Annotated in this window: 58 protein-coding genes and 1 pseudogene (2 of these 59 running past the window's edge); 38 read left to right on the top strand and 21 right to left on the bottom strand. The window is 68.8% G+C overall.

The genetic code is table 11. The features are described from left to right. Positions 1–674, bottom strand: partial view of an MFS transporter gene (locus tag N2M23_RS20355; protein ID WP_265448128.1) — the 5' portion only. Its footprint begins 541 nt before the window's first position; only the first 674 of its 1,215 coding nucleotides appear in the window; its start codon is at positions 672–674; its stop codon lies beyond the left edge, outside the window. A 165-nt stretch (positions 675–839) separates the two neighbouring features. Here N2M23_RS20355 and N2M23_RS20350 point away from each other — a divergent pair, with 165 nt between their 5' ends. From N2M23_RS20350 to N2M23_RS20340, 3 genes are all read left to right on the top strand, one after another. Further along, complete coding sequence (locus tag N2M23_RS20350; protein ID WP_265448114.1) at positions 840–1,292, top strand: MarR family winged helix-turn-helix transcriptional regulator; 453 nt, start codon at positions 840–842, stop codon at positions 1,290–1,292. 74 nt (positions 1,293–1,366) lie between these two features. Then, on the top strand, positions 1,367–1,978 hold the full coding sequence (locus N2M23_RS20345) for a ClpP family protease (protein WP_265448113.1): 612 nt from the start codon (positions 1,367–1,369) through the stop codon (positions 1,976–1,978). 1 nt (position 1,979) lies between these two features. Next, a complete protein-coding gene (locus N2M23_RS20340) occupies positions 1,980–2,576 on the top strand; it encodes a ClpP family protease (RefSeq protein ID WP_265448112.1) in 597 nt (198 codons plus the stop codon). Here the strand turns inward: N2M23_RS20340 and N2M23_RS20335 are convergent. Continuing rightward, entirely contained in the window at positions 2,573–2,887 is a 315-nt protein-coding gene (locus N2M23_RS20335) for a helix-turn-helix domain-containing protein (protein WP_265448111.1), read from the bottom strand. The two genes, N2M23_RS20340 and N2M23_RS20335, sit on opposite strands and share 4 nt — an antisense overlap. 79 nt (positions 2,888–2,966) lie before the next feature. Beyond that, a complete protein-coding gene (locus N2M23_RS20330; RefSeq protein WP_265448110.1) occupies positions 2,967–4,247 on the bottom strand; it encodes an MFS transporter in 1,281 nt (426 codons plus the stop codon). Positions 4,248–4,339: 92 nt separating this feature from the next. On the opposite strand from N2M23_RS20330, the gene N2M23_RS20325 reads away from it, so the two are divergent. Beyond that, entirely contained in the window at positions 4,340–5,422 is a 1,083-nt protein-coding gene (locus N2M23_RS20325) for a LacI family DNA-binding transcriptional regulator (RefSeq protein WP_265448109.1), read from the top strand. Positions 5,423–5,430: 8 nt separating this feature from the next. Continuing rightward, positions 5,431–5,907 (top strand): HIT family protein, encoded by a 477-nt coding sequence (locus tag N2M23_RS20320; RefSeq protein WP_265448108.1) that lies wholly within the window; start codon positions 5,431–5,433, stop codon positions 5,905–5,907. A gap of 15 nt (positions 5,908–5,922) precedes the next feature. Here the strand turns inward: N2M23_RS20320 and N2M23_RS20315 are convergent, their stop codons facing one another. The 4 genes from N2M23_RS20315 to N2M23_RS20300 all read right to left on the bottom strand — a co-directional run bounded on the left by N2M23_RS20315 (position 5,923) and on the right by N2M23_RS20300 (position 12,615). Continuing rightward, positions 5,923–6,897 carry an alpha/beta hydrolase gene (locus tag N2M23_RS20315; RefSeq protein WP_265448106.1) on the bottom strand — a complete coding sequence of 325 codons (975 nt, stop codon included), beginning with the start codon at positions 6,895–6,897 and terminating at the stop codon, positions 5,923–5,925. Between the two features lie 100 nt (positions 6,898–6,997). Further along, positions 6,998–10,408: an error-prone DNA polymerase gene (locus N2M23_RS20310; protein WP_265448105.1), complete on the bottom strand. Its 3,411-nt coding sequence runs from the start codon at positions 10,406–10,408 to the stop codon at positions 6,998–7,000. Positions 10,409–10,423: 15 nt separating this feature from the next. Beyond that, on the bottom strand, positions 10,424–12,010 hold the full coding sequence (locus N2M23_RS20305; RefSeq protein WP_265448104.1) for a DNA polymerase Y family protein: 1,587 nt from the start codon (positions 12,008–12,010) through the stop codon (positions 10,424–10,426). Then, on the bottom strand, positions 12,007–12,615 hold the full coding sequence (locus N2M23_RS20300) for a hypothetical protein (RefSeq protein ID WP_265448103.1): 609 nt from the start codon (positions 12,613–12,615) through the stop codon (positions 12,007–12,009). The genes N2M23_RS20305 and N2M23_RS20300 overlap by 4 nt, the downstream gene beginning before the upstream one ends. A gap of 44 nt (positions 12,616–12,659) precedes the next feature. On the opposite strand from N2M23_RS20300, the gene N2M23_RS20295 reads away from it, so the two are divergent. Further along, positions 12,660–13,469, top strand: a complete 810-nt coding sequence (locus N2M23_RS20295) for an alpha/beta fold hydrolase (protein ID WP_265448102.1) — start codon at positions 12,660–12,662, stop codon at positions 13,467–13,469. A 54-nt stretch (positions 13,470–13,523) separates the two neighbouring features. Here the strand turns inward: N2M23_RS20295 and N2M23_RS20290 are convergent, their stop codons facing one another. Continuing rightward, entirely contained in the window at positions 13,524–14,042 is a 519-nt protein-coding gene (locus N2M23_RS20290) for a ferritin (RefSeq protein WP_265448100.1), read from the bottom strand. Between the two features lie 237 nt (positions 14,043–14,279). Between N2M23_RS20290 and N2M23_RS20285 the strand changes: the two genes are divergently transcribed. Continuing rightward, complete coding sequence (locus tag N2M23_RS20285; RefSeq protein ID WP_265448099.1) at positions 14,280–15,638, top strand: HNH endonuclease signature motif containing protein; 1,359 nt, start codon at positions 14,280–14,282, stop codon at positions 15,636–15,638. 38 nt (positions 15,639–15,676) lie between these two features. Here the strand turns inward: N2M23_RS20285 and N2M23_RS20280 are convergent, their stop codons facing one another. From N2M23_RS20280 to msrA, 5 genes are all read right to left on the bottom strand, one after another. Next, on the bottom strand, positions 15,677–15,967 hold the full coding sequence (locus tag N2M23_RS20280) for a GNAT family N-acetyltransferase (protein ID WP_265448098.1): 291 nt from the start codon (positions 15,965–15,967) through the stop codon (positions 15,677–15,679). A 46-nt stretch (positions 15,968–16,013) separates the two neighbouring features. After that, entirely contained in the window at positions 16,014–16,979 is a 966-nt protein-coding gene (locus tag N2M23_RS20275; protein WP_265448096.1) for a zinc-binding dehydrogenase, read from the bottom strand. A gap of 80 nt (positions 16,980–17,059) precedes the next feature. Further along, entirely contained in the window at positions 17,060–17,452 is a 393-nt protein-coding gene (locus N2M23_RS20270; RefSeq protein ID WP_265448095.1) for a type II toxin-antitoxin system VapC family toxin, read from the bottom strand. 20 nt (positions 17,453–17,472) lie between these two features. After that, positions 17,473–17,709: a type II toxin-antitoxin system Phd/YefM family antitoxin gene (locus tag N2M23_RS20265; protein ID WP_265448094.1), complete on the bottom strand. Its 237-nt coding sequence runs from the start codon at positions 17,707–17,709 to the stop codon at positions 17,473–17,475. A 26-nt stretch (positions 17,710–17,735) separates the two neighbouring features. Beyond that, entirely contained in the window at positions 17,736–18,440 is a 705-nt protein-coding gene (gene msrA / locus N2M23_RS20260; RefSeq protein ID WP_265448093.1) for a peptide-methionine (S)-S-oxide reductase MsrA, read from the bottom strand. A gap of 91 nt (positions 18,441–18,531) precedes the next feature. Here msrA and N2M23_RS20255 point away from each other — a divergent pair, with 91 nt between their 5' ends. Then, positions 18,532–19,587 carry a GNAT family N-acetyltransferase gene (locus N2M23_RS20255; RefSeq protein ID WP_265448092.1) on the top strand — a complete coding sequence of 352 codons (1,056 nt, stop codon included), beginning with the start codon at positions 18,532–18,534 and terminating at the stop codon, positions 19,585–19,587. 4 nt (positions 19,588–19,591) lie between these two features. On the opposite strand, the gene N2M23_RS20250 is transcribed toward N2M23_RS20255, so the two are convergent. After that, entirely contained in the window at positions 19,592–20,836 is a 1,245-nt protein-coding gene (locus tag N2M23_RS20250; RefSeq protein ID WP_265448090.1) for a hypothetical protein, read from the bottom strand. Positions 20,837–20,958: 122 nt separating this feature from the next. Here N2M23_RS20250 and N2M23_RS20245 point away from each other — a divergent pair, with 122 nt between their 5' ends. From N2M23_RS20245 to N2M23_RS20180, 14 genes and pseudogenes are all read left to right on the top strand, one after another. Then, positions 20,959–21,750 carry a hypothetical protein gene (locus N2M23_RS20245; RefSeq protein ID WP_265448088.1) on the top strand — a complete coding sequence of 264 codons (792 nt, stop codon included), beginning with the start codon at positions 20,959–20,961 and terminating at the stop codon, positions 21,748–21,750. Between the two features lie 89 nt (positions 21,751–21,839). Beyond that, positions 21,840–24,866, top strand: coding sequence for a glycine--tRNA ligase (locus N2M23_RS20240; RefSeq protein WP_265448087.1), 3,027 nt, complete (start codon positions 21,840–21,842; stop codon positions 24,864–24,866). Between the two features lie 78 nt (positions 24,867–24,944). Then, a pseudogene (locus tag N2M23_RS20235) lies at positions 24,945–25,526 on the top strand (NADPH-dependent FMN reductase). After that, on the top strand, positions 25,523–26,239 hold the full coding sequence (locus N2M23_RS20230; RefSeq protein WP_265448085.1) for an MFS transporter: 717 nt from the start codon (positions 25,523–25,525) through the stop codon (positions 26,237–26,239). Before N2M23_RS20235 ends, N2M23_RS20230 begins: the two are co-directional and overlap by 4 nt. A 37-nt stretch (positions 26,240–26,276) precedes the next feature. Further along, entirely contained in the window at positions 26,277–27,074 is a 798-nt protein-coding gene (locus N2M23_RS20225; protein WP_265448084.1) for an ArsR/SmtB family transcription factor, read from the top strand. Between the two features lie 35 nt (positions 27,075–27,109). Then, positions 27,110–27,595: an SRPBCC family protein gene (locus N2M23_RS20220; RefSeq protein WP_265448083.1), complete on the top strand. Its 486-nt coding sequence runs from the start codon at positions 27,110–27,112 to the stop codon at positions 27,593–27,595. A 344-nt stretch (positions 27,596–27,939) separates the two neighbouring features. Beyond that, entirely contained in the window at positions 27,940–28,467 is a 528-nt protein-coding gene (locus tag N2M23_RS20215; RefSeq protein WP_265448082.1) for a dihydrofolate reductase family protein, read from the top strand. Between the two features lie 260 nt (positions 28,468–28,727). Continuing rightward, positions 28,728–29,636, top strand: coding sequence for an MFS transporter (locus N2M23_RS20210; RefSeq protein ID WP_265448081.1), 909 nt, complete (start codon positions 28,728–28,730; stop codon positions 29,634–29,636). A gap of 199 nt (positions 29,637–29,835) precedes the next feature. Next, the gene (locus tag N2M23_RS20205; RefSeq protein WP_265448080.1) at positions 29,836–30,000 is read left to right on the top strand and encodes a hypothetical protein; all 165 of its coding nucleotides are present in this window, start codon (positions 29,836–29,838) and stop codon (positions 29,998–30,000) included. A 162-nt stretch (positions 30,001–30,162) separates the two neighbouring features. Next, positions 30,163–31,122: a prenyltransferase/squalene oxidase repeat-containing protein gene (locus tag N2M23_RS20200; protein WP_265448079.1), complete on the top strand. Its 960-nt coding sequence runs from the start codon at positions 30,163–30,165 to the stop codon at positions 31,120–31,122. Between the two features lie 10 nt (positions 31,123–31,132). Further along, complete coding sequence (locus tag N2M23_RS20195) at positions 31,133–32,296, top strand: cystathionine gamma-synthase (protein ID WP_265448078.1); 1,164 nt, start codon at positions 31,133–31,135, stop codon at positions 32,294–32,296. A 4-nt stretch (positions 32,297–32,300) separates the two neighbouring features. Continuing rightward, entirely contained in the window at positions 32,301–32,603 is a 303-nt protein-coding gene (locus tag N2M23_RS20190; RefSeq protein WP_265448076.1) for a hypothetical protein, read from the top strand. 154 nt (positions 32,604–32,757) lie between these two features. Next, on the top strand, positions 32,758–33,771 hold the full coding sequence (locus N2M23_RS20185; protein ID WP_265448074.1) for an ATP-binding cassette domain-containing protein: 1,014 nt from the start codon (positions 32,758–32,760) through the stop codon (positions 33,769–33,771). Further along, positions 33,768–34,655: an ABC transporter permease gene (locus N2M23_RS20180; protein WP_265448072.1), complete on the top strand. Its 888-nt coding sequence runs from the start codon at positions 33,768–33,770 to the stop codon at positions 34,653–34,655. Before N2M23_RS20185 ends, N2M23_RS20180 begins: the two co-directional genes overlap by 4 nt. Before the next feature lie 76 nt (positions 34,656–34,731). On the opposite strand, the gene greA is transcribed toward N2M23_RS20180, so the two are convergent. After that, on the bottom strand, positions 34,732–35,226 hold the full coding sequence (greA, locus tag N2M23_RS20175) for a transcription elongation factor GreA (protein ID WP_265448071.1): 495 nt from the start codon (positions 35,224–35,226) through the stop codon (positions 34,732–34,734). A gap of 141 nt (positions 35,227–35,367) precedes the next feature. Beyond that, positions 35,368–35,730: a DUF4307 domain-containing protein gene (locus N2M23_RS20170; RefSeq protein WP_265448070.1), complete on the bottom strand. Its 363-nt coding sequence runs from the start codon at positions 35,728–35,730 to the stop codon at positions 35,368–35,370. A 92-nt stretch (positions 35,731–35,822) separates the two neighbouring features. Here N2M23_RS20170 and mca point away from each other — a divergent pair, with 92 nt between their 5' ends. Together mca and N2M23_RS20160 are read left to right on the top strand one after the other, a co-directional pair. After that, complete coding sequence (gene mca / locus N2M23_RS20165; protein ID WP_265448068.1) at positions 35,823–36,779, top strand: mycothiol conjugate amidase Mca; 957 nt, start codon at positions 35,823–35,825, stop codon at positions 36,777–36,779. Beyond that, positions 36,772–37,098 (top strand): hypothetical protein, encoded by a 327-nt coding sequence (locus N2M23_RS20160; protein WP_265448066.1) that lies wholly within the window; start codon positions 36,772–36,774, stop codon positions 37,096–37,098. The genes mca and N2M23_RS20160 overlap by 8 nt, the downstream gene beginning before the upstream one ends. A 179-nt stretch (positions 37,099–37,277) precedes the next feature. Here the strand turns inward: N2M23_RS20160 and trhA are convergent, their stop codons facing one another. Continuing rightward, positions 37,278–37,985 (bottom strand): PAQR family membrane homeostasis protein TrhA, encoded by a 708-nt coding sequence (gene trhA, locus N2M23_RS20155; RefSeq protein WP_265448064.1) that lies wholly within the window; start codon positions 37,983–37,985, stop codon positions 37,278–37,280. 114 nt (positions 37,986–38,099) lie between these two features. Here trhA and N2M23_RS20150 point away from each other — a divergent pair, with 114 nt between their 5' ends. After that, a complete protein-coding gene (locus N2M23_RS20150) occupies positions 38,100–38,861 on the top strand; it encodes an isoprenyl transferase (RefSeq protein ID WP_265448062.1) in 762 nt (253 codons plus the stop codon). Between the two features lie 7 nt (positions 38,862–38,868). Here the strand turns inward: N2M23_RS20150 and N2M23_RS20145 are convergent, their stop codons facing one another. Beyond that, positions 38,869–39,732 carry a formate/nitrite transporter family protein gene (locus N2M23_RS20145; protein ID WP_265448061.1) on the bottom strand — a complete coding sequence of 288 codons (864 nt, stop codon included), beginning with the start codon at positions 39,730–39,732 and terminating at the stop codon, positions 38,869–38,871. A gap of 39 nt (positions 39,733–39,771) precedes the next feature. Further along, a complete protein-coding gene (locus tag N2M23_RS20140) occupies positions 39,772–40,812 on the bottom strand; it encodes a S66 peptidase family protein (protein WP_341870616.1) in 1,041 nt (346 codons plus the stop codon). A 464-nt stretch (positions 40,813–41,276) separates the two neighbouring features. Between N2M23_RS20140 and phoH2 the strand changes: the two genes are divergently transcribed. From phoH2 to N2M23_RS20125, 3 genes are all read left to right on the top strand, one after another. Beyond that, the gene (gene phoH2, locus N2M23_RS20135) at positions 41,277–42,509 is read left to right on the top strand and encodes an RNA 5'-3' helicase PhoH2 (RefSeq protein ID WP_425270268.1); all 1,233 of its coding nucleotides are present in this window, start codon (positions 41,277–41,279) and stop codon (positions 42,507–42,509) included. A gap of 307 nt (positions 42,510–42,816) precedes the next feature. Beyond that, entirely contained in the window at positions 42,817–43,689 is an 873-nt protein-coding gene (locus N2M23_RS20130; protein ID WP_265448059.1) for an aggregation-promoting factor C-terminal-like domain-containing protein, read from the top strand. Between the two features lie 79 nt (positions 43,690–43,768). Next, positions 43,769–45,166 (top strand): GntT/GntP/DsdX family permease, encoded by a 1,398-nt coding sequence (locus tag N2M23_RS20125; RefSeq protein WP_265448057.1) that lies wholly within the window; start codon positions 43,769–43,771, stop codon positions 45,164–45,166. Between the two features lie 25 nt (positions 45,167–45,191). Here N2M23_RS20125 and N2M23_RS20120 read toward each other — a convergent pair whose 3' ends face one another. Further along, positions 45,192–45,512, bottom strand: coding sequence for a putative quinol monooxygenase (locus tag N2M23_RS20120; RefSeq protein ID WP_265448056.1), 321 nt, complete (start codon positions 45,510–45,512; stop codon positions 45,192–45,194). 135 nt (positions 45,513–45,647) lie between these two features. Between N2M23_RS20120 and N2M23_RS20115 the strand changes: the two genes are divergently transcribed. Beyond that, positions 45,648–46,058 carry a hypothetical protein gene (locus N2M23_RS20115; RefSeq protein ID WP_265448054.1) on the top strand — a complete coding sequence of 137 codons (411 nt, stop codon included), beginning with the start codon at positions 45,648–45,650 and terminating at the stop codon, positions 46,056–46,058. Between the two features lie 146 nt (positions 46,059–46,204). Here the strand turns inward: N2M23_RS20115 and coaA are convergent, their stop codons facing one another. Further along, positions 46,205–47,167, bottom strand: coding sequence for a type I pantothenate kinase (coaA, locus tag N2M23_RS20110; protein WP_265448053.1), 963 nt, complete (start codon positions 47,165–47,167; stop codon positions 46,205–46,207). Between the two features lie 79 nt (positions 47,168–47,246). On the opposite strand from coaA, the gene glmS reads away from it, so the two are divergent. The 9 genes in view from glmS to tsaD are tightly spaced (at most 55 nt apart) and all read left to right on the top strand, a layout consistent with a single transcriptional unit that may run on beyond the window. Further along, entirely contained in the window at positions 47,247–49,100 is a 1,854-nt protein-coding gene (gene glmS / locus N2M23_RS20105; protein ID WP_265448051.1) for a glutamine--fructose-6-phosphate transaminase (isomerizing), read from the top strand. A gap of 10 nt (positions 49,101–49,110) precedes the next feature. Continuing rightward, entirely contained in the window at positions 49,111–49,476 is a 366-nt protein-coding gene (locus N2M23_RS20100; protein WP_265448050.1) for a holo-ACP synthase, read from the top strand. Further along, the gene (locus tag N2M23_RS20095) at positions 49,473–50,951 is read left to right on the top strand and encodes an NAD(P)H-hydrate epimerase (RefSeq protein WP_265448048.1); all 1,479 of its coding nucleotides are present in this window, start codon (positions 49,473–49,475) and stop codon (positions 50,949–50,951) included. Before N2M23_RS20100 ends, N2M23_RS20095 begins: the two co-directional genes overlap by 4 nt. Positions 50,952–50,956: 5 nt before the next feature. Further along, a complete protein-coding gene (alr, locus tag N2M23_RS20090; protein WP_265448046.1) occupies positions 50,957–52,138 on the top strand; it encodes an alanine racemase in 1,182 nt (393 codons plus the stop codon). Then, positions 52,135–53,205, top strand: coding sequence for an alpha/beta fold hydrolase (locus tag N2M23_RS20085; RefSeq protein WP_265448044.1), 1,071 nt, complete (start codon positions 52,135–52,137; stop codon positions 53,203–53,205). Before alr ends, N2M23_RS20085 begins: the two co-directional genes overlap by 4 nt. Next, positions 53,206–53,667 (top strand): tRNA (adenosine(37)-N6)-threonylcarbamoyltransferase complex ATPase subunit type 1 TsaE, encoded by a 462-nt coding sequence (gene tsaE / locus N2M23_RS20080; protein ID WP_265448043.1) that lies wholly within the window; start codon positions 53,206–53,208, stop codon positions 53,665–53,667. It begins immediately after the preceding gene. A gap of 49 nt (positions 53,668–53,716) precedes the next feature. Beyond that, positions 53,717–54,391 carry a tRNA (adenosine(37)-N6)-threonylcarbamoyltransferase complex dimerization subunit type 1 TsaB gene (gene tsaB, locus N2M23_RS20075; RefSeq protein WP_265448042.1) on the top strand — a complete coding sequence of 225 codons (675 nt, stop codon included), beginning with the start codon at positions 53,717–53,719 and terminating at the stop codon, positions 54,389–54,391. Positions 54,392–54,446: 55 nt separating this feature from the next. Then, the gene (gene rimI / locus N2M23_RS20070; protein WP_265448041.1) at positions 54,447–54,938 is read left to right on the top strand and encodes a ribosomal protein S18-alanine N-acetyltransferase; all 492 of its coding nucleotides are present in this window, start codon (positions 54,447–54,449) and stop codon (positions 54,936–54,938) included. Further along, positions 54,938–55,671 carry the 5' portion of a tRNA (adenosine(37)-N6)-threonylcarbamoyltransferase complex transferase subunit TsaD gene (gene tsaD, locus N2M23_RS20065; RefSeq protein ID WP_265448040.1) on the top strand. It continues 313 nt past the right edge of the window, so 734 of the gene's 1,047 nt are visible here — the first part of the coding sequence; its start codon is at positions 54,938–54,940; its stop codon lies off the right edge, out of view. The genes rimI and tsaD overlap by 1 nt, the downstream gene beginning before the upstream one ends.

Below are 55,671 nucleotides of genomic sequence, written 5' to 3'. Positions count from 1 at the left end.
GTGAAGGCGATGTAGGTGAACGCACCGAACATGCCGCCGAAGCCGAGCACGGTCATGCCGAGCGACAGCCAGACCTGAGGCTCGCGGAACGCCCGCACCTCGGCCCGCAGGTCGGGTCGCACGGTCGACGTCCCGGCCGGGACGAGTGCCGCGAGTCCGGCGAACGCGACGACACCGATCACGGTGATCGCCCAGAACGTCGAGCGCCAGCCGAACTGCTGGCCGAGCAGGGTGCCGAGCGGCACGCCGAGGACATTGGCGATCGTCAGGCCGCCGAACATGATGGCGATGGCGCCCGCCTTCTTGGCCGGCTCGACCATCGACGCGGCGACGACCGAGCCGATGCCGAAGAAGGCTCCGTGACACAAGGCCGCCAGCACCCGCCCCGACAGCAGCACGGCGTATGACGGGGCAAGCGCGGAGAGCAGGTTTCCCGCGATGAAGAGGATCATCAGGCCGAGCAGCGCCCGTTTGCGCGGGACGCGGGTGAGTGCCGCGGTCATCAGCACGGCGCCGATGGCGACGGCCAGTGCGTATCCGGTGATCAGCCAGCCGGCGCTGGCCTCGGTGACGCCGAAATCGTCTGCGACGTCAGGCAATAGGCCGGCGATGACGAATTCGGTGAGGCCGATGCCGAAGCCGCCGAGCGCGAGTGCGACCAAGCCGATGGGCATGTTCGTGGTCACTTTCGTTGCGTAGGTGAGTGGGACGCTGCTCATCTTGCGTAGGCAGGTATCCCGCGTGTGCAACAAAACTAGTTGCACGCGCGGGATATTGCAAACGCGGGTATAGTGGTGTGCAACACGTCGCCGTCCGGCGACCGGACCCGGAGGACGGACATGGGCATTGCCGACGACGCGGTGGAGATCCGCGCGCAGGGCTGGCGCACCCTCGCTGCGCTGCACGGACTGATCGACCAGGCCCTCGAGCGGGCGTTGAGCGCCGAACACGGTTTGTCCGTCGTGGAATTCACCGTGCTCGATGCCCTCTCGCGCCAGGACGGTTGGCACATGCGCATGCAGCAGTTGGCACGCGCGGCGGCGCTGTCGAGCAGCGCGACGACCAGGTTGGTGACGCGGCTGGAGGATCGCGGGCTGCTGCAGCGCGTGCTTTGTGCCGACGACCGGCGTGGCATCTACACCGAGCTGACCCCGAAAGGTTCGGCCCTGCTCGCCGACGCCCGGCCGACCTACGACCGCAGCTTGCACGACACGTTGGACGACGCGCGCGAGCGACCCGAGCTGGCCCGCCTGGTCGATGTCCTGGAGCAGCGACCGGTGAAGGCCGGCTGACGAGCTGCCGATCTCTTGCTGCCCACGGCAGCAAGAGATCGCCAATTACGTTGTGCGGCAGTGATGCTGGCTGCATGACCGATGAACAGCCTCGTCCACCCCATCCACTCAGCCGGCAGGTCGCCGAGCATCTGCTCGAGCAGCGCGTCATCGTGCTCGACACCGCGCTGGACGACGAGATCGGCACCCGGCTGATCTCCCAACTCTTCCTGTTGTCCGCGGACGACGGTCGCGCCGACATCAGCCTCTGGATCAACTCACCCGGTGGTTCGGTGCCCGCAATGCTCGCGATCATGGACGTGATGCACGCGATCCCGAACGACGTGTCCACGCTCGCACTCGGAATCGCATGCAGCGCAGGGCAATTCCTGTTGAGCGCGGGAGCGCCCGGCAAGCGGTTTGCCCTGCCGCACTCCAAGATCCTGATGCACCAGGGGTCGGCGGGCATCGCCGGCACCGCCGTGGACATCGAGCTGCAGGCCGATGACCTGCGGCAGACCCGCGACACCGTGCTCGGCCTCATTGCCGAGCACACGGGACAACCGGTGGCCCGAATCTTCGAGGACTCGTTGCGCGACCGCTGGTATACGGCGCAGCAGGCCGTCGACTACGGCTTCGTCGACCGGATCATCGACTCGGTCGAGTCGATCAAGCCGCGCAAATCGCCTGTGGGACTGGGGGTTTGAGATGTCGACGTACACGATCCCCAACGTCGTCTCCTCGTCAGCACGGGGTGACCGCGTCATGGACGTCTACAGTCACCTGCTGACCGAGCGGATCGTCTACCTTGGCACCGAGGTCGACGACGGCGTCTCCAACGCGCTGATCGCACAGATCCTGCATCTGGAGGCGACCGCGCCCGAACGCGAGATCAACCTCTACATCAATTCACCGGGCGGATCGCTCACCGCGACCTTCGCGATCTACGACGCGATGCGGTTCGTGCGGTCGCCGGTGGCGACCACCTGCGTCGGGCAGGCGTGCTCGACAGCGGCGATCCTGCTCGCTGCGGGTGAGCCTGGGCGGCGCAGTGTGCTGCCGCATTCGAGGGTGTTGCTGCACCAGCCGTCCGGGCGCGGGCAGGGTGCGATCCCGGACCTGATCCTGGCCGCCGACGAGGTGATCCGGGTGCGCGCCGAGGCCGAGGAGATCCTGGCCCGGCATACCGGACAGGGGGTGGAGGCCCTGCGCAAGGACACCGACCGGGACCGGATCTTCACCCCGATCGAGGCCGTTGACTACGGACTCGCCGACCAGGTGGTCGCCTACCGCGAGGGCGACTAGGCGGCGAGGGCAACCGGCCCGCGCGGTGCCGTGGCGAAGGTCTCCCGGCGCAGGTCGCGCACGGTGAGGTCGGTCACCTCGGTGAGCGTGAAACCCAGGGCGCCCGCGACCGCCGCGACAATCTCGGATGACGGGTCCTTGCGGCCACGCTCGATCTCCGAGAGGTACTGCGGCGAAATGCCAGCAATGGCAGCGGTGTTCGTCAGCGTCATGCGACGGTGTCGACGCAGTTGGCGCAGGCGGGTGCCGAGCACCTCGCGCCAGAGAGGCTCCACCGGTCGGATCTGTCGCAACTGCCGCACGTCACCCATCTCCCGACCGTATGACGGCAGTCCTCGGCCGCGCCGCAGTTTCTGCTGAGAGCAGAACCACCGCTCGGTCGGTGGTGCCTTAGCGGGCGGCGAGCGGCCGCTCGGGGCGTTCCGGCTCGCGGACCGACGGCACCAGGAGCAGCGCCAGCGTGGCAGCCGCGCCGACGGCGAGCAGGGCGTGCAGCACGCCGACGTGTTCGCCGAGGAAGCCGAGCAGCGGCGGGCCGGCGAGGAAGGCGGTGTAGGCGATCGTGCTGACCACCGAGATGCGTGCGTGCGCCTGCGCCGGGTCGTCCGCCGCGGCACTCATCCCGACCGGGAAGCCGAGCGAGACTCCGACGCCCCAGACGACGACCCCGGCATACGCGATTGGCGTGGAGCCGAAAACGACTGCGAGACAACCGAGCACGGCGAGTGCGAAGGCACAGCGCAGGACCGGCACCCGGCCGTGCCGGTCGAGAATGGCGGTGCCGGTGATACGACCGATCGTCATGAAGGTGAGGAAGGTGGCGAAGGCCAGCACGCCGGCCCACTTGGGCACGTCGTGCCCCTCGACGAAGGCCACGGACAGCCAGTCGTTTGCGGTGCCCTCGGTGAACCCCGCTGCGAGTGTGACCACGCCGATGAGCAGGACGCGAGGGTCGAGCCACGCGGACAGGTGACTCGACTTCCCTGCGGGTTCGGTTGCGGAGTCTGGGTTTTCGGGCTTCTCAGAGCTCTCGGGCTCGGAGGTGACTTCACCGAGCGCGCGGAATCCGCCGACCGCCCACGCCGTACCTGCGGCCAGCAGTGCCATGACGACGATCACGTGAAGCCAGACCGGCACGCGCAGCGCGGTCAAGCCGGCGCCGAGCAGCGCGGCCGCGACAGTGCCGCCACTGAACATCGCGTGGAAGCGCGGCATGATCGAGCGGCCGAGGTGCTGCTCGACGACGGTGCCCTCGAGGTTCATCGCGACGTCCCAGATGCCCACGCCCCAGCCCGCGACGAAGAGGCTGGCCGCCGCGAGCCAGAGCTGGTGGGTGCCGATGCCGATCGCGGACACGGAGTAGCCGAGAGTGGTCGCGGCCGAGCCGGCGAGCACCGTGCGCCGCGCGCCGAAGCGGCCGGCGATCCAGCCCGACATCGGCAGCCCGAGCACGCTGCCGAGCGCGCCGGCGAGCAGGAAGAGGCCCAGCTGTCCGGCGGACAGGTGCAGCAACGATTTGGTGTCGGGGATGCGCGAGGCGTAGGTGGCGAAGGCCGCGCCGTTGAGTGCGAAGACGATCATCACCGAGCGTGAGGCGCGGCGGACCGCGTCCGGGGCGGGTGAGCCCGGGCGGGTCGGTCGGTCGTCGCGCAGCTCGTCCACCGTGGCCACGGTGCTCCTCCCGGGGTAAGTGCGGAGTCGGCGGGGCGACTCCGGATGCCGTCGAATCGATTCGATCGAATCGATTCGATAGTCTGCTGCACATGCCCTCACGTGGTCAAGCCGGAACCGCCGCCCGAGTGACGCTGCGCGATGTCGCCGGGCTCGCCGGTGTCTCGATGTCGACCGCGTCCCTGGTCTTCAGTGGCAACAAGCCGGTCGCGGAAGACACCGCGGGCCGGGTGCGGGACGCTGCCGAACGACTCGGCTACACCGGGCCGCACCCGATGGCCTCCTCGTTGCGGCACGGCCGAAGCGGAGTGATTGCCGCAGTGGTCGAGCGGCGCATCCTGCACGCCTTCCGTGATCCGTATGTCGTCGCGGTGCTCGACGGCTTGTCCCAGGTGGTGGGGGAGATGGGCTCGGGGCTGCTGCTGTTGCCCGACGCGACGGAAGGGCACGGCGACCCGGGCCCGCAGGTTTCCCGCATCGTCGCGGACGCTGCCGTCTTCATGCTGTGCGGGGACGAAAACAATGCATTGGCAGCGCAATTCGCCGCCCGCGGCGTGCCAGTGGTCGGCACGGGCGCGCCCTGCGGCCCGGGCATCGTGCAGGTCGAGGTGCCTGAGCGGGACGCATCGGCGCAGGTGGCCCGTCACCTGCGCGACCTGGGCCACCGCACGGTCGGGCACATCATGATGCCGCTCGCGTGGGGCAACGAGACCGGCTTGCGCACGCTGGACACCGTGCGACGGAGCCATTTCCCGGACACCCGCGAGCGCGCGCTGGGCGTGCGGGACGTCTTTCGCCGGGCCGCCTTGGTGGAGGCGGCGGAGGCCGATTTCGACTCCGGGTATGCCGCGGCGAACCTCCTGCTGGACCGCCCCGACCCGCCGACCGCGATCATCGCGCAGAGCGACCTGCTGGCCGCCGGCGCCGTGCAGGCGGCCAGCGATCGCGGCCTGCGAGTGCCCGAGGATCTCTCGGTCACCGGCTTCGACGGGGTGTCACTGCCGTGGTTCGGGCGGGAGCTCACCACGATCGACCAGCGACCGCTCGAGAAGGGACGGGCCGTCGGCGAGGTCGTGCGCGACCTGCTCGCCGGTGACGAGGTCGGCGACGTGTCGTTCGAGGTGTCGCTGCGGGTCGGTGACACGACCGGCCCGGCGCCCGTCGGGCGTCGGTGAGCCGGCCCGTGCCCGGGGCCAGCAGCTGGCGGCATGAGCCGGCGCTCTATCGCTGTCCGTTCTGTGCGTTCCTGCGCGGGGAATTCAACGCGAACAACGCGGCGTCGGACCTGGTGGTGCGTCGCGACCTGGCGTTCGCGCGTGTCGCACCGAAGTGGTGGGCCCGCAACGACGGCGGCGTTCTCGTCATACCGAACGACCACGTGGAGAACCTCTACGAACTGCCGCCCGAAGCCGGTCACGCGGTGTGGGACCTGGCGCGAGACGTCGCGATCGCGATGCGCGAAACCTATGGGTGCCAAGGGGTTTCGCTGCGGCAACACAACGAGCCGGCCGGCGATCAGGACGTGTGGCATCTGCACGTCCACGTGCTGCCGCGCTATGCGGGTGACGATCTCTACGCGCGACACCGGGAGTCGCGCTGGGCGGATGCGGCCGAGCGTGCCGTTTATTCGGAACGGTTGCGTGCGGCGCTGACGGCGTGATCCTGTCGGTGCGGCTCAGACGGGGAGCTTGTCGGCCAGGAACCTCAGGTAGTCGTTCGAGGCCTCCTCGAACGGCGCGCCGAGGTAGATGTCGAAGTGACCGACGTCGTACTCCTTGCCCGTGCCGTTGGGGGCCTTGGCGGCGTACCCGCGAGTGGGCTCGGGTGGGGCGACGGTGTCCTTGCTGCAGATCGCGAAATAGGTCGGTGCCTCGATCGCGGAGGTCGCCCAGCCCGGGAAGTAGGCGGGGATCTGCGCGGCGACACGAGCGCCGACCTTGTTGATCCAGTCGACACCGGGCGGGACCAGCGCGTGGATGCCGTCCCAGACGTCGGCGGCGTTCATCAAAGCGACGTCGTTCGGGTGCCCGGCGAGCGGGATGGTGACCATCTGGCCGACCGCGCTGGCTGCGATGTCCGCCGTGGCGAGCGCGCCTGCCCCGGCGATCGCCACCGGGCCGATCGTCGCGGTCGATGCCGCGCCGTCAGTGAAGGGGCATTGCGAAATCACCGCTGCGACACGGGGATCCGCCGCCGCCACCTTGAGAACGTGGCCGCCGGAGAAGGACGTGCCGAAGATGCCGACTCGGTCCGGGTCAACCCCGGGCAGCTGCCGGGCCCACGCGATTGCGGCGTGCCAGTCCTGCAACTGACTGGTGATGTCGAGCAGCTGGCGCGGCCGGCCAGTGCTGTTTGCGAAGAAGCGGTAGTCGAAAGCGACCACGACATACCCGGCGTCGACGAACTTGCGCGCGTAGGCGTCGAGGCCCATCTCCTTGATGCAGCCGAGGCCGTGCGCGGTCACGATGACCGGCCGACGCCCGCTGGTGTCGGCGGTCGGGCGGTAGAGCCAGCCGGCCAGCTGCTCACGATGACTGGGGATCCAGACGTCGGCGCGCGGTGGTGCTGCGGCGCTTGCCGATGGCGCGAAGGCGACCGTGGCGCCGGTGGCGGCGAGACCGGTGAGGAAGGTGCGACGGGTGGTGGCCATGAGCCCTCCAGATGTCGTGTCGGCTGTCAACGACGGTAACGCCTCTGGTTACGGTCAAGTCAATAGTGCGTGCCGGATCTGTCACTGCGGGCCGCGCGAGTCACTGGAAGTCACGCGACCTGACCTGCACGTGGATGGTGAGGTGTTCGAGCCGGTCGGCGACCAGGTTGATCACGCCGTCCTCGGAGCGTTCCAGCACGCCGCGCACCACCATGGCCGGCGCGGACCGGGCGATGCGCCGGTAGCGGTGCCACACACCGCGCGACACGATGACATTGAGGATGCCGGTCTCGTCCTCCAGGTTGACGAAGGTGATGCCGCCTGCGGTCGCCGGACGCTGGCGGTGCGTGACGACCCCACCCACGTGCACCCGCCGACCGGTCTCGAAGTGCCGCAGCTGCGTGATGGGCAGCACTCCACGGGCGTCCAGGTCGGCTCGGGTATGACGCATCGGGTGGTCCTGCGGGCTGATGCCGGTCGCCTGAAGGTCGTGCACGAGCAGCTCGCCGATGCTCAACTCGGGCAGCAACGGTGGCTGGTAGGGCACCCGCACTTCCAGCTGGTTGCCCCGGATCGACGCAGCCTCGGCCGACTGCCATAGCGCGTCGCGGCGCGACCCGGAGATGCTGTCGAGTGCCCCGGACAGCGAAAGAGCCTCCATTTGCTCGGTGTTCAGCTCTGCCCGGCGTGCCAGGTCGGCCAGGTCGCGGAACGGCCCGGACGCCTCACGTTGCTGCACGATGCGCTCCGCGGCGGCCTCGCCGAGTGCGGTGATGTCGGACAACCCGAGCCGCACCGCACACGGCCAGTCGCGCCGATGGTCCTGCCAGTCGGCCGGCGCGGCGGCATCGAAGTCGGGCACCTTGCCGGGGTTGTCGTGCAGGCACTCCTCGCGGCCGCCCGCGGTCATCGATCCGCCGGGCTGCTCCGGCTCGAGGTCGGCATACACATTGGAGCGATGTATGTCGGGGGAGCGCACCGAGACGCCGTGCCGCCGGGCGTCTCCGGTGAGTGTCTGTGGCGAGTAGAAACCCATCGGCTGGGAGCGCAGCAGGCCGGCGAGAAACGCTGCGGGGTAATGCAATTTGAGCCATGAGCTGGCGTAGACGAGCACCGCGAAACTGAGCGCGTGCGACTCGGCGAAACCGAAGTTGGCGAACGCCTCGATCTTGGTGTAGATCTCGTCGGCGAGCTCGTCGGTGATGCCGTTGCGCGCCATACCTGCGTAAAGCTTGTCGCGCAGCCGGTCGATGCGTTCGACGCCGCGCTTGGAGCCCATCGCCCGGCGCAGCAGATCGGCGTCGGTCGAGCTGCAGTCGCCCACCGCGATCGCCATCTGCATCAGCTGCTCCTGGAAGAGCGGCACCCCGAGGGTGCGCTCGAGCACCGGCTCGACCAGGGGGTGCGGGTAGGTGATGTCCTCCTTGCCGGTGCGTCGCCGGATGTAGGGGTGGACCGCGCCGCCCTGGATCGGGCCGGGCCGGATCAGCCCGATCTCGACCGCGAGGTCGTAGAAGCTGCGCGGCTTGAGCCGGGGAAGGGTGCCCATCTGGGCGCGGCTCTCGACCTGGAACACCCCGATCGAGTCGGCGCGGCACAGCATGTCGTAGACGCCGGGCTCCTCCTTGGGGATCGTCTCGATGCGCCAACGCTCGCCGAGGTGCTGCTCGACCAGGTCGAAGGTGTGCTGCAGAGCGGCCAGCATGCCGAGTCCGAGCAGGTCGAACTTCACCAGTCCCATCCAGGCGCAATCGTCCTTATCCCATTGCAGGACAGTGCGATCCACCATCCGAGCATGCTCGATCGGGCATACCTCGCCCACCGGCCGGTCGGTGAGCACCATGCCGCCGGAGTGGATGCCGAGGTGCCGTGGATAGCTCAGCACCTGGCGTGCCAGCTCGATGACGGGAGCGGGTATGTCGTGATCCTGGCTGGAGATCTCCGCACCCCACCGCTCCACCTGCCGGGACCAGGCATCCTGCTGCCCCTGGCTCGCGCCGAGTGCCTTGGCCATGTCACGAACGGCGTTCTTTGGACGGTAGGTGACGACGTTGGCGACCTGGGCGGCGTTGCGTCTGCCGTACGTGCGGTAGACGTGCTGGATGACCTCCTCGCGCCGGCGGGAGTCGAAGTCGACGTCGATGTCGGGCGCTTCCTCACGCAGCTCGGACAGGAAACGCTCGAAGGGCAGCTCGTAGTAGATGGGATCGATCACGGTGATGCCGAGCACGTAACACACGGCCGAGGCCGCCGCCGAGCCACGACCCTGACACAGGATGCCCTGGCTGCGGGCAAACTCGACGATCTCGTGGACGATCAGGAAATATCCCGGAAAGTCTTTCTTCTCAATGACATTCAGCTCTCGTTCGAGCCGGGCGTATGCCGCATGGTTGTCCGCCGGATAACGCTCCGGCGCACGCTGCATGGTGATTGCCCGCAGGTAGCTCATCGGGGTGTGCCCGTCGGGCACCTCCTGCCGCGGCAGTCGCGGAGAGGCTGCGCGCAGACTGAAACTCAGCTCGTCGGCGAGCTCGACCGTGCGCTGCACCGCTCCGGGGAAGCGGCCGAACCGCGCCGCCATCTCCGCGCCGCTGCGCACGTGAGCGCCGGAGTGGCCCGGCAGCCAGCCGTCGAGCTCTTCCAGGCTGCGCCGCGAGCGGACAGCCGCCAACGCGGTGGACAACGGATACTGCGTGGGCGTCGCATAGTGCACTGCATTGGTGGCGACGACCTCGGCGCCGGCGGCCGCGGCCACTGCGGCAAGCTGATCACACCGGCTGCTGTCGCCCGGGTCGCCATGGTCGGTCAGCTCGACGTAGACGTTCGCCTTGCCGAAAAGCCCTTGCAGTCGTCGTAATTCGGCGGTTGCTGCTTCGGCACCGCGGGTGCGCAGGGCGTGCGGCACGCTGCCCTTGCGGCAACCGGTGAGCACCACCCAGTGACCGTCCGCCTCCTCGGCGAGAGCGTCCAGATCGTAGACCGGGCGGCCCTTCTCCGCGGTGTCGGCGAGCTGCGCCTCGGTGATCGCGCGGGCCAGCCGGCGGTAGCCCTCCTCGCGGCGGGCGAGCACCAATAGGTGCGTGCCGTCGGGGTCGGCCATGCCGTTCTGCGGAGCGGTCAGCCCGAGGGAGAGCTCTGCGCCATACACCGTTGCCAGGCCGTAGCTTTCGGCGGCTTCCGCCATACGGACGATGCCGTAGAGGCCGTCGTGATCGGTGATCGCGAGTCCGTGCAGCCGCAGTCGGGCCGCCTCGGTGACCAGGTCCTCTGGGGCGGCGGCACCGTCGAGGAAGCTGTAGTGCGAGTGTGCGTGCAACTCGGCGTAGGGCACGACCGGTCCGGGCTCGACGTCGAAATCGGCCGGTTGGAAGGGCTTTCGCTTGCGTGAGAAGACCGGCCCGTCACCGCCGTCGGCTGGCTGCCCACGCACGGTCCGGTCTTCCGGGCGTATCCCGTGGGACAGCGCCTGCTCCAGCTGCGACCAGGGGATGGCCGGATTGCTCCAGCCCATCAGTGCCGCCGTGCGTCAGTCATAGCGTGCCTCGATCCACCACGAACTGCCTTCGGTGAGTGCCAACCACGCCGTGGACTGGTTGTCGATGAGCTGAAACCTGTTGATGTCGCGTTGTTTTCGCCACCACCGCTGCCGCACCGGCCAAGGGCCGGCCCAGGCGGTGATGCGGCGCCGCCCGTCATCGGGCAGGTGCAGCCATGCAGGAGCTCCGCTGACCCCTCCCCGGTCGTCGACGGTGATCGGGGCGCCGTGTTCGGTGGTCACCTGCGCTTGACGGGCCTGGCTGAAAACGGTCGGCGGTGCCGGGCCGGGCACGGTCCCCGGCCAGGGTTGTTCGAGTCGGCGCTCGCGGGTGGTCGGCAGCGCGTCACCCCACGGTCGCAGCACCCGTCGCTCGTGCAACAGCCGGCCTCCGGCGACCGCGCTGGTGAGCACGCCCTCGTGGCCCAGTCGATGTTGCAGCCCGGTGAGGGCATGCTCGACCTTCTCATCCGGTCGGTCGCCCCAGAGAGCAGTTGCGTGATGCGCTGTGCTGTCGAGGGATTCGGGCATGACGTGCACCGCGAGCACCGCTGCGGGCAGACCGTCGTCGTCGACGGTGACGGCATCCGCGGCCAGATCCTCCAGCTGCCAACGCACCCGGTCGAGCACCTCGGCGCGGCCGAACTGCCATGGGTGGCGCCATTGCTGCTCCAGCAGGGTGCCCGGCTCGACTTGCACGGTCACTCGGATTTCGGTGCAGATCAACGAAGCCCGGGTCAGGGTCTCGACGAAGCCGGTCGCCGCCGGCTCGCATTGGGCGACGATCTGCTCAAGATGGACAGCGGGTGGGTCGAAGGTCACCGACATACCGAGGTCGGGTGGCAGAGTGCGGGGGCTGAGAGTGGGTGAGTCCTCGCCGTGAGCGAGTTGGTGGGCGTGCAGGCCGGCGGCGCCGAAGCGGGCGTGCACCTGCTCGCGGGGGAGATCGGCAAGATCTCGCAAGGTGCGAATGCCCATGCGTTGCAACAGGTTTGCAGTGCGTTTGTCGCTCACGGTGGTCACCGAAAGTCCGGCGAGGAAATGGGTGGAAGCGCCTGGTGGGATCAGCCGGATCGGGCGCCCGGGAGTGGTCGCATAGGCGGCGTGCTCGGCAGTGAAGAAGCCGTCGGCGACTGCGCCTCGCAGGTCCACGGACAGGCGCAACTCACCCTTGGCGTGGGATCGCACGTGGTCGAGCAAGGCACGAGCGGCCGACTCCTCTCCGCCGTAGAACCGGGCGGCGCCCTTGGCGCGGACGGCGGCTAGGCCGGGCCGGATCACCTGCACATCCGGGATCTTCTCCTCGACGGCGTGCAGCATCGGCTCGAAGGCGCGGGCCTCGGCGATCGGGTCGTGAGGCAGCACGATCAGGTCGGGGCAACGATGTTGCGCCTGGCGGATGCGCAGCCCGGTCTCGACTCCTTCGGCCGCGGCGGCGGCCGAACGGGCCACGACCAGACCGCGGTCGACCAGCGCCAGTGGCGCGTCGTGCGGGACGCCTTGGGTCAACTGCACCGCCAGCACTGGCCAGTCGGGGCACCACAGCATGAGCACCCGCAGCGGGTCGGGCCCGATCATGGCCGCACCGGCACCGCGAACTCGGCCTGGCGCCGCCGATGACGTTCGGTGACCTCCAGTCGCACCCGCCCGGCACTGAGATGGCCGTGGCCCTGGTGCAGCCCGCGCCATTCGACGACCTGACCGGTGAGCTCCGCGACCGCGCGCGGCCAGGGGCCGAGTACGACCAGGGTGCTGCCACTGGTCCGCAACCGGGCGAGCAGCCGGGACACCTCGCCGGGGGAGATGCGGTCCGGCGGGGCGGCCACGACCAGCGCGGTGACTTCGGCCAGCGCGGCGATCACCGTGGTCCAGTCGGCGGGGTCGAAACGCGGCACCAGGGCCAGGCGGTCGAGTTGCACACCCCACTCGGCGGCGGCCTCGACGCCCAGGTCGGGCACCCCGACGACCCCGCACCACGAGCCGGCGAGAGATGGTCCGGCAAGCAGCGCGAGCGCGGCCGTCATCGAGCCGCGCAGCGAGTAGACCGCGCCGCTGCGCAGTCCGTGCGGGAAGATGTCGGCGAACACTTCGTGCACCGGCACACCCGCCGTGACCGGTGCGCTGTCATGGCGGGCGAGCAGTTTGGTCAGCTCGGCAACGGTGGCCGTGGGAGTGGTCGCCATACGAACTATGATCGAACGTGTGTTCGAAGTAGTCAAATGCGAGAATGCCGATCGTGATCGAGGCCGGCGCATGGCAGACCTTCTCGCGGGCAGACGTCGAGCTGGCGTATGCCGATGTGGGCGACGGGCCCGACGCGATCGTGCTGCTGCACGGACTCGCGGGCACCGCGGAGGAGTGGTCCGGCACGATGCGGGCGCTCCGCGGCTCCCATCGACTGGTCGCGCTCGACCAGCGCGGTCACGGCCGTTCGACGAGGCGACCGCGCGAGGTCACCCGGGATGCGTATGTCGGCGACGTCGTGGCACTCCTCGAGCGCGTCGGAGCTCCGGTCACGCTGGTCGGGCAGTCGATGGGTGGCCACACGGCGATGCTGGTTGCAGCCGAAAACCCTGGATTGGTAAGAAAACTCGTCATGGTCGAGGCGGGTGTCGGCGGAGCGCAGGACGACGCCCTCGACGGACTGAGTCGATGGCTGCACGGCTGGCCCGTGCCCTTCGCCGACCGTGACGAGTTTGCCGACTTCTTCGACGGCACGCCGTCCGCAGCGCAGGCGTGGGCCGACGGGCTCGAGATCGGACCGGGCGGCCTGCTTCCGCGGTGGGATGCCGACGTGCTGGTGGAAGCGATCCGCCCGGTGCTGGTCATGCCGCGCTGGCGGGCCTGGGAAAAGGTCACTGCGCCGACGGAATTGGTGTTGGCCGAGCGCAGTCTGCTGGATGCTGCGCAGGTGGAGCGCATGGTCGCGACTCGGCCCGGCATACGGGTCAGGACGATTGCCGGCGCCGGTCACGACCTGCACCTCGACCAGCCGCTGGAATGGATCGCAGCCCTGCGCGAGGTGGTGGCGACATAGCGAGCGGGGCATTCACCAAAAGGTGAATGCCCCGCTGGCAGAATGGCTTTCGGGTCAGCCGGCGGCGTTCTCGGTGGTTGCCACCGGACGCTGCGCCAGGTCCTCGTCCAGGCGCAGCAGGCCCGGGCCGTCATTGTTGATCAGCTTGACCCGACCGATGATCTCGTCGACCGTTGCCTCTTCCTCGACCTGCTCGCTGACGAACCACAGCAGCAGCGGGCGTGAGTCGAGGTCGCTGTCCTTCTCGCTGGCGGTGTAGAGGCCGCGGATCGACTCCGACACCCGACGCTCGTGCGCCAGGGCGGCCTCGAAGACCTGCAGGACGTTCTTCGCCGACACCTTCGGTGCCGGGATCGCACCGATGACCGGGTGGTTGCCGCGGTCGCTCAGGTGGTCGATGAACTTGTTGGCGTGCACGATCTCCTCGTCCGCCTGGTGCCGCAGCCAGGCGGCGATGCCCGGCAGATCGGCGTCCTCCATCTCGATGGCGAGTTGCCGGTAGACCATCGACGACTCGAACTCGAGCGTGATCTGCTCGTTGAACTTCTTCTCCAGGGCGGGCTTCATCTTCATGCCCCTGAGCCTAGGCAACGGACAGTGGTGTTGCCAGGCATGTTTGCCTCACCTTGGCAAGGTGCGGCTTGCCTGTTGTTCTGCTGTTGCCCCGTCAACGCGGCGGTCTTCGCGCTTGCTGAGGCGCTCGAGTGCCTGGAGTTGCGGGGGCGTGGTTGAATCCGGTGCCTTGTCAGTGGGGCCAAGTATGATATTGGCAACAACGAAAACTACTGCGGCGGAAGGAGATTCGAGTCCATGTCTCTCGATCGTGCCGTGTCGCTGCCGGATCGTCCGGAGGTGCCGGACGGGGCATCGCGGGTGCCGGTTGAGCCGGGTCGAGGTCCGGTCGTGCTGGAGCGGGTGCGGGAGCTTGCGGCGTTGCTGGACGAGGTGCCGGACGTCGTCCATCAGCTCGGCGACGGACAGGTGGAGTTGTTGACGCAAGTGTTGTTGCGGCTGCACGGGCGGTCGGCTCAGGTTGCCGCGGTGGTCACCGCGGATGCGGTGGACCGGGGCACGGTTGCGTCCTCGACGGCGGCGAACACCACCCAATGGGTATGCCGTCACGCCGCGGCGGCTGGGGTGCCGGTCGAACCGGTGGAGGCGAAGTCGATCGCGGTGGTGGCGGAGGCGTGCCGGGAACCGAAGAACGCGGTGATCGCGGCCGCGGTCGCGCAGGGCAGCTGCACGGTGTCGACGGCGCGGGCCGCGTTGACCCATGCGGACAAGGTCGCGCCGGTGGTGCCGTTCGCGGACCGGGGTGAGGTGTTGTCGTGGTTCCTGCAACTGGACCCGGGCCTGGGTGTGCGTGGTGTGCAGGCGTTGACCCGGAAGATCTTGGCGACCTACGCATCGGAGGCGTTGTCGGCGCAGGACGCGAAACTCGAGCAGGTCGAAACCCTGACCTGGGGCACCACGGCCACGGGGATGACGCGGTTGGTGGCGGAGTTGGCGCCGGCGAATGCTGCGGTGGTGAAGGCGGCGATCACCGCCGGGTCCGCACCCCGACCCGCCACCACCGGTGGCGGGGATCCCGGTCGCGGTACTGAGGTCGTGCGGGATGAACGCACCCCGGGCAAACGCCGAGCGGACGCGTTACTGGACCTCGTCACCGCGGGCGCGCGCGTCGCGATCGCCGGCAACGCCCCAGTCGGGTCCGCAGCGACGATCCTGCTCACCATGAACCTCAAGTCGCTCACCGACGGCATCGGCGGGGCAACCACCCCGACCGGGGACGTGCTCGACGCGGGAGCGGCCCGGCGGGCCGCGTGTGACGCGGAGCTGATCCCGGCGGTGTTGGGTGGGCCGAGTCAGCCGTTGGATGTGGGCCGGCGAGAACGCCTGGTCACCAAGGGGTTACGCGCGGCCGTGCTCATACGCGATGGCCGGTGCACCTTCCCCGGCTGCGACCGTCCACCCGGTTTTTGCGAGGTCCATCATGTGACCCCGTGGTGGGCCGGCGGCGAAACCAGCCTGACGAACTCCGCCATGCTCTGCTGCCGACACCACCAAGAAGTCCACCGCCGAGGCTACACCGCACAAGTGCGCCCCGACGGTGTCACCTGGGACCTCACCGAGGGACGCATGGCCGGCCACAGCCGAACGGCCGCGTGACGGCTTCAGGCTCGGCCGCCCGGGCCGAGTGGCCAGGGTCAGGGTTGCGTGAGTGACTGGTATTCGGGGTGCTTGTCGATCCAGGCCTTGATGAACGGGCACGACGGCACGACCCGTCGCTCGCCGACGCTGCGCACGTCGTCGAGGGCGAAGCGCGCGATCGCGCCGCCGATGCCCTTGCCCTCGAACTTCGGGTCGACCTCGGTGTGCACAAAGATGATCACGCCGTCGGCCAGGTCATAGACCGCGAAGCCGGCCAGTGCACGGCCGACGTGCGCCTCGTAACGGCTCTGCGGCGGATTGTCCTGCACAGTGACGTCGTCGTTCATGTGCTCCATCCTCGTCCGAGTCGTCGCCGGTCGGGTGGGAAAACGCTCAGCGAGTGAGCACCAATTTGCCGCCGGTGCGACCGTCGATCATCGCCTCGAAGGCTTCCTTGGCGCGTTCCATCGGCAGCTCCTGTCCGATGGCCGGCTGCAGCCCGGCCGTGGCGCAGTAGGAGAGCAGATCGGCGAACTCCGACCGGGTGCCCATCGTGGAGCCGAGCACTTGCAGCTGCAGGAAGAAGATGCGGGTCAGCTCGGCCGACTCCGGCTCGCCGGTGGTCGCGCCGCAGGTCACCAGGGTGCCGCCGGGGATGAGCGACTTGATCGAGTGCGACCAGGTCGCCTTGCCGACCGAGTCGAACACGACCGGGATCCGCTCGGGCAGTCGAGCCCCCGGCTCGAACACCTCGTCGGCGCCGACTTCCTTTGCCAATGCTCGCTTTTCGTCACTGGTGCCGGTGCACCACACCCGCATGCCGGCGGCCTTGCCGAGGGCGATCAGCGCGGTCGAGACGCCACCGCTGGCGCCCTGCACGAGCATCGTCTGGCCGGGTCGGATGCCCGACTTGGTGAAGAGCATCCGGTATGCCGTGAGCCACGCCGTACCGAGGCACGCCGCCTGCGCGAAGCTCAGCCCCGCGGGCTTGGGCAGCGCGTTGGCGGCCGGCACGACCACCTGGTCGGCGAATGTGCCCTGGTGCTGCTCGGTGAGCAGGGTGCGCTTGGGGTCGAGCGTCTGGTCGTCGGTCCAGCCGGCTTGGTTGACGACCGGATAGATGACGACCTCGGTGCCGTCGTCGAGGGTGCCGGCGGCGTCCATGCCGAGCGTCATCGGGAACTGCTCGGGCTTGATGCCGACCCCGCGCAGGGTCCAGACGTCGTGCAGATTGAGGCTCGCGGCCTTCACGTTGACCTTGACCCAGCCGTCCGGCACCTGCGGCTCGGGACGTTCGCCGACCACCAGGCCCTCCAGCGGCGCGTCCTTGTGGGGCTGGTCGGCGTACACGGCGAACATGGCTCTCCTCACGGGAAGGTGGCGGCTCCGTGCGCCACCTTAACCAGCCAGCCCCGGCGGCGTACTGATCGCTGTAGCCCTTAGCGTGCTTGCCGTTTCACGGCAACGACATTCAGTCCCTTGATGCCGCGGAAGTCGGCAGGGTTGGCGGTGTGAACGGGCAGGCCGCGCGAGAGCGCGGTGGCAGCGATCAGCGCGTCGTACGCCCGGGCGGTGGATTTGCGACCGCTCGCCCGCAAACCGGCGGCGATCTGACCGAAAGCACGCGCGGCGGCCGCGTCGAACGGGATCGGCTCGAAGTCCGTCTCCGCTTGCTGCAGGTGCGCCTGCCGCGCCGCGCGTTCTTCCGCGGTGCGCGCGACCAGCGGGCCGACAGAAAGCTCGGCCAGAGTTATCGACGTGATCAGCGGCACGTTCGGCAGGGAAGCTGGGTCGCAGTCGGCCAGGTCGATGAGGGTCGAGGTGTCGAGCACTCCCTCGGTGGACTCTGTTGTCACAGCGACGGATCGATGAGTCGGTCGATGTCGTCTCGCAGACCTCGTGCATCAACCCGAGGCAGTGCGCGTCGACGTTCGATCAGCTGGGTTGCGGTCAACGCACGGCGCGGGAGTGGGACGACCGCCGCAACCGGCTCGCCATCGCGAGTGATCGTGAGCGACTCGCCAGCGCCGACGCGAGCGAGAACGTCGGCGCTGCGATTGCGCAGATCTCGGACGGTGACCGGCTTCATGCAATCAGCGTATCACCGGTGATACATCAGCTCGGCGGCAGCACGTCCGCCTGGGCGGGCAGCTGGTCCTGACGCACCAGGCCGACCGGGCAGGTCATCCCGTTGGGGCCGTGGTTGCAGTAGCCGCCGGGGTTCTTGTGGAGGTATTGCTGGTGGTAGTCCTCGGCGTAGTAGAACGGTCCCGCCTTCGACGCCGGTTCGATCTCGGTCGAGATCTCGCCGAAACCGTTCGCGGCCAGCACCTTCTGGAACGCATCGCGGGTCGCGATCGCGGCCTGCTCCTGCTCGGGGGTGGTCCAGTAGATCGCCGAGCGGTATTGCGTGCCGACGTCGTTGCCCTGCCGGTTGGCGGTGGTCGGGTCGTGGTTCTCCCAGAACGCCTTGAGCAGCAACTCGGCCGACGTCTTGGCCGGGTCGTAGGCGACCAGCACCGCCTCGGTGTGACCGGTGCGGCCGGTGCAGGTCTCCTCGTAGGTGGGGTTCTCGGTGTAGCCGCCCATGTAGCCGGCGGCCGTCGTCACCACCCCCGGCTGCTGCCAGAAGATCCGCTCGGCGCCCCAGAAGCAGCCCATCGCGACATACAGCATCTGGGTGCCCTCGGGCCACGGCCCGTGCATCGAGGTGCCAAGCACCTCGTGCCGGTCGGGTATGCCGGGCAGCGGCTGCTTGCGGCCGGGCAGCGCCTCGTCAGGGGACACCATCGTGGTCTTGCGGCCGAGGAAGAAGTTCATGTCCTGGGAACGACGAAACCGGTCGAACCCTTCCCGGCCGCCGCGAATAATGAGTCGCTTCGCCGTCGGACGTAGACCAGACTGCGGCGGCGTGGACCCGCTGCGCATCGTGCCCGTCGACGGCCGCTCCGACGACCCGGCCGCTCGCGATCTCTTCGACCGGTGGGTCGACGCGCAACGGGCGTCGATGGCGTCGCTGCACACCGGGACCGACCCGAGCTGGTCGGCGAGCGAGCTGCGCACCATGCGGCGCACCCGCACCGACATCGGGTATGCCGACAGAGTCGCGCTCCGCGGACACACGGTGGTGGGGATGCTGGCTATCGCGATGCCCCTGCACGACAACCAGGACAACGCGCTGGTGATGTTGCACGTCCCACCCGAGCACCGCGGTGGGGGAGTCGGCAGTGCGTTGGCCGACGAAGCCGAAAGCATTGCGCGGCAAGCACATCGGACGATCCTCCAGGCCTTCACCGAGTATGACGCAGGCTCCGACGACATCGGCCGGTCGTTTGCCGAACGGCGCGGATTCGCGGTCGTCCAGACGATGCTCGGCAGCACGATGGCGCTGCCGGGTGATCGCGACCTACTCGGTCGCGCCACAGCGGCCGCGCGCCGGGAGGACGCTGCGGCATACGAGCTGGAGGTGTCGTGGGATGGGATCCCCGAGGATTGGCTGGCCGGCCGCGCGGAGCTGAGCCGGCGGATGAGCACCGACGCCCCGCAGGGGGACCTGAGCTGGGACGAGGAGGAGTGGACTCCGCAGCGGGTCGCCGACGACCTGCAACGGGTGGTGGACAGTGGGCGCCGCTTTGTCGAGGTCGTTGCCCGCGACGGGCGCAGTGGTCGCCTAGCCGGTTTCACCCGGCTGGAGGTGTCGACGCAAACGCCCGAACGCGCCTACCAACAGGACACTTTGGTGCTCCGCGAGGCGCGCGGCCACTCGCTCGGCCTGCGCATGAAGGCGACCGCGGCGCTCGCCATGATGGACGAGCTGCCGGCGGTCAGCGAGATCCGCACCTGGAACGCCGCCGACAACGAACCCATGCTCGCGGTCAACGCACGGCTCGGTTATCGGCCGGACGGCATACAAAGGGTGTGGCAGCGGCGCCTCGCCCCTGAACGAGGCGCCGCTCCCACTGGGTGACCGGTCAGGACTGACCGGAGTAGGTGATGGCGGTGACCTTGCCGCCAGAGACCGTGACCGTCGCGTAACGACCACGCGTGAGGCTGGTGATGCCCGAAGGCGCCTGGTACGGGCCGCCTTTCAGCTGCGCGAGGTCGATCGTCTCGTTTGGCTGCGTCGGGCCGTACACCTGCCGGTGCACCCAGTGCGGGATCGTCACGTTGCCGCCCTGGCCGGTCGGCACCGAGATCGACGCCGTGTCCGTCAATGCCATCTCGTATTCGCCGTCGGTGCGTTCCAGGCACAATCCGCTCTGGCTGCAGTCCGGGCCGGTGCGCAGGGCGGCCATCGGGATCAGCCCGAACTCCCCGGGGCCGCCAAGGGTGACGACCTGCCAGGTGCCGTCGGGCAGGCTCCGGCCGGTGCGCTTCGGTGCGGTCGCCTGCTGCGGCATCCGGTGCTCCGGGAGCCGTTTGCCCTGCACGATGTTGGTGCCGGTCAGCTGCAGCCCGTCGCCCACGCGCTTCCACGTGCGCTCGATCGGGTTCCTGGTCTGCATTGCGAAGGCCGCCTGCGCCCCTGGACCCCACATCGACAGGGTGCGCAAGCCCCCGGCGTTGAATTCGATATGCAACTCCAACCCGTTCTGGCCGAGTGCGGGCGCTTTGCTGGTGGTCTTCAGCGAGCCGTCGGCTTGGGCGACATACAGTCCCCACCCGGTGTCGCCGCGCCCGTAGGCGAGCGCCTGGCCGGTGCCGTCGCCGGTGAACGGCCCCCGCACGATGAAGGTCCCGTCCAGATCCCCGGCCAGCTTGCGCCCTTCGACGGTGATCGGCTCGTCGTCGCTGACCGGAGCCAGCAGCTTCCCGGTGAAGACCGGCTCCCAGGTCTCGCCGTCACCGGCCCAGATCACCAGAGTGTGCTGCTTCTCGATGGTCGCCCCCTGGTAGCCGCCGTCGACCGGCACCACGGCGGGCGTGCGGTAGCCGGTGTCCGCGGCGAGGTCGGCGCGCGCCTGCGAGAGCGTGGGTGCGGGCCGGCCGGGCGCCGACGGGTGCGACGACGACGGTCTGGCCGTCCGCGTCGCGGTGGAGGTGTGGGTCGCTGAGGTGCTCGATGACCCGGACGGTGTCGGCGCTGCCGTGGGCGTCACCGAGGAGGGCGCCGTCGCCGTCGGCTCCGGGGTGCCCATCGTCTCGTTGTTGCAGCCGCTCACGGCGATCGTTGCCGCCGTGGCTGCCAGCAGCGCGATCATCGGTGTGCGTTTCATCGGTCTCTCCTCGTCTGCCGGTTCCCCTCCGGGCGTTTCATTGGGCAGACGTCCTCCTCGCCCCGGACGTTGCGTGGTCGCTATGGGGCCGCCACCCCATCCGCTGACGTAGGTTGGGCGGTATGCCGCAGGGGGACACAGCCGCAGCAGCGGCCGAGTTGCGTGTCGACTTCGCCGGCGAGATCGCCGCCGTCACGCCCGGGGAGACGCTGCGCGTCGGTCGTGAGGGCGACCTGGTGCTCGACGACAACCCCTACCTGCACCGGCTCTTCCTGCAGTTCGTCAATCGGGACGGGATGTGGTGGATCTGCAACATGGGCAACCGGATCCCGGCGTCGCTCACCGACGAACAGGGATTGATGCGCAGCACGCTCGCCGCGGGCGCCGCACTGCCCATTGTGTTTCCGACCACCGTGGTGACCTTCTCGGCCGGGCGCACCACCTACGAGTTGCTCGTCGAGACCGATCAGGCGAGCTACGTCACGCCGTCACACCGTGCGTCGGTCGACGGCAGGACGACGCTTGCCCCGACCACCTTCACCGAGTCGCAGCGTCTCGCGATCCTCGCTCTCGCCGAGCCGGTGCTGCGCCGGGCAGGACTGGGAGCATGGGAGATTCCGGCCGCCGTCGATGCCGCCGCGCGGCTCGGCTGGACCCCGACCCGTTTCGGCCGCAAGATCGACAACGTCTGCGACAAATTGAGCCGCGCCGGGGTGCAGGGTTTGCACGGCGGAGCCGGCCAGGCGGCCACCAACCGGCGCATGCAGCTGGTCGAGTATGCCGTCTCGACCTTCCTGGTTACGCCGGACGACCTGCCGTTGCTGGACCGCGAGGCGGCGGCGAACCGTCATACGGGACAAGGCAAAGCGCCGACCCGAGGCAACGAGCAACGGCCCGGACCCCCTCGTCGGTGAGCTCGGCAACGCGCATGCGCCCACGTCGTGGCGGCGCACCGGCCGAGGCGTAGGACAGGGCAGCAGCGAGTGGTCGGTAGCCTGTGTCGGTGCTGACCGTGCAAGACGCCCTCATCCGCCTGCAGAAATTCTGGACCGACCGTGGCTGCATGGTCGTGCAGCCCTACAACACCGAGGTCGGTGCGGGCACCATGAACCCCGCGACGCTGATGCGCGTCCTCGGGCCGGAGCCGTGGCGGGTGGCGTATGTCGAGCCGTCCGTCCGCCCGGACGACAGCCGCTACGGCGAGAACCCCAACCGGCTGCAGACGCACACGCAGTTCCAGGTGATCCTCAAGCCCGACCCGGGCAACCCGCAGGAGCTCTACCTGGAGTCGCTCGAAGCGCTCGACATCGACATCCACGCCCACGACATCCGCTTCGTCGAGGACAATTGGGCGCAGCCGGCGATCGGCGCCTGGGGCCTCGGCTGGGAGGTGTGGCTGGACGGGATGGAGATCACCCAGTTCACCTACTTCCAGCAGGTCGGCGGGCAGAACCTCGACCCCGTCTCGGTCGAGCTCACCTACGGCATCGAGCGCATCATGATGGCGCAGCAGGGCGTCTCGCACTTCAAGGACCTGCAGTACGCCCCCGGCATCACGTATGGCGAGGCCTTCGGCCAGCAGGAGTACGAGATGTCCCGCTACTACCTCGACGACGCCGACGTCCAGACCAACCAGGACTTCTTCGACCGCTACGTCGCGGAGTCGAAGCGACTCATCGAGGCGCGGCTGCCGATCCCGGCATACACCTATGTGCTGAAGTCGTCGCACGCGTTCAACGTGCTCGACGCCCGCGGCGCGATCTCGACCACCGAGCGCGCCAAGGCGTTCTCCACGATGCGCGGGCTGGCCCGCGACGTGTCCAAGCTCTGGGTCGAGCGGCGCGGCGAGCTGGACTTCCCGCTGATGAAGGCCGACAGTGCCAAGGTGCTGGCCGGCGCCGCGGTGCGCCACCCGGCCGACGAGCCGGAGGATGTCGACCTCACCGCACTGCCCGACACCGCGCAGACCCTGGCCGTCGAGATCGGCGTCGAGGAGCTGCCGCCGCACGTGGTCGACCAGGCGATCGACTTCGTCCGCACCGCGCTCACCGAGAAGCTCGACGGCAGCCGCCTCACCCACGGCGCGATCGAGGTGACCGGCACACCGCGCCGCATCGTCGCGGTCGTGGCCGACGTCGCCCCCCACGAGCCCGACGCCGAGACCCTGCGCAAGGGACCCAAGGTCGCTGCGGCGTATGACGAGAGCGGCGCACCGACCAAGGCCGCCCAGGGGTTCGCTCGCGGCCAGCAGGTCGACCCGGGTCAGCTCGAACGTGCTGACTTCGACGGCGTCGAGCACGTTGCGGTGCGGGTCACCGAGCAGGGCCGGGACGTGCTCACGGTGACTGCCGAGATCGTCGCCGAGGTGATCGAGTCGCTGCGCGCCGACAAGAATATGCGGTGGAATGACCCGCAGCTGTCCTACAGCCGGCCGATCCGCTGGGTGGTCGCGCTCTGGGGCGAGACGGTCGTCCCGGTCCGTGCCTCCGAGCTGCACGCCGGGCGCACCACCTACGTGCACCGCACCGACTCCGAGCCGCTCGCGCGGGTGGCGAAGGCCGACGACCTGACGCGCGTGCTCGACACCCACGGCATCGTGCTCGACCCGAAGGTGCGACGGCAGCAGGTCATCGACCAGTCGCGAGCGCTCGCCGAATCTGTCGGCGGCACTATCGATTTCGAGGGCGAGTCCGGCCTGGTCGACGAGATCACCAACCTCGTCGAGCAGCCGCACGCGATCCTCGGTGGCTACGGCACGAAGTATCTTGAGCTGCCCGAGCAGATCCTCACGACCGTCATGCGCAAACACCAGCGCTACCTGCCGGTGCGCGACGCCGACGGCAAGCTGTTGCCGCACTTCGTCACCGTCGCCAACGGCGACTGCGACGAGGAGCTGGTGCGGCTCGGCAACGAGACCGTCGTGCGGGCCCGCTACGAGGACGCCGCCTTCTTCTACGACGCCGACAAGCAGCTGCCGCTCGCCGATCTGCGCGCCGGCATCGACAAGCTGACCTTCGAGAACCGCCTCGGCTCGATGGCGCAGCGCTCCGACCGCATCAACGACGTCGCCCGCGAACTCGCCTCTGTCATCGGACTTTCCGGTGAGCACCGCAAGACGTTGGAGCGCGCCGGCGAGCTGGCGAAATTCGACCTGTCGTCGCAGATGGTCATCGAGCTGTCGTCGCTCGCCGGTGTGATGGCCCGCGACTACGCGACTCAGGCGGGGGAGACCCCGCAGGTCGCCGACGCGCTCTGGGAGATGGAGCTGCCGCGGTCGGCGGGAGACGCGCTGCCGCAATCGCTGCCCGGTGCGCTGCTGTCGGTTGCCGACCGATTCGACCTGCTGACCGCGATGTTCGCGATCGGCGCCAAGCCGACCGGGTCGTCCGACCCCTATGCGCTGCGCCGCGCGGCACTCGGCCTGGTGTCGGTGCTGCGGTCGCAGCCCAGCTTCGGCAAGCTCACTGTTGACCTCGGCCTGTCGGTCGCCGCGCAGCGGTTGCGCAAGCAGGGCATCGATGTCAGTGACGAATCCATCGCTGCGGCAAAGGAATTCGTCATCGGCCGGTTCGAGCAGGCACTTCGGGACGAGGGCGTCTCGGTCGACAGCATCGCGGCCGTGACGCCGCTCGCGGCCGCACCCGGCGTCGCGGTGCAGGCGCTCGCCGACATCGACGCCGCGGCGCGTGCCGACGACCGCTTCCCGGCGCTGGTGGAGGCGGTGCAGCGCATCACCCGCATCGTGCCGCCGGAGACGCCTGCGTCATACGACCGGGCGCTGCTGACGAGCGACGCCGAGGACGCCCTCGCCGTCTACGTCGACGAGCTGCCCGATCACGCCAACGACGGTCTGCCGCAATGGGTCCCGGACGCGTTGCCGTTGGTCGCGCCGCTGGCGAAGTTCTTCGACGACGTGATGGTGATGGCCGACGACCCGCAGTTGCGCGCGACCCGGCTCGGGCTGCTGCAAACCATCGTCGAGCGTGCGCCGCGCGGCATAGACTGGCGGGCGCTCAACACCGCGCTCTGATCGATCCGAGCGGCGTTCGCGAGGTGATCGTCGCGCGGGCTTGAGTTCGTCCATGGGCGAACTTCTAGCGTCGCCGGCGTGGACATCAACAGCGCAACCTCATCACTCCGCATCGCACTGCTCGTCGGGAGCGTCCGCGACGACCGACTCGCCGGGACTTTAGCGGCCTGGGTGCAATCGGAGGCGTCGAGGATTCCGTGGGTCGACCTCGACGTCGTGGACCTGGTCGAGCACGATCTGCCGATGACGGCCATGAACCCGGGCGGTGGCTCATCCTCGATCAGCGGTCGGCTGCACGAGGCCGACGGCTTCCTGATCGTCACGCCGGAATACAACCACAGCTTTCCAGCGCCGCTGAAAAACGCAATCGACTGACACTTCGCCGAATGGGCTTATAAACCAGTGGGTTTCGTCGGTTATGGGGCCAGCTCCGGCGGCTGCCGCGCGGTCGAGCAGCTGCGGCAGGTGTTCCCCGAGCTGCGCGCAACCACGATCCGCGAGGCGGTGCTGTTGAACCGCCCCTGGGAGCGTTGCAACCAGGAGGGGCGGTTCATCCAGCGCGCCGAGGAGTCGGCGGCGCTGCAGGCGACCATCGAGGAACTCGGTTGGTGGGCCCGCGCTTTGCGCGACGGCCGCGATCGGCGACGGGGTGCGGCGTGACCGCGGCACCCGCGGTGGCGGCTGCCGATGATGCTCCCGACCGGCAACGACTGACCCGGAGCGAACGCAGGGTCGCGGGCGTCGTCGCGCTCGGTGGGCTGTTGGCGGTGCTGGACACCACGATCGTGGTGGTGGCGATGCCGCGCTTCATGGCGGTGTTCGACGTCGGTCTGGCGGCTGCGCAGTGGATCGTGGTCGGTTACAGCCTCGGCATGGTCTGCGCGATGGCCGTAGCTGTCCCGGTCGCCGAACGGTCCGGTGCCCGCCGCGTCTACATCGCGGCACTGCTGCTCTTCGCAGCCGCGACGAGTTGGGCAGGTATGACGAACAGCCTCGGTGAGCTCATCGCGGCTCGAGTGTTGCAAGGGCTGGGTGGTGGCTTCATCAACCCGGTGGGCATGGCGCTGGCGTTCGGTGCCGTGGAGCCGCGCCGCCGGGCCCGCATCACCGCGATCACCGGACTGCCCCTGCTGATCGGTCCGATCGCCGGTCCGGTCCTGGGCGGCGTCGTGCTGCAAGGAAGCTCGTGGCGCACTCTCTTCTGGATCACCGTGCCGCCCGCCCTGCTTGCCGCTTTCGGGGCCGTGTCGTGGATTCCCAGGTCCGCCGGCACTCTTTCGATAGACGATCCTCAAGCGAGACAGGGACGAGTTGCTGTGACGACTTCGCAGGAACACGGTAATGGCGGCTTGACCAGGGGTCGGCCGCTCTGAGTTGACACATGCAGGTAGATGCCTGCATATTGGAGCCGTGAGCCAGCGACGCGACCTCGACGAGGTGTTCAAAGCGCTCGCCGACCCCACTCGGCGAGCTCTCCTCGACGACCTGCGTCGCGAGAACGGCCAGACTCTCCGCGACCTGTGCGAGGGCATCGCCATGGCCCGCCAGTCGGTGACACAGCACCTCGATCTCCTAGTCGCGGCCAACTTGGTCGTGGTGATCCGACGGGGCCGGGAGCGCCGCCACTTCCTCAACCCTGAACCGATCCACGAGATCCAGCGTCGCTGGATCCACGAATTCGATCGGCCTCACCTCGACGTCCTGGACGTCATCAAACAGCGAGCAGAGGACAGCGCAATGAGCCAGACCGATGAGTTCCCCGACTACGTCTACGTGACCTACATCCACGCATCCGCTGAGCAGGTGTGGGAGGCGCTCACGAACGCCGACATCACGGCGATCTACTGGAACGGCATAGCCAATGTCTCCGACTGGACGCCCGGGTCCACATGGACTCACCGGATCGGCGGCCGTGACGGCGAGTACGACATCTGGGGTCAGGTGCTGGAGACGAAGCCACCTCACCGCTTGGTGTTCACGTTCCAACCGGCGGCCCAGCCGCTCGATGAGCCCGGGTCGACGGTCGCGTATGAGATCGAGCCGCACAACAACATCGTCCGTCTCACGGTCACCCACACGAACCTGCCCGACCAGTCGACGCTGAACGGGATCTCGAAGGGTTGGCCAACGGTGCTGGCCAACCTCAAGACCTACCTCGAGACCGGAATTGCGCTCCCGGGCGACAGCTGGCACCTAATGCAGAGCTAACCACAACCACGCAGAACCGAGATAGGGAAAGACCCATGATCACGAACAACGACTTCACGACCACCTTCGTCGCGCCCGTCACCCCGGACGAAGCATTCGAGGCATCAACTGCCCCAAGAACATGGTGGAACCAGATGATCGTGGGTGCCGCCGCGCAGATCGGAGACACGTTCATCTTCGACGTACCGGGGCTGCACCACTCCAAGTTCGAGGTCACCGAAGCGCGGCCCGGCCAGCACCTCGCCTGGAAGGTCATCCCGTCCGGAGAGGACACCGAACTCGATGAATGGCTCGACACCGTCGTCACATTCGACTTCGCGCCCGATACTGCAGGAACCCGCGTCACCTTCACCCACCACGGTCTGCAGCCTCGGATGGAATGCCACGACGTATGCTCCACCGCTTGGGCCTATCACCTCGACGCAGGCCTCCGAGCACTCCTCACCGAAGGCCAGGGCACACCTATCACCCCCGATACGATCGACGAGGTCGCTCGCAAGGTCGGAGCTGCTGCTGAGTAGGCGAGCAAACCTGATCCCGCGACACTTCGGTCACTCGGATGAACGCACACGGGTTCTGTGCTCGAACTCATTCACCCGGCTCACGACGCCGTCACGAACCTCGTGCGAGCCTTCCCCGGATTACCGGCCCGGTCACAGAAGTTCCTCACCACCTTCGGGATTTGCTAGCGCGAGGCGAGGCCAAGGAGATCCAGTATCTCACCTCGCTGATCACCCAGCTGAAACTGCGCAACGTGCGTGACGCTGCAGCGGGCAGCGGCAGCCCGCAGTCCTGTTCGACGAGCTGCCCAACCGGGTCCTTTCACCGCACCCTGCACTCTCGAGCACCTCATGGAGGTATGGACATGACCACACCGCGCATACGGACCGGCAGGGTATTCATCGGGTCAAGCCTTGACGGCTTCATTTCCCGACCAGATGGGAACATCGACTGGCTCACCGATCCTGCACCGGGTCCTCGCCACGCGAACATCAGCAGTACCCAGGAGGTGGCCGGGTGGGAGTCGTTCTTCCCCAGCGCCAACCACCTTGTGATGGGGCGTGGCACCTACGAGAAAGTCCTCACCTTCGACGGCTGGCCGTACCCCGATAAACGCGTCCTCGTCATGTCCACCACGCTCACGACCGACGACACCCGGGTCACCGTGACGCGGGACCTTGACGAGGCTGTGCAGGAACTGGCCAGCTCCGAAGCTGGCCAGGTCTACGTCGACGGCGGCTCGGGCCTGCCGCTGTTCGGCGACCTCGACGACGATGTCCAGCTCGAACTCGTGGCCAGCAATGCCTCCGGCGGCATGGTCAACTCCACCTACCGTGTGCACCGACCACGGCCCTCCAACCAGACGAAGCAACCGTCAACCGTCAACAATTGATCGCACCACGGGCTCGCAATCTCCGGACCTCGTGGCCGCTGGTTGCGGCCAACATCGCCGGCGCAGCCGGTCAGTCCGTCGCCGGGGCCACGAGCGTTCTCCTGGCAAAGGAGATTGCGGGCACGTCATACGCCGGGTTGCCTCAGGCATTGCTGGTGGTGGGGGCGTCCGCCGCCACTCTGGTCCTTTCTCGTGCAAGCATGCGATGGCCACGAACGACCGCGCTCGCCGCTGGTCAACTGGCCGCAATGGCCGGGGCGGTGGCCGGCGCGATCGCAGCCCTGACCGCGTCATTGACGTTGTTGTTGCTGGGAAGCGTCCTTATCGGGGCCGGGCAGGCTGCGGTTCTGCTCGCTCGATACGCAGCAGCAGAGCTTGCTGAACCCGCGCTCCGCGCTCGAGCCATGGGCTGGCTACTGACAGCGACAACTTTCGGTGCTGTCGTCGGACCGAATCTGCTGCAGCCCAGCACCGCGATCGGACACACTCTCGGACTCCGATCCTTGACCGGCCCGTACGTGATCGCCCTCCTCGGGTTCGCGTTCGCCGCGTGGCTTCTTTGGTGCGCGCCTGCGCGCACAGCGCCCGCATCGGTCGCACCTCACAGCAACGCCGGGTGGTCGCTGCCGAACCTGTCTGGCCTCGCCATGCTCAGCACGGCAAACCTGATCATGATCGCCGTGATGACAATGGGCTCACTCCGTATGGAACAGCTCGGATCAGGGCTATCCGTCATTGGCCTGGTCATCAGCGTCCATATCGCGGGGATGTTTCTGCCGTCCTCGCTCAGTGGCCGTCTCACGTCCAGAATCGGTGGCACCCGATCCTGCCTGATCGCCGCACCGCTGCTGGCCCTCGCCTGCCTCCTTGCCGCGGTCGCCGAGTCAGATCTGGCCATGGCAGCCGCCATGCTGCTTCTTGGTGCGGCCTGGAACCTCGCCCTACTCGCCGGCAGCGCACTCATCACCGACGGAGTGCCCGAGGGCCTCAGACCTCGGCGCGAAGGTTGGGGCGACACGAGCATGGGCCTTGCTGCGGCCGGCGGAGGCATCGTGTCCGGGCCGGTGATGCACGCAACCAACTACGCCACACTCGCCGCCGCCAGTGCCCTCCTCGCGGTCGTCTTCACCGCTGTCGTGTTAGCTATCACACCCACCGCCCGCCGCTGATCCGTACCCAGCACAAGTGCTCGCCCCCACGCCTCGCAGCGTCAACAACGTCCCGACCCACAGCGCAACTCGGAGCCGGGGTCATTGATGTTGAGGAAGGTCATCACTTCGAGCAGTACGACGACCAGCAGAGCGACGACTGGGGCAAAGGTGACTGCTCGGTGGAAAACCCTGACCGCGGCATTGCTGATAGTGCGGGGTGGTCGGGGCCGGCATTACGGTTGCGATCGCGCGGCTGGGCGTGCTCGCGGTGATGCTGGGCGGCCACCCCTCGTATGGGCTGATCGGTGTGCTGGGCTTCGCCCAGGGCCTGGGCGTCGGAGCGATCATGATGCCGACCCCGACCCTGGTCGGCGCCACCTGAGATCTCATCGACGTGGACCCGATGTCCGGATCGCCGAACTTCGGGGGGGGGGGGGTTGTCGACGAGTACCGCAAGACCGACTTCATCCGAGCCACGCCCAGAGCGTGACACTCGCCGCGTTGGGCATGGCCACTGTCAGTGGCCGGTGCGAGCATGTGTGACATGAACCACACGACGACGGACTGGTTGCTGGCCGGGGACCCGGCGATCAGGTGGCAGACGATGGCCGGCCTCGTCGACGCCAGCCCTGACGAAGTCGCCGCCGAGCGCGCCGAGGTGGCCCGATCCGGTTGGGGCAAGCGGTTGCTCGCACTGCACGACGACCAGGGCTGGGCCGGCGGCGCCTGTTTCCCGAATCGGGAGACGTGGACCCCGCCGCCCGAGGTCGTCGGCGATCCCGAGGGCCAGCCGTGGACCGCGACGCTGCCCACGCTGCGGCTGCTGCATGCGCTCGGCGTCGAGCCGGACGACCCGGCGGTGCAGGAGGCGGTGACTGCCGTCCGGGAGCGCGGCCGGTGGGAGTATGCCGGCGAGCCGTTCTTCGACGGCGAGGTCGAGCCCTGCATCAACGGCGGCGCAGTCGCGGTCGGCGCCTACTTCGGGCAGGACGTCGACGGCATCGTGCGGCGCCTGCTGGGGGAGCAGCTGACCGACGGCGGCTGGAACTGCGAGGCCGAGAACGGCTCGACCCGGTCGTCCTTCCACACCACGATCTGCGTGCTCGAAGGGCTGCTCGCCTACGAACGAGCCGGCGGCGGCATACCGATAGCGGACGCGCGGAGTCGCGGCAACGAATATCTGTTGCAACGCAACCTGTTTCGGCGCGCCTCGACCGGTGAGGTCGCCGACGATGCGTTCCTGGAGTTCTCCTTCCCACCGCAGTGGCACTACGACGTGCTGCGTGCCCTCGACTACTTCCGCGACGCCGGCGACCCGCCCGACCCGCGTATGGCGCAGGCCGTCGAGCAGGTGCGTGCGAAGCGCCGGCCGGACGGCACCTGGCCGCTGGAGAACACCCATCCCGGACTGATGCACTTCGCGCTCGAGGACGCCGACGGCGAGCCCAGCCGGTGGAACACGCTGCGGGCGCTGCGCGTGCTGCGCTGGTATGGCGCTGCTTAGACTTCGGCCTATGACGGGATTCTCGACCAAGGCCATTCACGCAGGGCAGGAGCCCGACCCGACGACCGGTGCGGTGGTGCCGGCGATCTACCAGACCTCGACCTACAAGCAGGACGGCGTCGGCGGTCTGCGCGGCGGCTACGAATACTCCCGTTCGGCCAACCCGACCCGCACCGCGCTCGAGGAGTGCATCGCCGCATTGGAAGGCGGCGCAAAGGGATTCGCGTTCGCGTCGGGGCTCGCGGCCGAGGACGCGATCATGCGCGGGCTGCTGGCCCCGGGCGACCACATGATCATCCCGACCGACGCCTACGGCGGCACGTTCCGCCTGGTTGACAAGGTGCAGAAGGCGTGGGGCGTCGACTACAGCCTGGCCAAGGTGTCGCAGCCGGACGCCATCCGCGGTGAGATCCGCCCGGGCGTCACCAAGCTGATCTGGCTGGAGACGCCGACCAACCCGTTGCTCGGCATCGCCGACATCGCGGCCGTCGCGCAGATCGCGCACGAGGCCGGTGCGCTGCTGGTCGTGGACAACACGTTCGCCTCGGCATACCTGCAGCAGCCGCTCAGCCTCGGCGCGGACATCGTGCTGCACTCGACCACCAAGTACAGCGGCGGTCACTCCGACGTCGTCGGTGGCGCTGTCGTGGTCGCCGAGCAGATCGGCGTGCCGGAGTTTGCCGATGCCGCCGAACGCATCGGCTTCCACCAGAACTCCATGGGCGCGATCGCCGGGCCGTTCGACTCGTGGATCGTGCTGCGCGGGCTGAAAACCCTTGCGGTCCGGATGGAACGGCACTGCGACAACGCCGAGCAGATCGTGCAGTTCCTGCAGTCCCGCGACGACGTCACGCACATCTACTACCCGGGGCTGGACAGTCGCCCGGGCCACGACGTCGCGGCCAAGCAGATGCGTCGCTTCGGCGGCATGGTGAGCTTCCAGGTCGCCGGCGGCGAACAGCACGCGGTCGACGTCATCGGGCGCACCAAATTGTGGACTCTCGGCGAGTCGCTCGGCGGAGTCGAGTCGCTCATCGAGCACCCTGGTCGGATGACCCACGCGAGCGTCGCCGGCACCGAGCTCGAGGTGCCCGCCGATCTCATCCGCCTGTCGGTCGGCATCGAGGACGCCGACGACCTGATCGCCGACCTGCGTCAGGCGCTCGACGGCTGACCTCATGATCGCCGAGATCGTGCTGGCGGTGCTGTGCCTGATCGGCGCAGCCTTCCTGATTGCCCAGACCGTGGTCCAGCGTCGCATCTGGCGCCGGCACCAGAACGACGTGGCGGTCATGCGGCAGTGGCAGGAGGAGACCGCCGGCGCGCCATACGACCAGTTGGGGAGTGGGCCGCCGCCGGTGACCTCTCCGTATGCCGTCGCCGCGCGTCCCCTGCCGCCGCGCCCGGGTGCGGGCCGGCTCATCTGGGTCGGCGTGCTCGTCGCGATTGCACTGATCCTGCTGCTCGCCGCCTCCGCCTGACCCGCCGCGCACCCTGCTCCGACGCCGTTGACGCCGTCGCGACATACGCGATATAACGTGTTAAACGCGATATGTCGCGATGAGAAATCCGGACGACGATTGTCCGTAGTGGGTGACAGGGTGGATGCCACCCGGGGAGCAGAGGAGCCATGACATGACAGACGCCGTGACAGCCGACGGGCTGGTGAAGCATTACAAGGAGGTCAAGGCCGTCGACGGAGTGTCGCTGCGGGTGCCCGAGGGCAGCGTCCTCGGCGTGCTCGGACCCAACGGGGCGGGCAAGACCACAACAGTGCGGATGCTGACCACCCTGATCCGCCCCGACGCGGGATCGGCGACGGTCGCCGGTGCCGACGTGTTGCGCGACCCGCAGGAGGTGCGCCGTCGCATCGGAGTCTCCGGGCAGTATGCCGCGGTCGACGAGCACCTCACCGGCCGGGAGAACCTCGAGATGGTCGCCCGGCTCTATCACCTCCCTCGGGGGGAGGCGAAGGCCCGCGCGCGTGAGCTGCTGGCGCAGTTCCGGCTCGAGGACGCCGCGAACCGCCCCACCAAGACCTACTCGGGCGGCATGCGCCGGCGGCTCGACCTCGCCGGCGCGCTCGTCGCGCGGCCCCCGGTGATCTTCCTCGACGAACCGACCACCGGTCTGGACCCGCGCAGCCGCGGCGACATGTGGGAGGTCATCAACGACCTGGTCGGCCACGGCACTTCGGTGCTGCTGACCACGCAATACCTCGAGGAGGCCGACCGCCTGGCCGACAACATCGTGGTGATCGACCACGGCCAGATCATCGCCGAGGGCACCGCCGACCAGCTCAAGGCACAAGTCGGCGGCGAGCGTCTGGAGATCACCGTCGCCGACCCGGCGCTGCTCGATCAGGCGGGCGACATCCTCGCCGGGGTCGGCGACGGCGCGGTCGAGACCGACCGCCACAGTCGCCGGCTGATCGTGCCGGTGAGCGGTGGCACCCAGTCGCTGCTGGCTGCCGTACGACGATTCGACGAAGCCTCGATCACGGTGCAGGACATCGGGATTCGGCGTCCGACGCTGGACGATGCATTCCTGTCGCTGACCGGTCACCGGGCCGAGCAGTCCGAGCAGAGCGACGAGGCGGACGTCGACAACGACAACGACAACGACGAGCAGTTGGAGCTGGCGCGATGACCACTGAGCAGCTGACGACCGGGCAGATCGCCAGGCCGAGCGCGATAGGCAGCTTCGTCTCCGACGGGCTGACCGTCGCAAAGCGCAACCTGATCAAGATCCGGCGGGTGCCGGACCTGCTGATCTTCACCACGCTGCAGCCGATCATGTTCGTGCTGCTGTTCGGCTACGTCTTCGGTTCGCTCGCCGGCTCCGGTGCCTCGGTGCAGGCCGGCTACCGCGAGTTCATGATGGCCGGCATCTTCACCCAGACGATCATCTTCGGGGCGACGATCACCGGCTACATGATGGCCGAGGACATGCAGAAGGGCGTGATCGACCGCTTCCGCACGCTGCCGATGCACCCGAGCTCGGTGCTGTTCGGCCGCACCCTGACCGACGTCCTGAACAACGTCATCGTGCTGATCGTCATGTCGCTCACCGGCCTGATCATCGGCTGGCGGCTGCACGGCGGTGCGCTGCACGCGCTGTGGGCCTACGTGCTGATGCTGCTGTTCGCCTACGCGCTGTCCTGGCTGTTCGCGTTCGTCGGCCTGCGGGTGCGCTCGCCGGAGGTGGTCAACAACGCCTCGTTCATGGTGATCTTCCCGGTCACCTTCATCGCCAACACATTCGTCCCGTCGCAGAACATGCCGTCGGTGCTGAAGACCATCGCCGGCTGGAACCCGGTCTCGACCATCACCCAGTCCGCCCGGGAGAATTTCGGCAATCTGTATGCGCTGAAAGGCAATCCGCAGCCGACGCACGCGCAGGTCGACAAACAGACGGCCTACACCTGGGCGCTGCAACACCCGGATCTCTACACGCTGATCTGGACCGTGGTGCTGCTCGCGGTCTTCGTGCCGCTCGCGACCTCCGCCTACAAGAAGGCCGTTGCCAAGTAGCCCCCGTCATACGGGATGAAAGGGCGCCCGCACCGAGTTCGGTGCGGGCGCCCTTTGCATCGAGCGGGTGGACCCGTCAGCCGGCGTATGCCGTGGCCGCGAGCACCTTGACCTCGATGGTCTTGCCGTTGGGCGCCTCGTAGGAGACGGTGTCGCCGACCTTGGCGCCGTTGATCGCCTCGCCGAGCGGCGAGCGCTCACTGTAGACATCGAGGTCGGAGTCGCTCGCGATCTCGCGGTTGCCGAGCAGGAACTTCTCCTCGTCACCGAACATGTCGACGGTCACGACCATGCCCGGGCTCACGACGCCCTCGGTCGAGCTGCTCTGACCGACGGTCGCATTACGCAGCAACTCTTCGAGCTGGCGGATGCGGGCCTCCATCTTGCCCTGCTCCTCCTTGGCCGCGTGGTAGCCGCCGTTCTCCTTGAGGTCACCCTCTTCGCGAGCCTCTTCGATCTTGGCTGCGATCTCGGTGCGGCCCTCGCCGGAGAGATGGTCGAGCTCGGCCTTCAGGCGGTCGTACGCCTCCTGGGTGAGGAAGCTGGCCGAAGTGTCGGCAGCGTTGGTCACGATGTCTCCTTGGATGGGCGGTGCGTCAAACAAGTGGGTCCGGGGCGTTCCGCAGTGCTTGCGGGAACCGCTCCCAGACCCGGGGTGTAAACATCAACCATAGCACCAGGGGGCGCTGGACCTGCGAATCGAGAACGCGGGTCAGCGGTACGAGCACTGGTCGACGATGCCGGTCACAGCCTTGGAAACCGTGGGGATCGTGCGGGTGTATTCGGTCGTGTCGAAGTCGTGCGCGGGCAGGTCCACGGTCAGCACTCCGACTCTGGAATGGCTGATGTCCTGCGCCTCCAGGGTGCAGCGCACCGGCTTGCCGTCCTGGTTGTTGACGTAGAAGGTGACCTGCACGCTGCGGTCGTCGATGACCTTGAACGGCCCGTTGTCCCAGCTGAGCCCCTTGCTGGCCGAGACGCCCCACCAGACGGCGAGCGCGGACATCAACAGCACCCCGACGATGCCGATCGCCCACCACTTGCGGTGCTCGGGCGCGGGTCGGGGGATCGCCATGAGGTGAGAGGATAGGTGGCGATGCCGAGGGCCTGCGGCCCGCCCCCGACCGGGCGCCGCGGCCCGAGATCTTTTCGAGGAGTTTGCGGACAGTGACTGACGGCCTGCGTCTGATGGCGGTTCATGCCCACCCGGACGACGAGTCCAGCAAGGGTGCGGCGACGATGGCGCGCTACGTCGCCGAGGGTCACCCGGTGATGGTGGTGAGCTGCACCGGCGGCGAACGCGGCGACATACTCAACCCGCGCCTGCAGGGCAACGCCGACATCGAGCGTGATCTGCCGCAGGTGCGTCGTGCCGAGATGGCCAAGGCGCAGGAGATCCTCGGCGTCGAGCACACCTGGCTCGGATTCGTCGATTCCGGTCTGCCGGAAGGAGATCCGCTGCCGCCGCTGCCCGAGGGCTGCTTCGCGCTCGAGCCGCTGGACATCACCACCGAGGCGCTGGTGCGGGTGATCCGGCAGTTCCGACCGCACGTCATCACCACGTATGACGAGAACGGCGGCTACCCGCACCCGGACCACATCATGACCCACGTGGTGACGGTCGCCGCGTTCGAGGCCGCCGGTAACCCGGAGGCGTTCCCGCACGCCGGGCAGGCGTGGCAGCCGTTGAAGCTCTACTACGACCGGGGCTTCTCCAAGGCGAAGATGACCGCCTTCCACGAGGCGTTGCTCGCCGCGGGTAAGGAGTCGCCATACGCCGAGTGGATGAAGCGTTGGGACGACCGGCCCGAGGGCCGGGTCACCACCCGCATCGAGTCGGCGAAGTACTTCGCGGTGCGCGAGCAGGCGCTGCTTGCGCATGCCACCCAGATCGACCCGGACGGCACGTTCTTCTCGTTGTCGGCGACCGAGCAGGGCGAGATCTGGCCGACCGAGGAGTTCGACCTGGCGCGGTCCTACGTGTCGCTCGCCGAGGGCGAGGACGACTTGTTCGCCGGCCTGCCGGCGGATGTGTCGCAGGCCGATGCGATGGCGACCGGGCAGCTCGGTGCGCCGGTGGTGGATGACGTCAAGCCGCGAGTGACGGAGGCCGAGCATGTCTGACGGTGGCAACGAGAGCGTTCTCTACACGGCCGGCATCTGGGGGTTCCTGGTGCTGTTCGGGATGGCGCTGGCGTGCTGGCTGCTGTTCCGGAGCATGAACAAGCACCTGCGCGGCGTCACCTGGCGGGAGGAGGACCGGCAGGCCTCGGCCGACGCGACCCGCGCGCGCAGCGTGCAGAAGCTGCGGCTGCCCGACGAGCCGAAGCAGGAGTCGCAGGCAGCGTCGAAACAGGCATTGGGACAAGAGCCCACGCCCGCGTCGAAGCAGGCGCCCGAGGAAGCGAACGAAGCACCGTCGCAGACTCGCGACGAGCTCTGACGCGACGAGCCCTGACGCCGAGCGGCTCACTTACCGCCCAGAGGACCACTTATTCGGGCCCCGAATGACCCGGATAAGTGAGCCTGTGGGCGATAAGTGAGCCTGTCGGCGGGGGAGTGGGGGCGCCGGATAGGCGGGCCCGTAGGCGATAAGTGAGCCTGTCGGCGGGGGAGTGGGCGTCAGGCGGCGGAGGCGTGCCCGTAGATCGCCATCGATGCCGCGACGTAGTGCGTCACGAAGGCGACCACCGTGAATGAGTGGAAGATCTCGTGGAAGCCGAACCAGCGCGGTGAGGGATCGGGTCGCTTGGTGCCGTAGACGATGGCGCCGAGCGTGTAGAGCCCGCCGCCGACCGCGATCAGCGTGACCACTGCCGGGCCACCGGAGCGCAGCATCGGGCCGAAGTAGAAGATCGCCACCCACCCGAGCGCCACGTAGACCGGCGTGTAGAGCCAGCGCGGCGCGCCGACCCAGAAAACGCGAAAGAGCACGCCGAGCGCGGCGCCGCCCCAGACCAGTGCGAGCAGGGTGATCGCCTGCGAACGGTCGAGCAGGGTCAGCGCGAACGGCGTGTAGGTGCCGGCGATGATCAGGAAGATGTTTGAGTGGTCCATCCGTTTGAGCACCGCCTGCACCCGCGGGCTCCAGCGTCCGCGGTGGTAGACCGCGGAGGTGCCGAACAGCAGCGCGGCGGTGACTGCGAAGATGGCGGCACCGACGCGTCCACGGGCGGTCGGCGCGAGCGCGATCAGCACGATGCCGGCCGCGACCGCGAGCGGCGTCATACCGGCGTGCAGCCAGCCGCGCAGCTTCGGCTTGACCAGGCGGACCAGGTCGGTGGCCTCGTGCTGCAGTTGCTGCGCCGCGGTGCGGGTGGACTCGATCATGCCCCCAGAATAAGTTACGCGAGCGTAGGTTGTCATCCTGGCGCAGTATGACGAACGTCTCGGCATACCCTTGAGTTCGTCCAACACATCGGATCTCGTGACCGGGGGTGCTCCATGCGGGTGAGCGATCTGCTCTACAGCGCCTACGAACGGCACGTTCGGCGTTCACTGCCCGAGCAGAACCTCCCGCGACACGTCGGCGTCATGTTGGACGGCAACCGGCGGTGGGCCAAGCGCCGGGGCGCGGCGACCGAGGACGGACACCAGGCCGGCGCGGACAACATCAAGCCGCTGCTCGGTTGGTGCGAGGAGGCCGGCGTCGAGGTGGTCACGCTGTGGCTGCTGTCGACCGACAACCTCAACCGCTCCGCGCGCGAGCTGACACCCCTGCTCGGCATCATCGAGGACGCGGTGAAAGGGCTTGCGGCAGAAGGTCGTTGGCGACTGCATCCGGTCGGGGCCCTCGACCTGTTGCCGGCCCAGACAGCCCGGGTGCTCAAGGAGGCGGCGGACTCGACGGCCGGTGTCGACGGGATGATCGTCAACATCGCGGTCGGGTATGGCGGGCGCCGCGAGATCGCTGACGCGGTCCGTTCGATGCTGCAGGAGCACGCCGCCCGCGGCACGTCGATCGAGGAGCTCGCCGAGGTGCTGGACGTCGAGCACATCGCCGACCACCTCTACACCAAGGGGCAGCCGGACCCGGACCTGGTGATCCGCACCTCCGGCGAACAACGGCTCGGCGGATTCCTGCTGTGGCAGAGCGCGCACTCGGAGTTCTACTTCTGCGAGGCCTACTGGCCCGACTTCCGGCGGGTCGACTTCCTGCGTGCCCTGCGCGCATATGCGGTCCGCGACCGCCGCCTCGGCAAGTAGCCCGCGTTCAGTCCTTCGCCTCCATCGCCTCGCTCGCCCCGGGAGCCTGCACGACCGGATCGGGGCGCGGTCGCAGGTAGGTGTACCAGTAGGCGCAGGAGACGAATACGCCTGCGCCCACGGCGTTTCCGAGGAACGCGAAGATGATGTTCCGGATGACGTCAGCCCAGGTCAGCCCGGGGGAGTCGACGAACATGCCGAGCGGCAGGAAGAACATGTTGGCCACAACGTGATCGAAGCCGAGCGCCACGAACGCGGTGATCGGGAAGATGATGCCGGCAATCTTGCCGACGACGTCGTGCGCCGCAAGCGCGAGCCAGACACCGAGGCAGACCAGCCAGTTACAGCCGATGGCTCGCAGGAAGACCTGCAGGTTGGTCTCGGTGATGCCCTTGCCGGTGACGATGCCGACCAGCCGGGTGTGATCCATCGCGGCCGGGCTGCCGGCCTTCGCCAGCGCGTCGCCGATCACGCCGGTCTTGTAGGCCAGCACGTAGGCGACGAACAGCGAGCCGGCCAGGTTGGCCACGAAGAGCACGCCCCAGTTGACCAGCAACTGGGTGACGGTGATGCGGCGTTCGAGCAGGGCAAGGGGCAACAGCATCATGTTGCCGGTCAGCAACTCGGCGCCGCCGATGACGACCAGGATCAGGCCGAGGCTGAAGACCAGGCCGGTGACGAGAGTGGTGAGGCCGCCCCACGTCTTGGGGTCGAGGCCGGCGGAGCCGACGATGGCGAGCAGGCCGCCGAAGGCGATGTATGCACCGGCGAGGAAGCCGCCGACCGCCATCGATCCGATGGGCAGGTTCGCCTTCGCGACGCCGGACTCGACCGCTGCCTTGGCGGTCTGTGCCGGGGTGTTGTAACTCATAGCTCGGCAAGTTATCACCGGCGCAGCACCTCGTGTGCGTCACGCACTGCCGAAATGTGCTGCGATTGTGCGGTTTTCGCCGTCGAGGGTGACCATGCCGCCATACGGCATCAGCCATTGGGGTGAGGTGTGGCCGAAGTCGACGTCCAGGGCGACAACCAACTGCGGGTTGTACTCGGCGACCGCGCGCAGCACCGCACCTCGTTGCTCGGTGCGTATGGCGCTCGCCGCATCCGCCGTGACGGGATGCTCGTGATCGCCCACCGGCGGCCTGGCCCAGACCAGGGCGGCCGCCGCCGAGATCAGACCCCGCTCGCCGAGGTTTCGCAGGAGCCAGTAGTTCTCGGTCGGCGTCTTCGGCTCCTCGTGAGCCTCGATCAGCAGGATCGCACCGTCATACATCTCGGCGGGGTGCATGAAGCGGTTTGCGGCCAACGTCCAGCCGACGATCTCCAGGCACCCGCCCCAGGTCGGCGCAGTGACCGAGCGGGCCGGGCCGCTCCAGCTCCACGGTTCGGCCGGTCCGTCCGGCGCCGGCTCGGTCAGGGCGCGCGGGTCGTCCCACCGATAGCCGTAGTCGCGGGTGCGGGCCGGTTGGTGGAGCGTGACGTCCCCGCCATACAGCGCCGCTCGCAGGGACTCCAGATGTATGGCGTCCGGCACGGGTCCGAGGTGCACCTGCGTCGAACCGCCGTAGATCCCCGGAATCCCGTGGTACCACAGGTAATTGAGCAGATTGGTGTTGTCGCTGTAGCCGAGGAAGCGCTTCGGGTTGGCCCGGATGACGTCGGCGTGCAGGTGCGGCAGCACGGTGATCTGATCGTCCCCGCCGATGGTCGCGATGATCGCCGCGATGTCGGGATCGGCGAAGGCTGCGTGCAGATCGGCGGCCCGCTGCTGCGGGGTGCCCGCGGCACGAGTCGTCGGATACTCGACCGGCTCCACTTCGAAGTCCTCACGCAGCCGCCGCAGCGCCCGCTCGTGTATGGCGGGGAAGTGTGCCGGAGCCGCCCAGCTCGGGGATAGCACGGCGACCCGATCTCCGGGGCGGACGGGCGGCGGGAGCGCGGGGGTGATCACGGGATGCAGCCCACCAGTGGGTTGCTTGCCGGAGCAACTCAATTGCCGCCCGCGAGTTGCGAGAGTGACTGTTGTGGTGGGTGTTGTCAGCGAGTCTGAACGGACGACGAACGCCGGATCAACCCTCGGCGCGTCGCGCGTCGAGGTGCGTCATACCGGCGCTGGCCCGTCGTAATGTCGGCCGTGACACGCCGCGACCGACGCGACGTGTTCGGGAGGCCCACCACATGGAGCGATCTTTGCTCCGGAAGGAGGGCCGGCACCGGCTCCTCCGCGAAGGGGCCCGGTCCCGGCACCTCGTCCGAGAGTAGGTCACGCGGCGCGACGCGCCCCGTGACGAGGAGATCGATATGGCCAGCAGCTCCCAGCCCTCCGGTTCGACGTCGTCCACCCGCTCGCGCGCCAATGCCAAGCCGCGCACCTACGTGCTCGACACGTCGGTGCTGTTGTCCGATCCGCGCGCAATGACCCGCTTTGCCGAGCACGAGGTGGTGCTGCCGGTGGTCGTGGTCACCGAGTTGGAGGCCAAACGGCACCATCCTGAGTTGGGCTACTTCGCACGCAGCGCTCTGCGGCTGCTGGATGACCTGCGGGTGACGCACGGCAGGCTCGACGCGCCGGTGCCGGTCGGTGACGAAGGGACTCTGCGGGTCGAGCTGAACCACACCGACCCGCAGTCGCTGCCCGCCGGCTTCCGGTTGGGGGACAACGACACGCGGATCCTGGCCGTCGCACGCAACCTCGCCAACGAGGGCAGTGAGGTGACGGTCGTCAGCAAGGACCTGCCGATGCGGGTCAAGGCGTCCGCCGTGGGGCTCAACGCCGAGGAGTACCGCGCCGAGCTGGCCATCGACTCCGGGTGGACCGGCATCACCGAGCTGTATGTCGCCACCAACCAACTCGACAGCCTCTTCGACGAGGGACGCCTCGAGCTTCCCGAGGCCGCGGAGCTGCCGTGCAACACCGGAGTCGTCCTCCTCGGTCCCAACGGGAGCGCGCTCGGTCGCGTGGTGCCGGACAAGTCGGTGCGGCTGGTGCGCGGGGATCGCGACGCGTTCGGGCTGCACGGCCGGTCGGCGGAGCAACGGATCGCACTCGACATGCTGCTCGACCCCGACGTCGGCATCATCAGCCTCGGCGGCCGCGCCGGCACCGGCAAGTCGGCGCTCGCCATGTGCGCCGGCCTGGAGGCCGTGATGGAGCGGCGTCAGCACCGCAAGGTGATCGTCTTCCGGCCGTTGTATGCCGTGGGTGGTCAGGAGCTGGGCTACCTGCCCGGGACCGAGAACGAGAAAATGGGGCCGTGGGCGCAGGCCGTGTTCGACACACTCGGGGCGCTGGTTTCGCGTGAGGTGATGGAGGAGGTCGTCGACCGGGAACTGCTGGAGGTGCTTCCACTAACCCACATCCGCGGCCGCTCCCTGCACGACGCGTTCGTGATCGTCGACGAGGCGCAGTCGCTGGAGCGCAACGTCCTGCTCACCGTGCTGTCCCGCATCGGCCAGAACTCCCGCGTCGTACTCACCCATGACGTGGCGCAGCGCGACAACCTGCGGGTCGGCCGGCACGACGGTGTCGCCGCGGTGATCGAAAAGCTGAAGGGTCACCCGCTCTTCGGTCACGTCACGCTGCACCGCAGCGAGCGCAGCCCGATCGCGGCCCTGGTCACCGACCTGCTCGAGGCGCCCGACGCATAGGTCTCCGGGCGGCGAAGGCAACTCGGGCTCTGGCGAGGACGACACCTCGCCAGAGCCCGAGCTCGGTCCGGGACGCGCAGAGACACGCCGGAACACGCCATAGGAAACCGGCCAATTCGTCGCGACGACTTGGAATCTTGACGCTTGTAGGGCACGCTGTGTCACATGTCTCATTTCGGTAACGGCGGGGCCGTCGCAGCGCCCCGTGACCGATACGAGATGCTGTGACCGTGACGCGCTCGTCACCTGCGGCCTGACGGCCCTCGTGCAGCGCGTCGATCCATGTCTTCCCCCGAAAGGCTGCTCCATGTCTCGTCCCGTCGGACGTCACCGTGCCCGTCGCGATACCGGCATCCGCGCCCTGCGCCGTCCGGCGGTAGCCGCGACCGCCGCGATCTCCGCGGTGTCGGTCTCGGCAGCGACCTACGCGTCGGCCACCGCCAACGTCGCCGGTCCGGCGCAGGCAGATCTGCAGCTGGGGGCCAAGGTCAGCGGGGCGGGTGCAGTGCAGGCTGCCGACTCCGGCCTGGTCGCCGATGCACAGGCACAGACGGCCGCCGCGCAGCAGGCAGTCAAGGCCCGTGCCGCGGCGGACGCGAAGGCCCGTGCGGCCGTCGCCAGTCGCGCCAGCAAGGCGACCAAGCTGCGCAGCCAGGCCGATTCCGGAGCCTCCGCCGCTCGCAAGAAGGCCGCGGACGCCAAGAAGGCCGCGGACGCCAAGAAGGCCGCGGACGCCAAGAAGGCCGCCGACGCCAAGAAGGCCGCCGACGCGGCGGCCGCCCAGCGCACGAGTGCCGGGCCCTCGACATCGCGCGACGCGCAGCGCCCGACCGCGCCGACCAAGGCGCCGGCCACTGCTCCGAGCACGCCGACCTACTCCGGCAGCCCGCAGACCATCGCGTCGTCGATGCTCTCGTCATACGGCTGGGGTCAGGACCAGATGGGGTGCCTGGTCAGCCTCTGGAACCGCGAGTCAGGCTGGCGTGTCGGCGCGACCAACCCGTCGTCCGGCGCCTATGGGATCCCGCAGTCGCTGCCGGCCGGCAAGATGGCGAGCGCCGGCGCCGACTGGCGCACCAACCCCGCCACCCAGATCCGGTGGGGTCTGGGCTACATCAGCGCCACCTACGGCTCGCCCTGCGGGGCCTGGGGTCACTCACAGGCGACCGGCTGGTACTGATCGGTCGCTGCACCGCACGACGCGAAGAGATCCGGTGGCCATGCCACCGGATCTCTTTGCGTGGCAGTAGGTTTGACCGGTGCACGCACTGCTGAGCGCCGATCCGGCGCCCCCCATCTCGAACGCCGGTAACGGCCAGCTCCTTGTCGCCGCACTCGTCGGCATTGGTGTGGTGGTGGTGTTGATCACCGTCGCCAAGCTGCATCCCTTCCTGGCGCTGCTGCTCGGCTCGGCAGCCCTGGCGTTGGTCGCCTGGGTGCCGGGCGAGGACGCGATCACCAGCTTCACCACCGGTTTCGGCAGCACGTCAGGGTCGGTCGGCCTGCTGATCGCGCTCGGCGCGATGCTCGGCCAGATCCTGGCCGACTCCGGCGGCGCCGATCGCGTGGTGGCGACCATCACCGACCGATTCTCCGGCTCCGCGCTGCCCTGGGGTATGGCGCTGATCGCGGCCATCATCGGGTTGCCGATGTTCTTCGAGATCGGCGTCGTCATCCTGGTGCCGATCGTCATCCTGGTCGCTCGACGCACTGGCCAGCCGCTGATGCGGGTGGGCATACCCGCGCTCGCGGGTCTGTCGATCCTGCACGGTCTGGTGCCGCCGCACCCAGGCCCGGAGACCGCGATCGCCAGCCTGCACGCCGACCAGGGACGCACGCTGATCTTCGGGCTGATCGTGGCGATCCCGACCCTGGTGATCGCCGGGCCGCTACTCGGCCGGTTCGTCACCCGGTGGGTGCCGCTGCACGCGCCCGCCGCGGGAGACGGTGTCTCGGGTCCGGTGCCCGAGGCGGCGCCGGAGCGCAAGCTGCCGCCGTTCGCCCAGGCCGTGATCGTGGTGCTGCTGCCCGTCGTACTCATGCTCCCGGCCGCGATCGTCAACCTGTGGGCGTCGGAGGACAACGTCGCCCGAAAGATCCTCGACGTGCTCGGCACGCCGTCGGTCGCGCTGCTGATCGCCGTCGTCGTGGCCTACTTCGTGCTCGGCCTCGGCACCGGAATGACTCGCAAGCAGACCAGCGACTCGCTCGGCGGCGGCCTGCCCGGGATCGCCGGCATCATGCTGATCGTCGCGGCGGGTGGCGGATTCAAGCAGCTGCTGGTCGACGCCGGCGTCGGCAATGTGATCGCCGACTGGGCCAAGGACGCCAACATCTCGGTGCTGCTGCTCGGCTGGCTGGTCGCCGTCGGCATCCGGCTGGCCACCGGCTCGGCCACGGTTGCCACGGTCACCGCAGCCGGCATCGTCGGCGGGCTGGCCGAGACGCTCACCCCGGCGCACCTTGCCCTGCTGGTGCTGGCGATCGGGTGCGGCTCGCTGTTCTTCAGCCACGTCAACGACGCCGGCTTCTGGCTGGTGAAGGAGTACTTCGGCCTGACCGTCGGTCAGACGATCAAGTCCTGGTCGGTGATGGAGACGGTGATCTCGGTGGTCGGCTTCGGCTTCGTGATGCTGCTCAGCGTCATCGTGACCTAACCGCCACGAGTTCCCCGCTCGTTCCTCAGCCGACCGTGAACTCGCCCAGCTGGTCCCACGCCTCCGGCTGACCCTGGATGTTGCGGACCTGCGGGGTCTTGGCGGCATACTTCGGCAGTTCCGCCTGGGCCTTCGCAAAGTGCTCGGAGGTGACGTGTGCCTCGGCGGCGTCGTCGTCGAACGCCTCGACCAGCACGTACTCGTTCGGATCCTCCAGGCTGCGTGACCAGTCGAAGAACTTGTTGCCCGGCTCGGCTCGGGTCGCTTCGGTGAACTCCCGGCTCAGCTGCGGCCACTGGTCGGCGTACTCCGGCTTGATCTGCCACTTCACGACGATGAGGATCATCGGCACTCAACTCCTAGCCATCGATGGGTCGTATGACGGGACTCTTCCAGCCGATCCGGGAATTCACTCACCCGGGCCCCGGGTCTTCGGCCCGTTGCGTCGCGTCGAGCGGGCCCGGCCGGATACCTTGGGCGCATGCTCGTGCACAAGCGTCTGTTCGCCGCCACCTACTGGATCGTTGCAGTGGTGCTGGTCGCGTTCGCCGGCGCGCTCGGCGCCAGCTGGGGTAACGACCAGGCGCCGACGTTCACCGACGAGTCGAGCGGTTCGGTGCCGGCCAACGGCGTGTCACACCTGCTCTATCAAGTGTTCGGCGGCGTGCTGGCCGCACTTGCCGTACTCGCGGTCTTCGCCGCGATCTGGCTGCTTCTCTGGGCACGGGCCCGCAAGGCGGCGCCGGCCGAGCCGGACGACTATGAGGACGAGGACACCATGTCGGTCGACGACGTGGAGCAGCTCTTCGACGAGGACGACGAGGACGAGTACGCCGACGACGCCGGGCCGTATGACGAGGCAGCCGACGAGGAGCCCTCGCGGTTGCGCTGATCTCGATACGGGCGAGTCGGCTCGCAGGCTCGCCGCCTCGCCCTACTCGATCAGCGAGCTGGCCCCCGTTCTACTCGATCAGCGAGCTGGCCCTCGTCCTACTCGATCAGCGAGCTGGCCCCCGTCCTACTCGATCAGCGAGCTGGCTAGACCTTCCGCAGGCGCACGCGGGTCACGTTGTGGTCCGGACCCTTGGTCAGCACCAGCGTCGCCCGGCTGCGGGTGGGTGCGACATTCTGCTGCAGGTTGGGGGCGTTGATGCTGTCCCAGATCTGCCCCGCGCGGTCGATCGCCTGCTCGTCGGTCAGGCTCGCGTAGCGGTGGAAGTAGGAGTTGGGGTCGGCAAATGCCGTCTGCCGCAGCCGCAAGAACCGCTCGACATACCAGGTCTTGATGTGCTCCTCGCGGGCATCGACATACACCGAGAAGTCGAAGAAGTCGGAGACCGCGAGGGTGCCGCGGCGATCGGTCGACGGCATCGACGGCTGCAGCACGTTGAGGCCCTCGACGATCAGCACGTCTGGCTGGCGGAGCACGACCTGCTCGTCCGGGACGATGTCGTAGGTCAGGTGGGAGTAGACCGGGGCGCTGACCTCGGCGGCGCCGGACTTCACCGCGGCCAGGAAGCGGACCAGCTTGCGCCGGTCGTAGGACTCGGGAAAGCCCTTGCGTTCCAGGAGGTTTCGGCGTTCGAGCTCGGCGTTGGGGAAGAGGAACCCGTCGGTGGTGACCAGCTCGACCCGCGGGGTGCCCGGCCAGCGCGCGAGCAGCTCCCGCAGGATGCGGGCCGTCGTCGACTTGCCCACCGCGACCGATCCGGCGATGCCGATGACGAACGGCGTGCGCGCCGGTCGCTCGCCGAGGAAGTCGGTCGTCACCCGGTGCAGCCGGCCGGTGGCGCCGACGTAGATATTGAGCAGCCGGGACAGCGGCAGGTAGATGTCCTCGACCTCCGGCATGTCCAGCCGGTCGCCGGTGCCGCGCAGCCGGCGCACGTCCTCCCGGGTCAGGCTCATCGGGTGCGAGTCGCGCAGCCCGGACCACGCGGCGCGGTCGAACTCGACATACGGCGACGGCACCGATGACTGGTTGCGGGACACCTGCGTCATTGAACCGCATGCCCTCCGACACGCGCCGCCGCGGGGCGGTTTCGCGCCCGCCGCCCGGCATCCGGTTCAATTGACGCTTATGTGTGGAATCGTCGGTTATGTCGGTGCGCAGGACGGCGCCCGGGCCCTGGAAGTCGTCATGGAGGGCCTCGCGCGGCTGGAGTACCGCGGCTATGACTCGGCCGGTGTGGCGCTGGTCGCCGGGGACGAGGTCGACGTCCGAAAGCGGGCCGGCAAGCTGGTCAATCTGGTCGGGGAGATCGAGCAGCGGCCGCTGCCGCCGTCCCGGACCGGCATCGGGCACACCCGGTGGGCGACTCACGGTGGTCCGACCGACGAGAACGCCCACCCGCACCGTGGCGGCGAGCACGGCAAGCTGGCGTTGATCCACAACGGCATCATCGAGAACTTCCACCCGCTGAAGAACGAACTGCTCGACGCGGGCGTGCAGTTCGAGTCCGAGACCGACACCGAGGTCGTCGCGCAGCTGCTCGCCAAGGCGTATGACGGGGACCTCACCGAGGCGATGCGCACCGTGGTGGCCCGGCTCGAAGGCGCGTTCACCCTGCTCGCCGTGCACGCCGACCGGCCGGGCGTCGTCGTCGGTGCCCGCCGCAACTCACCCCTGGTCGTCGGGCTCGGCGAGGGTGAGAACTTCCTCGGCTCCGACGTGGCCGCGTTCATCGGCTACACCCGCGAGGCGATGGAGCTGGAGCAGGACCAGATTGTCACGATCACCCCGGACACGGTCGAGGTCATCGGCTTCGACGGAGAACCCGCCAAGGGCAAGACATTTCACGTCGACTGGGATGCCGCGGCCGCCGAGAAGGGCGGTTACGAGACCTTCATGGAGAAGGAGATCAACGAGCAGCCGCAGGCGGTCGCCGACACGCTGCTCGGCCGCACCGACGAGACCGGGGCGCTGGCATTGGACGAGCTGCGCGTCTCCGAGGAGCAGCTGCGTTCCGTCGACCGGATCACGATCGTCGCGTGCGGCACCGCGGCATACGCCGGGATGGTCGCCAAGTATGCGATCGAACGCTGGACCCGCATCCCGGTCGAGGTGAGCCTGGCCCACGAATTCCGTTACTGCGACCCGATTGCCGGGGAGCGGACGCTGGTGGTGTCGATCAGCCAGTCCGGCGAGACGATGGACACGCTCATGGCGGTCAAGCATGCGCGTGAGCTCGGCGCGCTGACCGTGTCGATCTGCAACACCCACGGTTCGACGATCCCGCGCGAGTCCGACGCAGTGCTCTACACCCACGCCGGCCCGGAGATCGCGGTCGCCTCGACCAAGGCGTTCCTCGCCCAGATCACCGCCTGCTACCTGCTCGGCCTCTACCTCACGCAGCTGCGTGGCGAGACGTATGCCGATGACGCCCGCGCGGTGCAGGCCGAGCTCCAGGAGGTGCCGGACCGCATCACCGAGCTGCTAGGCAACCTGGAGCGGGTGCGCGAGATCGCCCGTTTCATGGCGGACACCCGATCGGTGCTCTTCCTCGGCCGGCACGTCGGCTTCCCGGTGGCGATGGAGGGCGCGCTGAAGCTCAAGGAGCTGGCCTACATCCACGCCGAGGGCTTCGCCGCCGGTGAGCTGAAGCACGGGCCGATCGCGCTGATCGAGCCCGGCCAGCCGGTCTTCATCGTGGTGCCCGGCCCGGACACACCGCACGGGCTGCACGGCAAGGTCGTCTCCAACATCCAGGAGATCCGGGCGCGCGGCGCTCGCACCCTGGTGATCGCACAGGAGGGCGACACCGCCGTCGAACCGTTCGCCGACGAGGTGATCCGGGTGCCGCGCACCTCACCGATGCTGCAGCCGCTGCTCACCACGGTGCCGCTGCAGGTCTTCGCGCTGGAGCTGTCGACGGCCAAGGGGCTGGACGTGGATCAACCGCGCAACCTGGCCAAATCGGTGACGGTGGAGTAGGACTCGCGTCGTGGCGGTCGTCGGGGTGGGCATCGACGTGGTCGATGTCGCCCGCTTCATGGCCAAGCTGGAGGCGACTCCGGCGCTGCGCAAGCGGCTCTTCGCACCTGCCGAGCGCGACCTGCCGCCCAACTCCCTCGCCGGCCGGTTCGCGGCCAAGGAGGCACTGGCCAAGGCACTCGGTGCACCGGTGGGACTGCACTGGGTGGACGCCGTGGTCGTCAAGAACGGCGACGGTCAGCCCTCCTGGGAACTCACCGGATCCGTCGCCGCACGGGTCGAGCAGCTGGCCGTAGCCTCGTTGCACCTGTCGATCTCGCACGACGCGGGCATCGCGTCGGCGATCGTGGTCGCCGAGAGTGAGGAACGCCGATGATGCGGGCGTATAACGTGCCGACCGTGCGGGCCGCGGAAGACGCCGTCCGGGCGCAGCTGCCGGACGGGGAGCTCATGTCGCGGGCTGCCGCAGGTCTCGCCGAGGTGGCCGCGGCGCGGCTCGAGGACGAATCCGGCCGGGTGGTCGTGCTCGCCGGCTCCGGCGACAACGGCGGTGACGCGCTCTTCGCGGCCGCGACGCTGACCGGTGACGACGTCAACGTGCTCGCGGTGCTCGTCGGCCGCACGGCGCACGAGGACGGCCTCGCCGCCGCCCGGCAGGCAGGGGTCGTGGTCGCCGAATGGCGCGAGGGCACGCCGGATCCGGCCGTTGTCGAGGCGCTTGCCGGTGCCGATCTGGTGATCGACGGCATCCTCGGCATCGGCGGCCGACCCGGTCTGCCGGAGCATTTGCGTGGGCTACCCGAGCTGATCGGTGACGAGGCCTTCGTGGTGTCGGTCGACCTGCCCTCGGGCTGTGACCCGGAGGGCCTGGTCCGCAGCCAGTCGGTCTTCGCCGACGAGACGGTCACCTTCAGTCTGCTCAAGCCGGTGCACCTGATGCCGGTCACCGAGCCGGCCGTCGGGCTGCTGACCGTCGTCGACATCGGCGTGCCCAGCCCCAATGACGCTGCGGTGCAACGCATTTCATATTCCGACGTGGCCGGGCTCTGGCCGGTGCCGACGCCCGACGACGACAAGTACGCCCGAGGGGTGCTCGGCGTCGTCGCCGGGGGAGAGCACTACACCGGCGCAGCGGTGCTGTCGGTGACCGCTGCCGTCACGGCGGGCGTCGGCATGGTCCGGTATGTCGGGCCGCCCGCACCCACCGACCTGCTGCGATCGGCAGTGCCCGAAGCGGTCTTCGGGACGGGCCGCGTGCAGGCGTGGGCGATCGGCTCCGGACTCGTGGTCGACGACGCGTCACCCGAGCAGCTCCAGGTGGCCCGTGACGCGCTCGCGTCCGACCAGCCCGTGCTGCTCGACGCCGGCGGCCTGGACCTCATCGACGCGGCGCGCTCCGCGCCGACCCTGCTGACGCCGCACGCCGGCGAGTTGCTGCGGCTGGCCGGGCGCCTCGGCATACGAGGGGAGGGAGGGGCGGACCTCACGGCGCGGGACGTGCATCACGCGCCCACCGTGATCGCGGCCCAGGTGGCCGATCGGCTCGATGCGACCGTGCTGCTGAAGGGGTCGGTCACCGCGGTGGTGTCGCCGTCGTCATCCGGCGTGCCGGTGCTGACCCAGGCGGACGCTCCCTCGTGGCTCGCGACCGCCGGGGCCGGCGACGTCCTCGCCGGCGTCTGCGGGGCCCTCCTTGCCGGCGGTGTGGATCCGGCGACGGCCGGCGCGCTCGGCGCGCTGGTGCACGGGGTCGCGGCCGACCAGGCAAACCCGGGCGGCCCGGTGCGCGCCCTGGACGTCGCGCACGCGGTGGGCCGTGCGGTCGCCCAGCTGCTGCGAGTGCCAGACTGACCGGCGTGAGCCAGCAACCCAACCCCTCCGCTGTGCCGGCGCGGATCACCGTCGACCTCGAGGCGATCGCGCACAACGTCTCGGTGCTGCAGTCGCTCGCCGGGGACGCCGTGGTGATGGCCGTGGTCAAGGGGGATGCCTACGGTCACGGGCTGGTGCCGAGCGCGCGTGCGGCGTTGCGCGGCGGCGCCCGGTGGCTGGGCGTGGCACAGCTCGCCGAGGCGATCGAGTTGCGCGACGCCGGCATCACCGCGCCGCTGCTGACCTGGCTGCACGCGCCCGGCGTCGATTTCGGCGCGGCCGTCCGGCGGCAGATCGACATCGGGGTGCCGGCGATCTGGGAGCTGGACGCCGTTGCGGCGGCAGCGCGTGCAGCGGGGGAGACCGCGCGGGTCCAGCTGAAGGTCGACACCGGGCTGGGACGTAACGGCGCGTACGGGCCCGACTGGCCCCGACTGGTCGAGGCCGCGCAGCGACACGTCGCAGACGGAAGCATCAGTGTCACAGGGGTTTTCACCCATTTTGCGTTCGCCGATGCGCCACACCACCCGACGGTCCAGGCGCAGCAGGCGAAGTTCGCCGATGCCGTCGCCGACTGCGAGCGAGCGGGTTTTGCCCTCGAGGTGCGGCACATGTCCAACTCCGCCGCGACGCTCACCACCCCCGAGGCGGCCTGGGACATGGTGCGCCCCGGCCTTGCGGTCTACGGTCTGTCACCCGTGCCCGACATCGGCGACCCGGCCCACTTCGGATTGGTTCCGGCGATGACGATGAGCGCGGAAATCACTGTCACCAAACGGGTTCCGGCCGGCCAGGGCGTCAGCTACGCACACACCTACGTGACCGATCGTGAGACCACGCTGATCGACGTGCCGTGCGGGTATGCCGACGGTGTGCCGCGGTCAGCATCGTCGCGGGGGCCGGTGCAGGTCGGCGGTCACCGATTCCAGGTCGCCGGTCGCGTGTGCATGGACCAGTTCGTGGTCGATGTGGGTGACCTGGCCGTGCAGGCGGGGGACGAGGTCGTCCTCTTCGGGGACGGGACGAAAGGCCTTCCCACCGCTCAGGATTGGGCAGATGCAGCAGGCACGATCAGCTACGAGATCGTGACGCGGATGAGTAGCCGGCTGCCGCGGATCTATATCGGTGAAGGTGCGGACGGCCTCGCCGGGGAGTCTGCCGGATGAGTTCACGCCGCGGCCTGATCGGCCTCGGTGTCGGCATCGCGGCCGCCGGCGCCGCCACCGCGGCCGGCGTGGCGACCGACCGGGTGCTGCGTTCGCGCCGCACCAAATCTGCTGCGCCGGCGGCCGGCGGCGAGCCGGCTGTGGACCACGGGATCGCCGTCATCGCCGATGACGGTGTGCCGTTGCACGTCGAGGTCGACGAGCCTGAGCATCCCGAAAATCCATTGCTGACAGTTGTTTTCACCCACGGCTACGCACACAACCACGACGTGTGGTCGCGCCAGCGGCAGGTCGTGCGCGAGGCGGGCTGCCGCGTGGTGCTGTGGGACCTGCGTGGTCACGGACGCTCCGAGGAAGGGGCCGACTCGTCATACAGCATCGAGCAGCTGGGCAACGACCTCGCGACGGTGATCGAAGACGCCGTGCCGGATGGCCCGGTCGTGCTCGTCGGCCACTCGATGGGCGGTATGGCGATGATGGCCCTCGCCCAGCAACACCCCGAGCTGGTGCGCAACCAGGTCGTCGGAGCAGCGTTCATCAGCACGAGCGCGGGCGGACTGAGCGAGGTCAACTACGGGCTCGGCAAGCAACTCGGTGCGGTAGTGCACCGCCTCGGACCGAGCGCGGTCACCCGCGTGGGGAGTCGGCAAGAAGCATTCGACAGCATGCGTGGCCTCGGCCGACCGGTCGAATCCGCTTTGGTGCACCGGTATTCATTCGGCAGACGGGTCCCGAGCGAGCTGGTGCGCCAAGTCGCCGAAATGATCTTCTCCACCCGATTGCATGTGATCGGCAGCTTCCTGCCGACGCTCATGACGCACGACCGACACGACGCGCTCGCGGCATTCACCGGGATCGAGACGTTGGTGATGCACGGCACCCGTGACCGGATGACCCCGATCGCGCACGGCGAGCAACTCGCCCACGAGATCCCCGGAGCCGAGCTGGTGGTCGTCAAACACGCCGGGCACGTGCTGCCGTTGGAGGACGCCGACCTGGTCGACGACGAGTTGCTCGCCCTGATCGCACGCGCGCGCCGGGCCCTCGACACCCCGCAGGAGTCGTAGATGACCAGCGCCATCCGGCTCGAGTCCGTCGAGGCGACACACGCATTCGGTGAACGTCTCGGCAAGCTGCTGCGTGCGGGGGACGTGCTGGTGCTGACCGGCGGCCTCGGTGCCGGCAAGACGACGCTGACCCAAGGCATCGCCGCCGGCCTCGGAGTCCGCGGGCCGATCACCTCGCCCACCTTCGTGATCGCCCGGACCCACCCGTCGCTGGTCGGCGGTCCGGAGTTGGTCCACGTCGACGCCTACCGGCTGAGCGGCGCCATCGAGCTCGACGACCTCGACCTCGACACGTCCGTCGCGGACGCGGTCACCGTCGTCGAGTGGGGCGCCGGCCTGGCCGATGAGCTGGCCGACGAGCACCTCGAGCTGGTGCTCGCAGCCGACGGCGACAGCCGCACGCTCCGGATGCTGCCGAGCGGGCAGCGGTTCGAGCGGCTCGCCGCCGAGCTGACCGGCTGAGGGCCCGCGCGATTCAGGCAATGCCGCGACCGGCGCGTACCCTTGTGCGGTGCTGCTGCTCGCCATAGATACCGCCACCTCCGCCGTCACGGTCGCCGTGCACGACGGTGACCGCGTGCTCGGCGAGCACACCGAGGTCGAGGCACGTCGGCACGCGGAGATCCTGACGCCGACGATCGAGCGGGTGATGGACCAGGCCGGTCGCCGACCCGCCGACTTCACAGCCATAGCCGTCGGTGTCGGGCCCGGCCCGTTCACCGGATTGCGGGTCGGTGTTGCCACTGCGGTCACTCTCGGCCTGGCGCTGGACGTGCCGGCATACGGCGTCTGCAGCCTCGACGCCATCGCCCAGTCGGTGCGCGAGTCGGGCATGACGCAGGACTTCCTCGTGGCGACCGATGCCCGGCGCAAGGAGGTCTACTGGGCGCGCTACCGCAGTCACGCCGACCGGGTCGAGCGTGTCTCCGGCCTGCCCGGCGTCGACCGGCCGGCGGAGCTGCCCGAGGACCTGCGCGCCCTGCCGGTCGCCGGTCGCGGCCCGTTGCTCTATCCGGACAGCTTTGGGCAGCCGCTCGAACAGGGGGATGTGGATGCTGGTTCGCTCGCGAGGTTTGCGCTGGGCGAGCTTGCCGCCGGCCGGGAACTGCTGCCAGTGCAGCCGCTCTACCTGCGTCAGCCCGACGCGCAGCCCGCGTCGGCGCAGAAGTCGGTGCTGGCGAGATGACAACCCCACAAAGTTCTCCGCTCGTGCCTCGCTCCGATACTTTGCGGTGGCCCCGATGAGTGCCCCAACGACGACCCCACACCTGGGCATCCGGCTGCGGCCGGTCGAATGGCCGGACATCGAAACCCTGACCGCGCTCGACAGCGAGCTCTTCCCGGACGATGCCTGGTCGGCGCAGTCCTGGTGGGCCGAGCTCGCGGGTCGACCCCGCCGGCGTTATATCGTTGCCACCGAAGGGGATTCGGTGGTCGGATATGCCGGGGTCGATTGCGCTGGCCAGACCGCCGACGTGATGACCGTGGGCGTCGCACCCGCTGCGCAAGGAAGCGGGCTGGGGCGCCGGCTGCTCGACTGGATGACCGATGAGGCCACCGCGTCGGGTGCCGAGGCGTTGCTCCTGGAGGTGCGCGCCGACAACGAACGGGCCCGAAATCTCTATCTGCGAGCGGGATTCGAGCAGCTGCAGACCCGCCGTGGCTATTACCAACCCGGCAACGTCGACGCGCACGTGATGCGGATCCACCTGACCACGAAAGCTGCCACCTGATGAGCGGGCCATTGATCCTCGGTGTCGAGAGCTCCTGCGACGAGACCGGTGTCGCGTTCGTGCGCGGCAACGAGTTGCTCGGTGACGTCGTCGCGAGCAGTGTCGATGAGCATGCGCGCTTCGGTGGCGTCGTGCCTGAGGTGGCCAGTCGGGCGCATCTCGAGGCGTTGGTGCCGACGATCCGCCGGGCGTGCGAGGAGACCGGTCACAAGCTCGCCGACGTCGACGCAATCGCGGTGACCTCCGGGCCCGGGCTTGCGGGGGCGTTGATGGTCGGGGTGTCGGCGGCGAAGGCGTTGTCGTGGGCGCTGGACAAGCCGCTCTACGGCGTCAACCACCTCGCCGCGCATGTCTGCGCCGACGTACTCGACCACGGTCCGCTGCCGGAACCCACTGTGGCGCTGCTCGTTTCGGGTGGCCACACCAATCTGCTGCTGGTGCGCGACATCGCTTCCGACGTGGTCGAGCTCGGCAGCACGATCGACGACGCCGCGGGGGAGGCGTTCGACAAGGTGGCGCGGGTGTTGGAGCTGCCCTATCCCGGCGGGCCGCACATCGAGCGGGCTGCTGCGGACGGCGACCCGCAAGCGATCCGTTTTCCCCGCGGCCTGACCGCGCGTAAGGATCTGGAAAAGCACCGCTTCGACTACTCCTTCTCCGGCCTCAAGACCGCTGTGGTGCGGTGGGTCCAGGAGCGTCAGGTCGCCGGTGAGCCGGTGCCGGTGGCCGATGT

The sequence above is a fragment of the Flexivirga meconopsidis genome (assembly GCF_026162425.1).
Classification (GTDB): Bacteria; Actinomycetota; Actinomycetes; order Actinomycetales; family Dermatophilaceae; genus Flexivirga; species Flexivirga meconopsidis.
Note: the sequence above shows the minus strand (reverse complement) of the source record. Positions and strands in the feature narration are given on the sequence as shown.

Excerpts from the sequence above, each read along its gene's own strand:
- N2M23_RS20350 (WP_265448114.1), top strand. The coding sequence starts at position 840 with ATGGGCATTGCCGACGACGCGGTGGAGATCCGCGCGCAGGGCTGGCGC.
- N2M23_RS20345 (WP_265448113.1), top strand. The coding sequence starts at position 1,367 with ATGACCGATGAACAGCCTCGTCCACCCCATCCACTCAGCCGGCAGGTC.
- N2M23_RS20340 (WP_265448112.1), top strand. The coding sequence starts at position 1,980 with ATGTCGACGTACACGATCCCCAACGTCGTCTCCTCGTCAGCACGGGGT.
- N2M23_RS20335 (WP_265448111.1), bottom strand. The coding sequence starts at position 2,887 with ATGGGTGACGTGCGGCAGTTGCGACAGATCCGACCGGTGGAGCCTCTC.
- N2M23_RS20325 (WP_265448109.1), top strand. The coding sequence starts at position 4,340 with ATGCCCTCACGTGGTCAAGCCGGAACCGCCGCCCGAGTGACGCTGCGC.
- N2M23_RS20315 (WP_265448106.1), bottom strand. The coding sequence starts at position 6,897 with ATGGCCACCACCCGTCGCACCTTCCTCACCGGTCTCGCCGCCACCGGC.
- N2M23_RS20310 (WP_265448105.1), bottom strand. The coding sequence starts at position 10,408 with ATGGGCTGGAGCAATCCGGCCATCCCCTGGTCGCAGCTGGAGCAGGCG.
- N2M23_RS20305 (WP_265448104.1), bottom strand. The coding sequence starts at position 12,010 with ATGATCGGGCCCGACCCGCTGCGGGTGCTCATGCTGTGGTGCCCCGAC.
- N2M23_RS20300 (WP_265448103.1), bottom strand. The coding sequence starts at position 12,615 with ATGGCGACCACTCCCACGGCCACCGTTGCCGAGCTGACCAAACTGCTC.
- N2M23_RS20295 (WP_265448102.1), top strand. The coding sequence starts at position 12,660 with ATGCCGATCGTGATCGAGGCCGGCGCATGGCAGACCTTCTCGCGGGCA.
- N2M23_RS20290 (WP_265448100.1), bottom strand. The coding sequence starts at position 14,042 with ATGAAGATGAAGCCCGCCCTGGAGAAGAAGTTCAACGAGCAGATCACG.
- N2M23_RS20285 (WP_265448099.1), top strand. The coding sequence starts at position 14,280 with ATGTCTCTCGATCGTGCCGTGTCGCTGCCGGATCGTCCGGAGGTGCCG.
- N2M23_RS20280 (WP_265448098.1), bottom strand. The coding sequence starts at position 15,967 with ATGAACGACGACGTCACTGTGCAGGACAATCCGCCGCAGAGCCGTTAC.
- N2M23_RS20275 (WP_265448096.1), bottom strand. The coding sequence starts at position 16,979 with ATGTTCGCCGTGTACGCCGACCAGCCCCACAAGGACGCGCCGCTGGAG.
- N2M23_RS20265 (WP_265448094.1), bottom strand. The coding sequence starts at position 17,709 with ATGAAGCCGGTCACCGTCCGAGATCTGCGCAATCGCAGCGCCGACGTT.
- msrA (WP_265448093.1), bottom strand. The coding sequence starts at position 18,440 with ATGAACTTCTTCCTCGGCCGCAAGACCACGATGGTGTCCCCTGACGAG.
- N2M23_RS20250 (WP_265448090.1), bottom strand. The coding sequence starts at position 20,836 with ATGAAACGCACACCGATGATCGCGCTGCTGGCAGCCACGGCGGCAACG.
- N2M23_RS20245 (WP_265448088.1), top strand. The coding sequence starts at position 20,959 with ATGCCGCAGGGGGACACAGCCGCAGCAGCGGCCGAGTTGCGTGTCGAC.
- N2M23_RS20220 (WP_265448083.1), top strand. The coding sequence starts at position 27,110 with ATGATCACGAACAACGACTTCACGACCACCTTCGTCGCGCCCGTCACC.
- N2M23_RS20215 (WP_265448082.1), top strand. The coding sequence starts at position 27,940 with ATGACCACACCGCGCATACGGACCGGCAGGGTATTCATCGGGTCAAGC.
- N2M23_RS20200 (WP_265448079.1), top strand. The coding sequence starts at position 30,163 with ATGAACCACACGACGACGGACTGGTTGCTGGCCGGGGACCCGGCGATC.
- N2M23_RS20195 (WP_265448078.1), top strand. The coding sequence starts at position 31,133 with ATGACGGGATTCTCGACCAAGGCCATTCACGCAGGGCAGGAGCCCGAC.
- N2M23_RS20190 (WP_265448076.1), top strand. The coding sequence starts at position 32,301 with ATGATCGCCGAGATCGTGCTGGCGGTGCTGTGCCTGATCGGCGCAGCC.
- N2M23_RS20185 (WP_265448074.1), top strand. The coding sequence starts at position 32,758 with ATGACAGACGCCGTGACAGCCGACGGGCTGGTGAAGCATTACAAGGAG.
- N2M23_RS20180 (WP_265448072.1), top strand. The coding sequence starts at position 33,768 with ATGACCACTGAGCAGCTGACGACCGGGCAGATCGCCAGGCCGAGCGCG.
- N2M23_RS20170 (WP_265448070.1), bottom strand. The coding sequence starts at position 35,730 with ATGGCGATCCCCCGACCCGCGCCCGAGCACCGCAAGTGGTGGGCGATC.
- N2M23_RS20160 (WP_265448066.1), top strand. The coding sequence starts at position 36,772 with ATGTCTGACGGTGGCAACGAGAGCGTTCTCTACACGGCCGGCATCTGG.
- trhA (WP_265448064.1), bottom strand. The coding sequence starts at position 37,985 with ATGATCGAGTCCACCCGCACCGCGGCGCAGCAACTGCAGCACGAGGCC.
- N2M23_RS20150 (WP_265448062.1), top strand. The coding sequence starts at position 38,100 with ATGCGGGTGAGCGATCTGCTCTACAGCGCCTACGAACGGCACGTTCGG.
- N2M23_RS20145 (WP_265448061.1), bottom strand. The coding sequence starts at position 39,732 with ATGAGTTACAACACCCCGGCACAGACCGCCAAGGCAGCGGTCGAGTCC.
- phoH2 (WP_425270268.1), top strand. The coding sequence starts at position 41,277 with ATGACCCGCTTTGCCGAGCACGAGGTGGTGCTGCCGGTGGTCGTGGTC.
- N2M23_RS20130 (WP_265448059.1), top strand. The coding sequence starts at position 42,817 with ATGTCTCGTCCCGTCGGACGTCACCGTGCCCGTCGCGATACCGGCATC.
- N2M23_RS20120 (WP_265448056.1), bottom strand. The coding sequence starts at position 45,512 with ATGATCCTCATCGTCGTGAAGTGGCAGATCAAGCCGGAGTACGCCGAC.
- N2M23_RS20115 (WP_265448054.1), top strand. The coding sequence starts at position 45,648 with ATGCTCGTGCACAAGCGTCTGTTCGCCGCCACCTACTGGATCGTTGCA.
- coaA (WP_265448053.1), bottom strand. The coding sequence starts at position 47,167 with ATGACGCAGGTGTCCCGCAACCAGTCATCGGTGCCGTCGCCGTATGTC.
- glmS (WP_265448051.1), top strand. The coding sequence starts at position 47,247 with ATGTGTGGAATCGTCGGTTATGTCGGTGCGCAGGACGGCGCCCGGGCC.
- N2M23_RS20095 (WP_265448048.1), top strand. The coding sequence starts at position 49,473 with ATGATGCGGGCGTATAACGTGCCGACCGTGCGGGCCGCGGAAGACGCC.
- N2M23_RS20085 (WP_265448044.1), top strand. The coding sequence starts at position 52,135 with ATGAGTTCACGCCGCGGCCTGATCGGCCTCGGTGTCGGCATCGCGGCC.
- tsaE (WP_265448043.1), top strand. The coding sequence starts at position 53,206 with ATGACCAGCGCCATCCGGCTCGAGTCCGTCGAGGCGACACACGCATTC.
- rimI (WP_265448041.1), top strand. The coding sequence starts at position 54,447 with ATGAGTGCCCCAACGACGACCCCACACCTGGGCATCCGGCTGCGGCCG.